Annotated in this window: 53 protein-coding genes (1 of these 53 cut by a window edge); 38 read left to right on the forward strand and 15 right to left on the reverse strand. The window is 54.6% G+C overall.

From position 1 onward, the window contains the following. Positions 1-690: the 5' portion of a mandelate racemase/muconate lactonizing enzyme family protein gene (locus QQJ87_RS11155; RefSeq protein ID WP_284281808.1), read on the reverse strand. It extends 477 nt beyond the left edge of the window; the window shows 690 of its 1,167 coding nt (coding positions 1-690); the start codon lies at positions 688-690; its stop codon lies off the left edge, out of view. Between the two features lie 90 nt (positions 691-780). Between QQJ87_RS11155 and QQJ87_RS11160 the strand changes: the two genes are divergently transcribed. The 10 genes from QQJ87_RS11160 (at position 781) to QQJ87_RS14690 (ending at position 7,209) form a co-directional block, all read left to right on the forward strand. After that, the gene (locus tag QQJ87_RS11160; RefSeq protein ID WP_284281809.1) at positions 781-1,680 is read left to right on the forward strand and encodes a LysR family transcriptional regulator; all 900 of its coding nucleotides are present in this window, start codon (positions 781-783) and stop codon (positions 1,678-1,680) included. Between the two features lie 129 nt (positions 1,681-1,809). Next, entirely contained in the window at positions 1,810-2,067 is a 258-nt protein-coding gene (locus tag QQJ87_RS11165; protein ID WP_284281811.1) for a pentapeptide MXKDX repeat protein, read from the forward strand. 21 nt (positions 2,068-2,088) lie between these two features. Continuing rightward, the gene (locus QQJ87_RS11170) at positions 2,089-2,925 is read left to right on the forward strand and encodes a DUF1223 domain-containing protein (protein WP_284281812.1); all 837 of its coding nucleotides are present in this window, start codon (positions 2,089-2,091) and stop codon (positions 2,923-2,925) included. A gap of 12 nt (positions 2,926-2,937) precedes the next feature. Next, positions 2,938-3,441 carry a peptide-methionine (R)-S-oxide reductase MsrB gene (gene msrB / locus QQJ87_RS11175; RefSeq protein ID WP_284281813.1) on the forward strand — a complete coding sequence of 168 codons (504 nt, stop codon included), beginning with the start codon at positions 2,938-2,940 and terminating at the stop codon, positions 3,439-3,441. After that, on the forward strand, positions 3,438-4,061 hold the full coding sequence (msrA, locus tag QQJ87_RS11180; protein WP_284281814.1) for a peptide-methionine (S)-S-oxide reductase MsrA: 624 nt from the start codon (positions 3,438-3,440) through the stop codon (positions 4,059-4,061). Before msrB ends, msrA begins: the two co-directional genes overlap by 4 nt. Before the next feature lie 97 nt (positions 4,062-4,158). Then, positions 4,159-4,686, forward strand: a complete 528-nt coding sequence (locus QQJ87_RS14635) for a PAAR domain-containing protein (RefSeq protein ID WP_329671558.1) — start codon at positions 4,159-4,161, stop codon at positions 4,684-4,686. 5 nt (positions 4,687-4,691) lie between these two features. Then, positions 4,692-6,047, forward strand: a complete 1,356-nt coding sequence (locus QQJ87_RS11190; protein WP_284281815.1) for a hypothetical protein — start codon at positions 4,692-4,694, stop codon at positions 6,045-6,047. Positions 6,048-6,502: 455 nt separating this feature from the next. Next, the gene (locus tag QQJ87_RS11195; protein WP_284281816.1) at positions 6,503-6,805 is read left to right on the forward strand and encodes a hypothetical protein; all 303 of its coding nucleotides are present in this window, start codon (positions 6,503-6,505) and stop codon (positions 6,803-6,805) included. Between the two features lie 149 nt (positions 6,806-6,954). Beyond that, positions 6,955-7,083, forward strand: coding sequence for a hypothetical protein (locus tag QQJ87_RS11200; protein WP_284281817.1), 129 nt, complete (start codon positions 6,955-6,957; stop codon positions 7,081-7,083). 21 nt (positions 7,084-7,104) lie between these two features. After that, positions 7,105-7,209 (forward strand): hypothetical protein, encoded by a 105-nt coding sequence (locus QQJ87_RS14690; protein ID WP_431310097.1) that lies wholly within the window; start codon positions 7,105-7,107, stop codon positions 7,207-7,209. 78 nt (positions 7,210-7,287) lie between these two features. Here QQJ87_RS14690 and QQJ87_RS11205 read toward each other — a convergent pair whose 3' ends face one another. Both QQJ87_RS11205 and QQJ87_RS11210 read right to left on the reverse strand, forming a co-directional pair. Then, the gene (locus QQJ87_RS11205) at positions 7,288-8,109 is read right to left on the reverse strand and encodes an SDR family NAD(P)-dependent oxidoreductase (RefSeq protein WP_284281818.1); all 822 of its coding nucleotides are present in this window, start codon (positions 8,107-8,109) and stop codon (positions 7,288-7,290) included. Positions 8,110-8,111: 2 nt separating this feature from the next. Continuing rightward, on the reverse strand, positions 8,112-9,638 hold the full coding sequence (locus tag QQJ87_RS11210; protein ID WP_284281819.1) for a flavin-containing monooxygenase: 1,527 nt from the start codon (positions 9,636-9,638) through the stop codon (positions 8,112-8,114). A gap of 170 nt (positions 9,639-9,808) precedes the next feature. Between QQJ87_RS11210 and ppnP the strand changes: the two genes are divergently transcribed. Next, entirely contained in the window at positions 9,809-10,123 is a 315-nt protein-coding gene (gene ppnP, locus QQJ87_RS11215) for a pyrimidine/purine nucleoside phosphorylase (RefSeq protein ID WP_284281820.1), read from the forward strand. On the opposite strand, the gene fdhF is transcribed toward ppnP, so the two are convergent. The 4 genes from fdhF to QQJ87_RS11235 form a co-directional block, all read right to left on the reverse strand. Continuing rightward, positions 10,113-12,854, reverse strand: a complete 2,742-nt coding sequence (gene fdhF / locus QQJ87_RS11220) for a formate dehydrogenase subunit alpha (protein ID WP_284281821.1) — start codon at positions 12,852-12,854, stop codon at positions 10,113-10,115. The genes ppnP and fdhF overlap by 11 nt on opposite strands. After that, positions 12,851-14,596: an NADH-ubiquinone oxidoreductase-F iron-sulfur binding region domain-containing protein gene (locus QQJ87_RS11225; protein WP_284281822.1), complete on the reverse strand. Its 1,746-nt coding sequence runs from the start codon at positions 14,594-14,596 to the stop codon at positions 12,851-12,853. The genes fdhF and QQJ87_RS11225 overlap by 4 nt, the downstream gene beginning before the upstream one ends. Positions 14,597-14,813: 217 nt before the next feature. Further along, a complete protein-coding gene (locus tag QQJ87_RS11230; RefSeq protein ID WP_284281823.1) occupies positions 14,814-15,359 on the reverse strand; it encodes a hypothetical protein in 546 nt (181 codons plus the stop codon). Between the two features lie 28 nt (positions 15,360-15,387). Next, a complete protein-coding gene (locus QQJ87_RS11235) occupies positions 15,388-15,807 on the reverse strand; it encodes a hypothetical protein (RefSeq protein ID WP_284281824.1) in 420 nt (139 codons plus the stop codon). Between the two features lie 211 nt (positions 15,808-16,018). Between QQJ87_RS11235 and QQJ87_RS11240 the strand changes: the two genes are divergently transcribed. From QQJ87_RS11240 to QQJ87_RS11285, 10 genes are all read left to right on the forward strand, one after another. Beyond that, positions 16,019-16,765, forward strand: coding sequence for a response regulator (locus QQJ87_RS11240; RefSeq protein WP_284281825.1), 747 nt, complete (start codon positions 16,019-16,021; stop codon positions 16,763-16,765). After that, positions 16,762-18,126, forward strand: a complete 1,365-nt coding sequence (locus tag QQJ87_RS11245) for an ATP-binding protein (protein ID WP_284281826.1) — start codon at positions 16,762-16,764, stop codon at positions 18,124-18,126. The genes QQJ87_RS11240 and QQJ87_RS11245 overlap by 4 nt, the downstream gene beginning before the upstream one ends. Before the next feature lie 28 nt (positions 18,127-18,154). Further along, the gene (locus QQJ87_RS11250) at positions 18,155-19,333 is read left to right on the forward strand and encodes an MdtA/MuxA family multidrug efflux RND transporter periplasmic adaptor subunit (protein WP_284281827.1); all 1,179 of its coding nucleotides are present in this window, start codon (positions 18,155-18,157) and stop codon (positions 19,331-19,333) included. A gap of 6 nt (positions 19,334-19,339) precedes the next feature. Then, a complete protein-coding gene (locus QQJ87_RS11255; protein ID WP_284281828.1) occupies positions 19,340-22,438 on the forward strand; it encodes an MdtB/MuxB family multidrug efflux RND transporter permease subunit in 3,099 nt (1,032 codons plus the stop codon). Next, on the forward strand, positions 22,435-25,530 hold the full coding sequence (locus tag QQJ87_RS11260; RefSeq protein ID WP_284281829.1) for a multidrug efflux RND transporter permease subunit: 3,096 nt from the start codon (positions 22,435-22,437) through the stop codon (positions 25,528-25,530). The genes QQJ87_RS11255 and QQJ87_RS11260 overlap by 4 nt, the downstream gene beginning before the upstream one ends. Further along, positions 25,527-26,930: an efflux transporter outer membrane subunit gene (locus QQJ87_RS11265; RefSeq protein WP_284281830.1), complete on the forward strand. Its 1,404-nt coding sequence runs from the start codon at positions 25,527-25,529 to the stop codon at positions 26,928-26,930. Before QQJ87_RS11260 ends, QQJ87_RS11265 begins: the two co-directional genes overlap by 4 nt. Positions 26,931-27,086: 156 nt before the next feature. Continuing rightward, the gene (locus QQJ87_RS11270) at positions 27,087-27,302 is read left to right on the forward strand and encodes a hypothetical protein (protein ID WP_284281831.1); all 216 of its coding nucleotides are present in this window, start codon (positions 27,087-27,089) and stop codon (positions 27,300-27,302) included. 4 nt (positions 27,303-27,306) lie between these two features. Beyond that, positions 27,307-27,777 (forward strand): DUF3828 domain-containing protein, encoded by a 471-nt coding sequence (locus tag QQJ87_RS11275; protein ID WP_284281833.1) that lies wholly within the window; start codon positions 27,307-27,309, stop codon positions 27,775-27,777. 80 nt (positions 27,778-27,857) lie between these two features. Then, positions 27,858-28,055 carry a heavy-metal-associated domain-containing protein gene (locus tag QQJ87_RS11280; protein WP_284281834.1) on the forward strand — a complete coding sequence of 66 codons (198 nt, stop codon included), beginning with the start codon at positions 27,858-27,860 and terminating at the stop codon, positions 28,053-28,055. Positions 28,056-28,070: 15 nt separating this feature from the next. Further along, complete coding sequence (locus tag QQJ87_RS11285; protein ID WP_284281835.1) at positions 28,071-30,110, forward strand: YhgE/Pip domain-containing protein; 2,040 nt, start codon at positions 28,071-28,073, stop codon at positions 30,108-30,110. An 18-nt stretch (positions 30,111-30,128) separates the two neighbouring features. On the opposite strand, the gene QQJ87_RS11290 is transcribed toward QQJ87_RS11285, so the two are convergent. The 3 genes from QQJ87_RS11290 to QQJ87_RS11300 form a co-directional block, all read right to left on the reverse strand. Further along, entirely contained in the window at positions 30,129-30,773 is a 645-nt protein-coding gene (locus QQJ87_RS11290; RefSeq protein ID WP_284281872.1) for a LuxR C-terminal-related transcriptional regulator, read from the reverse strand. Between the two features lie 208 nt (positions 30,774-30,981). Continuing rightward, positions 30,982-31,329: a hypothetical protein gene (locus QQJ87_RS11295; protein ID WP_284281837.1), complete on the reverse strand. Its 348-nt coding sequence runs from the start codon at positions 31,327-31,329 to the stop codon at positions 30,982-30,984. Continuing rightward, positions 31,301-33,541 carry an ATP-binding protein gene (locus tag QQJ87_RS11300; protein WP_284281838.1) on the reverse strand — a complete coding sequence of 747 codons (2,241 nt, stop codon included), beginning with the start codon at positions 33,539-33,541 and terminating at the stop codon, positions 31,301-31,303. Before QQJ87_RS11300 ends, QQJ87_RS11295 begins: the two co-directional genes overlap by 29 nt. Positions 33,542-33,884: 343 nt before the next feature. Between QQJ87_RS11300 and QQJ87_RS11305 the strand changes: the two genes are divergently transcribed. The 6 genes from QQJ87_RS11305 to QQJ87_RS11330 all read left to right on the forward strand — a co-directional run bounded on the left by QQJ87_RS11305 (position 33,885) and on the right by QQJ87_RS11330 (position 39,834). After that, positions 33,885-34,751 carry a phosphate/phosphite/phosphonate ABC transporter substrate-binding protein gene (locus QQJ87_RS11305; protein WP_284281839.1) on the forward strand — a complete coding sequence of 289 codons (867 nt, stop codon included), beginning with the start codon at positions 33,885-33,887 and terminating at the stop codon, positions 34,749-34,751. A gap of 3 nt (positions 34,752-34,754) precedes the next feature. Next, complete coding sequence (phnE, locus tag QQJ87_RS11310) at positions 34,755-35,636, forward strand: phosphonate ABC transporter, permease protein PhnE (protein WP_284281841.1); 882 nt, start codon at positions 34,755-34,757, stop codon at positions 35,634-35,636. Further along, the gene (locus tag QQJ87_RS11315) at positions 35,633-36,358 is read left to right on the forward strand and encodes a phosphonate ABC transporter ATP-binding protein (protein WP_284281843.1); all 726 of its coding nucleotides are present in this window, start codon (positions 35,633-35,635) and stop codon (positions 36,356-36,358) included. Before phnE ends, QQJ87_RS11315 begins: the two co-directional genes overlap by 4 nt. Next, positions 36,351-37,277: a hypothetical protein gene (locus QQJ87_RS11320; RefSeq protein WP_284281845.1), complete on the forward strand. Its 927-nt coding sequence runs from the start codon at positions 36,351-36,353 to the stop codon at positions 37,275-37,277. Before QQJ87_RS11315 ends, QQJ87_RS11320 begins: the two co-directional genes overlap by 8 nt. Before the next feature lie 109 nt (positions 37,278-37,386). Further along, on the forward strand, positions 37,387-38,226 hold the full coding sequence (locus QQJ87_RS11325) for a sulfite exporter TauE/SafE family protein (RefSeq protein WP_284281846.1): 840 nt from the start codon (positions 37,387-37,389) through the stop codon (positions 38,224-38,226). Between the two features lie 15 nt (positions 38,227-38,241). Beyond that, positions 38,242-39,834, forward strand: coding sequence for a gamma-glutamyltransferase family protein (locus tag QQJ87_RS11330; protein ID WP_284281847.1), 1,593 nt, complete (start codon positions 38,242-38,244; stop codon positions 39,832-39,834). Positions 39,835-39,850: 16 nt separating this feature from the next. Here the strand turns inward: QQJ87_RS11330 and QQJ87_RS11335 are convergent, their stop codons facing one another. Then, on the reverse strand, positions 39,851-40,969 hold the full coding sequence (locus QQJ87_RS11335) for an SDR family oxidoreductase (protein ID WP_284281848.1): 1,119 nt from the start codon (positions 40,967-40,969) through the stop codon (positions 39,851-39,853). Positions 40,970-41,050: 81 nt separating this feature from the next. Then, entirely contained in the window at positions 41,051-42,574 is a 1,524-nt protein-coding gene (locus tag QQJ87_RS11340; protein WP_284281849.1) for an alkaline phosphatase family protein, read from the reverse strand. 264 nt (positions 42,575-42,838) lie between these two features. Here QQJ87_RS11340 and QQJ87_RS11345 point away from each other — a divergent pair, with 264 nt between their 5' ends. Then, positions 42,839-44,011 (forward strand): hydroxymethylglutaryl-CoA reductase, encoded by a 1,173-nt coding sequence (locus QQJ87_RS11345; protein ID WP_284281850.1) that lies wholly within the window; start codon positions 42,839-42,841, stop codon positions 44,009-44,011. Here QQJ87_RS11345 and QQJ87_RS11350 read toward each other — a convergent pair. Beyond that, on the reverse strand, positions 44,008-44,373 hold the full coding sequence (locus QQJ87_RS11350) for a hypothetical protein (RefSeq protein WP_284281851.1): 366 nt from the start codon (positions 44,371-44,373) through the stop codon (positions 44,008-44,010). The genes QQJ87_RS11345 and QQJ87_RS11350 overlap by 4 nt on opposite strands. Positions 44,374-44,481: 108 nt before the next feature. Then, on the reverse strand, positions 44,482-45,693 hold the full coding sequence (locus tag QQJ87_RS11355; RefSeq protein WP_284281853.1) for an iron-containing alcohol dehydrogenase: 1,212 nt from the start codon (positions 45,691-45,693) through the stop codon (positions 44,482-44,484). A 194-nt stretch (positions 45,694-45,887) separates the two neighbouring features. On the opposite strand from QQJ87_RS11355, the gene QQJ87_RS11360 reads away from it, so the two are divergent. The 8 genes from QQJ87_RS11360 (at position 45,888) to QQJ87_RS11395 (ending at position 53,892) form a co-directional block, all read left to right on the forward strand. Then, entirely contained in the window at positions 45,888-47,990 is a 2,103-nt protein-coding gene (locus QQJ87_RS11360; RefSeq protein WP_284281854.1) for an alkaline phosphatase family protein, read from the forward strand. 22 nt (positions 47,991-48,012) lie between these two features. Continuing rightward, entirely contained in the window at positions 48,013-48,690 is a 678-nt protein-coding gene (locus QQJ87_RS11365) for a hypothetical protein (RefSeq protein WP_284281855.1), read from the forward strand. 63 nt (positions 48,691-48,753) lie between these two features. Continuing rightward, positions 48,754-49,398, forward strand: a complete 645-nt coding sequence (gmk, locus tag QQJ87_RS11370; protein ID WP_284281856.1) for a guanylate kinase — start codon at positions 48,754-48,756, stop codon at positions 49,396-49,398. 15 nt (positions 49,399-49,413) lie between these two features. After that, positions 49,414-49,620 carry a DNA-directed RNA polymerase subunit omega gene (gene rpoZ, locus QQJ87_RS11375; RefSeq protein WP_284281858.1) on the forward strand — a complete coding sequence of 69 codons (207 nt, stop codon included), beginning with the start codon at positions 49,414-49,416 and terminating at the stop codon, positions 49,618-49,620. Between the two features lie 86 nt (positions 49,621-49,706). Continuing rightward, positions 49,707-50,501: a septum site-determining protein MinC gene (gene minC, locus QQJ87_RS11380; RefSeq protein WP_284281860.1), complete on the forward strand. Its 795-nt coding sequence runs from the start codon at positions 49,707-49,709 to the stop codon at positions 50,499-50,501. Between the two features lie 10 nt (positions 50,502-50,511). After that, positions 50,512-51,324, forward strand: coding sequence for a septum site-determining protein MinD (minD, locus tag QQJ87_RS11385; RefSeq protein WP_284281861.1), 813 nt, complete (start codon positions 50,512-50,514; stop codon positions 51,322-51,324). Between the two features lie 4 nt (positions 51,325-51,328). Next, positions 51,329-51,583 carry a cell division topological specificity factor MinE gene (gene minE, locus QQJ87_RS11390; protein ID WP_284281862.1) on the forward strand — a complete coding sequence of 85 codons (255 nt, stop codon included), beginning with the start codon at positions 51,329-51,331 and terminating at the stop codon, positions 51,581-51,583. A gap of 50 nt (positions 51,584-51,633) precedes the next feature. Continuing rightward, a complete protein-coding gene (locus QQJ87_RS11395; RefSeq protein ID WP_284281863.1) occupies positions 51,634-53,892 on the forward strand; it encodes a RelA/SpoT family protein in 2,259 nt (752 codons plus the stop codon). A 7-nt stretch (positions 53,893-53,899) separates the two neighbouring features. Here QQJ87_RS11395 and greB read toward each other — a convergent pair whose 3' ends face one another. Further along, a complete protein-coding gene (greB, locus tag QQJ87_RS11400; protein ID WP_284281864.1) occupies positions 53,900-54,451 on the reverse strand; it encodes a transcription elongation factor GreB in 552 nt (183 codons plus the stop codon). Positions 54,452-54,488: 37 nt separating this feature from the next. On the opposite strand from greB, the gene QQJ87_RS11405 reads away from it, so the two are divergent. Both QQJ87_RS11405 and QQJ87_RS11410 read left to right on the forward strand, forming a co-directional pair. Continuing rightward, on the forward strand, positions 54,489-56,207 hold the full coding sequence (locus tag QQJ87_RS11405; protein ID WP_284281866.1) for a putative bifunctional diguanylate cyclase/phosphodiesterase: 1,719 nt from the start codon (positions 54,489-54,491) through the stop codon (positions 56,205-56,207). Between the two features lie 87 nt (positions 56,208-56,294). Beyond that, a complete protein-coding gene (locus tag QQJ87_RS11410) occupies positions 56,295-56,879 on the forward strand; it encodes an acetate uptake transporter (RefSeq protein ID WP_284281868.1) in 585 nt (194 codons plus the stop codon). Positions 56,880-57,138: the final 259 nt, after the last annotated feature.

The following is a 57,138-nucleotide window of genomic DNA, read 5'->3' on the forward strand; positions in this document are numbered from 1 at the left end:
CGAAAGCGCTTTGGCATAGGCAATTGCCGTGTCCAGATCAAAGCGGCCATTGGCGTCCACAGCCAGCTTCTGGCCGTCTTGCAACACACTCAAAATTGAGTCGATTCGGCGCAAATCCTCATCCAGCGACGCACCGCCGATCTTCTTTTTCACCACCGTGTAGCCCCGATCGATGTAACTTCGCATTTCATCTTTCAATTTGCCGTGGTCTTGCCCTGGGTAGTAATAACCACCCGCCGCATACACAAACACCTTGCGATTGGGTTGACCGTTGCCATATTTCTCAGCCAGCAACTGAAAGAGCGGTTTGCCCGCAATTTTGGCCACAGCGTCCCAAACGGCCATGTCAATTGTGCCAATCGCAACCGACCTTTCACCATGGCCACCTGGCTTTTCGTTGGTGAACATGCAGTCCCACACCCTGTGCGGACAAATGTTCTGGCCGGTTTCATCCAGCAGACTGTCCGGGTTGGCCTCCAATATGCGAGGAATGAACCTTTCACGCATCAACTTGCCCTGGCCATAGCGACCATTCGAATTGAAGCCATAGCCCACCACGGGTTTGCCATCGCGAATCACGTCAGTGACAACCGCCACCAGGCTGGAGGTCATCTTGCTGAAGTCGATGTAGGCATTGCGGATGGGCGAGCTAATGGGCACGGTTTGTTCACGAATTTCAACGATTCTCACGGCATGTCTCCTAAGTGATGCGGTGAGGAAATCTTAGGCATTCAGTTGTACTTCGTGTTTTAATAAATCTGATTTTATTATTCAGTAAAAATGAAGACTGCCCAATCCAGCGAACTTGAATTCTTCGTCACCCTGGCTCGCCATGGCAGCCTGGCTGCCACTGCACGCGCACTGAACATCACCCCACCCGCCATCACCATGCGGCTTGCAGCCATGGAATCGCGTTTGGGCGTGCGGCTGGTGAACCGAACCACCCGCAAAATCAGCCTGACCAGCGAGGGAGAACTGTACCTGCAACACGCCAGCCGCATTTTGCAAGACCTGCGCGACATGGAAGACCAGGTGGCCAGCGGTGGCCAAACCCCACGCGGACCGATCCGGCTGAATGCCACGCTGGGCTTCGGGCGGACCGTCATAGCGCCTTTGGTATCGAGATTCTGCAAATTGCACCCGGACGTACAGGTCAATCTGGAAGTGACTGATCGCCCGGTCGATCTGGTAGACGATGGTTTTGACCTTGCCATTCGATTTGGAGAACTGCCAGACAGTCGCCTTAGCGCACGACGCATCATGAGCAACCGGCGTTTTTTGTGCGCCTCACCGTTGTACCTGAAACAATGCGGCACACCGCGTACTTTGGCCGACTTACAGCATCACCGTTGCATCGTTCACCGACAAAACAATGAAGCCCATGGCAGTTGGCGCTTCAACAAAGGCAAAAAAAGCGAGCTCATCAAAGTGCAAGCTGCGCTGGCAAGCAACGATGGAGACATCGTCATGGAGTGGGCACTGGAAGGACATGGCATTTTGATCCGGTCCGAATGGGACTTGAACAAATACCTGGAAAGCGGGCGACTTACCCGCATTCTGACCGACTACACACTGCCCAGCGCCGACCTCTTCGTTTACTTTCCCGCGCAATTGCATCTGCCGGTCCGCGTTCGCAAATTGATCGATTTTTTAATCGACAACCTGGCCCAGCAAAAATAATTGAACTGGACTGTAACCAATTTCAAAAGCAGACCGAACTGAAGAGTGTTCACGCACAATCTTCTACACCCAGGCGTGATCGCATTTTTATCATTCAAGCCCATCCGGGCCAACCAAAGGAATTTAGACATGAAAAAAGCACTGTTCACACTGGCCTGCACAACTGCACTGTTTGCCTTCAACGTACACGCGGCCGATGACATGAAACACGATGGCATGACCAAAGACGGAATGACCAAAGAGGACACCATGAAGAAGGACGACATGATGAAAAAGGATCACATGAAGAAAGACCACATGAAAAAAGACCACATGGACAAGGACGGCATGAAACACGACGGCATGAAAGCCGATGGAATGAAACACGACGACATGATGAAGAAGTAATTTAACCGGGGGCGGACCAACATGAACAACATCCACTCAGGCAGCAAATCGTTGAAGACTCTGGCTCCCATCGCAGGTGTAGCCATCGCCCTGATTGGCAGTACCGCAAGCGCCGCCCCTGTCTGCCAATGGCAGAGCCCCATTCACCCCATGCTTGTTGCCGAATTGTTTACCTCCGAGGGCTGCAGCAGTTGCCCACCGGCTGAGCGCTGGCTGAGCACCACCCTGAAAACCGGCACCTTGACCGATCGCGTTTTGCCGCTGGCCTTTCATGTGGACTATTGGGACTACATCGGCTGGAAGGACCCGTATGCAAGCGCTGATTACTCGGCACGGCAGTACCAGTGGCAAAAAGCCGGGGCCAGCCAGATTGTTTACACACCGGAATTCATTGTGTCTGGTCGTGAATATCGAGGCTGGCGCAACCCCGCCACCCTTCGCCAGATGCTGAGCGAGAACGCCAATCAAAAAGCACCTGTGACCATTCAAGCCACCGTGTTGAAAGGGCAAGCAGATCGCCTGTCCATCCAAATTGAGCAGGAATGGCAAGGCCAGGCACCGGCGGGCACCCAGACCACGGTATTTTTGTATGAAGACGGGCTGAACCAACAAGTGGACTCTGGCGAGAACCGGGGCGAAACACTTCGACATGACGCAGTGGTCAGGGCCATGTTGAGTGCACCGAAAAAGCCATCTGGCGGTGCCACGGCTCAAATGAATTTCCCGCTGCAGCGCGACTGGGTGCGCCACAAACTGGGGCTTGGCATCGTTGTCAGCGGTAACCAGGGCCAACGCATCTTTCAGGCACTGAACGTGCCTGGGTTGCTTGCCCAATGCACCGAACAGCCTCAAAATTAAAAGGTAAACATCATGAACAGAAGACAACTTTTGGCAGGTTTGGGTGTCTCAGCACTGGGACTCACCGTCAATCGAATTTCAATGGCAGGTAGCACAATGACGAAAGTACACAAAACACGCGAAGAATGGCTCAAATTGATTTCTGCAGAGCAATATGGCGTGCTCTTCAATGAGAACACCGAACGGCCTTTTAGCAGCCCCCTGAATGACGAAAAACGCAAAGGGCATTTTCTGTGCGCCGCCTGCAACCAGGTGCTGTTTCCCTCTGAATTCAAGTTCAACAGCGGCACGGGTTGGCCCAGCTTTTTTGACGCCAACAAAGAAGCCATTGGCACCAAGCGCGACTTCCGGCTGATTTTGCCGAGAACGGAATACCACTGCAGCAATTGTGGTGGCCACCAGGGGCACGTCTTCAATGATGGCCCCGCCCCCACTGGCTTGCGCTACTGCAACAACGGTTTGGCCCTGAAATTCGTGCCAGAAGGCGAACCCCTTCCATCGGTGCTGACATCATGAAACACACTCCGCTTTTACGCCTGTCTGCTTTCTTGCCGCTTGCAGCAGGGCTTTTTATATCACTGGCAGGCTTAAGCCAACCAGCCCGCGCAGCCACTGAAACCGCCGTGTTTGCTGGTGGCTGCTTCTGGTGCGTCGAATCCGATTTTGACAAGGTGGCTGGGGTGATCGAGACCACCTCGGGATATGCCGGTGGCACGGAGGCCTCGCCCAACTACCAAACTGTCAGCGCGGGTCAAACTGGCTACGCCGAGTCAGTGCGTGTCACCTTCGACAACAGCAAGGTCAGCTATTCTCAGTTGGTGGAATATTTCTGGAAAACCATCGACCCCACGGTGCAAGACCGACAATTCTGTGATGAAGGGCACCAGTACCGAACCGCTATTTTTTACCAGAACGACGCCCAGAAAAAGGTGGCTGAAGCCAGCAAAGCGAAACTGGTGGCCAGCGGCAAATTCCCGCATGTGTACACGGAAGTGGCGCCTGTGTTGAACTTCTACCCCGCAGAAAGCTACCACCAAAACTACTACCAAAAAAACCCGATACGTTATGAGTTTTACAGGTTGAATTGTGGGCGCGACAACCGCGTGAAAGAACTGTGGGGCAAGTCAGTTCACTGAGACCACCCAACAGAGTGACTAAAAATCACCCGATTTGCCAAGCCCCTGAACAAGCCTGAATACTTTCAGGCTTGTTTCATTTCAAGGCAGGCAAAACATGGCAGCACGTCCTTTGGTCGATGGATTGGCACAAGTCATTCTTGGCGACAGCACAACCCACGGTGGCAAGGTCATCAGCGGCAGCCCCAGCACCTTTTTTGGTCCCGCCCGAATTCCCGTGGCACGGGTTGGAGACATGACCAGCTGCCCGCTGTGCCCGCCGCACGTCTTTCCGATCGTGCAGGGCCACCCCTTCTTCACCGACAACCACATGAACGTCGCCCTGCATGGCCACAAAACCGCCTGCGGGGCCAGTTTGATCGCAGTGGCAGCGCCTGCACCCGACGAAACGGACTTTCCCGCACATTACGACAGCACACAGTCTGAACCGGAAACCCACAGCCCGCTGGAAGTGGAATTTCTGGACACCGACGGCAACGCGCCAAATGCAGGTGAAAACATCAAACTGCAAATCGGGAAAACCGTGCTGGAAGGCACGCTGGATGGCGAAGGCAAAACCAAATTCAAGAAAGCCCCTCACGGATTTGCCAAAGCAGTGCAAACCAAACGTCAAGGCGACGAATAAACACCATGCCTGATTACGCCAAAGCATTCCCAAACTCGCCCATCATGCACGTGGATGGCGACACACAAATAGCCTGTAATGATCTGCCCGGTGAAACGGTGCGTTGCATACGCAAAAAGCCAAAATTACGCGTGGTGCTTCGCAAACACCGAGACGTGGTCTTCGACATCAACCTGGGTCTTGGCGGACAGTACAGTGTCGAATCGGAGCAAAGTGACTTCTACAACACCCGCGACAAAAAGCTGATTCGACCGAAAACACAAGTGGTGTTTAGTGAAGGGGAAAGGTTGCATCTCTGGGTGAGTAGAACCTTCATGGGTGCGCTGCTGCTTAAACACAACGGCAAGCTGATCGCCCGATATGAACCCAATCAGTTAGACCCACACACCTGTACTGCGCAAAACCCGGAAGGCAAACCAGCACCGCTGATTGTCTCGATGCAGCTGCCTCATTTTGATGTGCTGGAGCCCATACAAACACAATTGGACAAGACGACTGAATATTACGAGAAAAAAGCGCAGATGATTCAAAAAACGATTTATGTCGTTGAGGTAAAAGATTGGGGCAAAGAAATACCGCTTCAAATCGTAAAATTTTTACAAAACGGTGGGAAAGAAACTGCAATTGATGATGATGGAGTTTTAACAAGAAACTGGCTGCTTTCACAGCTAATAGGAACTACTGAATCAATTTATCATCAAAGAGAAATAGTGAAGGACTTGATATCTACTAAATTCTATTTAAAAGCGTTTTTCAGAAAAAATGGGACGAAAGTATATCACATAGTATTTAAAGGAACTGCAGGCGCACGAAAAATAATAAAAGCATCCAGATACCTCAGCAACAACAGTCAAGTAATTTCAATAACCCATGGGACTGGCAGCTTTGCAACAACGGCACATCAATCATGGAACACACTAAAAGGCTCCGTTGGAAAGGGCACAGCCATAAGTATAATTTTCACAATTGGGATAGATCTAGCCGAGTGGTTAAAAGCCTTTCAAACAACAAATTCCGGTGATAGTGATTCAAAGTTCAACTTATTAGATTTATTTACAACTGTAGGACTGGACATTACAAAAGGAGCAATATCCGCTGCGGCAACCGAAGTTGCAGTGAGTGGAATTTTATTTATTACATCATTTGTGGTTGGTACGGCGGGATTACCATTTGTAGCCTTATTGATAGGAACAGTTTTTATAGCGGTTGCCGTATCCACAGGGATCGATTTTATTGATAAAAAATACAAAATTACAGATAAAATAGGGCAAAAAATAAAAAGCAGCGTCGAAGAGCTCGGAAGAAAAAATTCAAACGACTACTCACCGATCAACATCAATCCGATATTTCTTGCTCCATAATGGATAAAATAAAAAACAGCCGATTAGTTGAAGAATCAAAGATTTTTTCTTTATCCACCCCTATTATATTAATAGTAAACTACTTTATTTTTTATGGAATTCTTGATTTAAATTCAAAATATTTATATCAATACATAATTTTTTGTTTAATTATCAGCGTTTTTTTTATATTTTTAAATTTTTCCAAAATAGATCTATCAAAAAAATATATTTATAACTCTATAAAAAATTTATTTTTCATTTACCTAATTTACTCGCCATTTATTTCAATTAGCTCAATATATTTTATCAAAAAAAATAATAATAATAATAACATTTCGCACAAAATTTTTCTTATAACATACGTAGGCTCAATCATTCTAACAGCCATATACAATTATATAAAAGCCAGAAACAGCTATGAAAGCGGTACTTTCTTTAAGATGAACATTTCGGAAACTGAAGAATATTTACTTATGAACGGAAAGCCTCAATTCCAAACACAAAAGGATTACAGTCACAGTGAAATCTCAAAAAAACTGAAATCAACGATTCTCTCAATTGTTTTACCTATTTCAACCATGGCCTACCCGCTTCAAAAGCTAATCGCACATCATTATGGGGACGAGGCGATTTTCCTTTTCCTTGCTATTTTAGGTTTCTTTCTTCATGTATATGTTGCAAAAGGTTTCGGATATTACCTTTTTTCAAATATCGTTATCCCGTTAAAAATCTCAAAGCAGCATGGCAAGCCAATCTATTTTCATAAAAATTTCTAGTTATTTTAAGACCAGTTATTCCTGTTAATTAATAATCTTTCAAAGCATTTAGCAATTCTTACAAATTCGAGTCTAATCAACAAGAGCTGGGTACAGCCCTCGGTCGAGCTGGGTCCTACCTCGGTTTCACACAAAGTGAACTGGCACAAATGATCAGCAATTGCAGAAGCGCAGTGTCTCGCGGCATCATCGACCCAAACTCCAAGTCGGGTGAATTGCCGCTGACCGTTTTACGTTGCTACAGGTCTTTGCACGCGCTGTTTGGCGGCAACAAGTAACACACGAACCACTGGGTGCATGTGGCCAACCTGCATTTGAATGGAGTGTCTGCCGATCTCATGAAGTCCATCGTGGGTCTGGTACAAGTTGCTTCGTACCTGGAATCCATGCGCGTGAGGGTATAAATGATCCACCTGAATCAGGCAAGCCAGCGGGTGTTCACACACCCGGCCAGCGCGCTGAAAGTGGACGGTGCACAGTAATTACTTACGCACAGCTTTGTAATGCGCGGGGTTCAGGGTTTTGCCCATTTGCTGCCACAACACATGTTTCAAGACTTTGAAAGGTACAAAACGGGCACCGTACCAAACCCGCGCCGCGTTGTTGCCGTACACAATACGAGGTTCGTTTTTCTCGATGCATTTGCGCACGTATTCCACAATCTCTTCCGGGGGTGTGGTCAAAAACTTCTTGGCGAATTCAGCGTGCTCTTCCTTGTTAGCAATGTTGGTGTTGATGCCACCGGGGTGCACCAAATGCACCTGGATCTTGCTCGATGAAAGCTCGACACCCAACGATTCAGTGAAGCCACGCACGGCAAACTTGCTGGCGCAGTAATCCGAATTGGAGGGGGTTCCGACCAAGCCAAAAATGCTGGACACGTTCACCACTGCGCCTTCGCCGTTTTCCATCAACTGCGGCAAAAACGCTTTGGTGCCATGCACAACACCCCAAAAGTTGATGGCCATCACCCGCTCGATCACGTCGTCGGGGTTCAACCACACGGGCAGCCCCTCGCCACTGATGCCCGCGTTGTTGATGATCACGTGCGCATTGCCCAATGTGCTTTTCACTTCCTCTGCAAAGGCGTACACCTGCTCTTTTTTGGACACATCCACCTGCGTTGCCAACACTGCTTTGCAACCGGTCTTGCGGGTCATCTCTGCCGTTTCCTGCAAGCCCTTGTTGTCGTAGTCGCAAATGGCCACTTTGCTGCCCAGCTTGCCAAACATCAGCGCGTAAGCGCGGCCCATGCCTGATGCTGCCCCGGTGATCACCACCACTTTGTCTTTGAAGTTTTTCATGCTCAGGCAGCCTCCACCACTTTCAGTTTGGCCTTGCCAGGTCGGCGTGGCAGGTCTACAGGCTTTTTCAGTACGATTTCATGGTCGCGCTGCTTGAACTTCTTGGCCATTTGCAGATAGGTGTAGCTAAACCCCGGAAACATGGCCACCACATGGCCGCTCTTGCTCTTGTACCAACTGGTGCACCCACCGGTTTTCCACACCGTTTTGTCCATTTCAGTGTGAATAAACTGCGTGTACTTTTCTTCCGCCTCGGCCTTCACTTCAATGGCAGCTGCATTGCCTTTTTGAACGCGGTCGATGGCCTGCATGATGTAGTGCATCTGCGCCTCAATCACAAAAATGGCTGAGGTGTGGCCAATGCCGGTGTTCGGGCCGGTCACGATGAACAGGTTTGGAAATCCGGGCACTGTAGTGCCCAGGTAAGCCCGTGGATACTCGCTCCAGACGTCCGACAGGCGCGTGTTGTCACGGCCAATCACCGGGTATGAAATCACGCCATCGGTGGCGTCATAGCCTGTGGAATAAACGATGCAATCCAGATCGATCTGCTCACCGCTTTGGGTCACAATGCCGCGCTCGTTGATCTCGGCAATGCCGTCGGCCTTGTCGTGCAGGGTCACGTTGTCACGACAGTAGGCTGGGTACAGGGTGTTGCTCAGGATGATTCGTTTGCAGCCAATCGTAAAGTCGGGTGTGACCTTGCGTCGTAGCTCAGGGTCTTTGATCTGTTTTTTGATGTGATGCAAGGCTTCGCGCTGGGCAATCTGCTTCAGCGCAAAGTCGCTGTATTTGAATGCGATCACGCGGCTTTCCAGCCCCCAGTAAATGGCTGATCTGGCGAGCCTGCGAATCGGGTCAATTTTCAGCAGCTTTCGTTCCCAAGGTTTGAAGGTGCGGTCAGGACGTGGCAGCACCCAGTGGGGCGAACGCTGAAAGACATGCAGGTGTTTCACATCGGGTGCAATGGCTGGAATGACCTGCGCTGCACTGGCGCCGCTGCCAATGATGGCCACGCGCTTGCCTGCGTGCTGATAATTGTTGTCCCAGTTGTTGGTGTGAAAGGTTTTGCCTTTGAAAGTGTCGCGCCCCTTGAAGTTGGGGTACACCGGTGTACTCAGGGGGCCACTGGCGTTGACCACAAACTGCGCTTTCAACACGTCACCACCATCAAGCAGCACATGCCACAACTGTTCGTGATCGTGCCATTCAATCTGCTTGACGTTGCTTTTGACGCGGGTCTTTTCACGCAGACCGTGTTTGGTTATCACGTGCTCGGTGTATTGCTGAAGCTCTTTGCCTTCGGCAAACATCTGGCTCCAGTCATAGGGTTCACTCTCGATCGAATACAGCAGCGATTGAACGTCCACGGCCGCACCTGGGTAGGCGTTCTGACACCAGGTGCCGCCCATGAAATCGCGGCGTTCCAGAATCAGGAAATCGTCTTCACCGCGCTTTTTCAGGTTGATTGCGGCGCACTGGCCGCCGAAGCCGCTACCAATGATGATGACTTTGTACGTGTTTTGCATGGGGTGTCTCCTGCCCTTCTCAGGCTTGGTGGTTTTGAAGCAATATATATTTGACAATAATCATTGTCAAATGAAGATTTCCTCTAAAACTTTTGAATCCAGCACATGCATGGCCAGGTATTTCAGCTATGCTTCCTGCACCTGAACGCAACCTATTGGAAACACACGCAATGAAACAGTTTGACAATGTGTCGGTGGTGAAGGCCGCCAACATTTATTTCGATGGAAAAGTCAGCAGCCGCACCGTTTTGTTTGCTGACGGCAGCAAAAAGACGCTGGGTTTGATGCTGCCTGGCGACTATGAATTCGGCACTGCCGAAAAAGAAATCATGGAAATATTGGCGGGCGAGCTGGATGTATGCCTGCCCGGCGAAAGCTGGAAAGCCATTCAGCCCGGTGAGTCATTTGAAGTGCCAGCCAACGCCAAATTTCAGCTGAAAATCAAACAACCCACCGACTACTGCTGTAGTTACATCAAGGGTTAAGCAGGGCTTCTGCCTTGCTCGCGCTGATGCGCACCGCGCAAAACTTCAGCTCGGGAATTTTTCCGAACGGGTCGAGCGCGGGGTTGGTCAGCTTGTTGATCGCCCCTTCTGCATAACAGAACGCCATGAAAACCGTGCCTGGCTGCACGGCCGCGTCTTGCCTTGCATAGGCTTGAATTGCCCCACGGCGTGATGCCATTTCAACCACATCCCCCGCTTTCACACCCAGCTTGTTCAAATCTTCTGGATGCATCTGCACTACAGGTACTGGTTCAAGTGCGTCCAGCACGGCAGAGCGGCGCGTCATGCTGCCAGTGTGCCAGTGTTCCAGCTGGCGCCCAGTCATCAGTACGATCGGATAGTCTTCATCAGGCAACTCATCTGCGTGCACAAGCGATGCAGGCACCAGTTTGCCCTTGCCGCTTGGGGTCGGGAAGGTCTCGGTAAACACAACCGGGTGCCCTGTGTCGCCTTCAAAAGTACACGGATAAGTGACTGCGTCTTCACGTTCCAACCGTTCCCAGGTGATGCCGCGAATCTCGGGCATGCACATGCGCATTTCGTCAAACACCTCGGCCACAGTTTGCGCTTTCCAGTTCAGGCCGATGGCCTTGGCCACCTGTTGAATAATCCAGAGGTCTTGTCGCGCATCGCCGGGCAAAGGCAATGCAGCACGGGCCATTTGCACGGTTCGGTCCGTGTTGGTGAAGCTGCCTGTCTTTTCAGCAAAAGCGGATGCCGGCAACACGATGTCTGCCAGTGCCGCGGTTTCGGTCATAAAGATGTCTTGCACCAGCAGGAAATCAAGGCTGGCCAGTGATTCACGGGCGTGCTCAGCGTCCGGATCGCTCATCGCCGGGTTTTCACCCATGATGTACATGCCGCGAATCTGTTTGTCTTCAATGGCCTTCATGATTTCGACCACGGTCAAGCCGGGTTTGTCGCTCAGCTCACAGTTCCAGTATTCTTCAAAAAACGCCTTCGCTTTGGCGTCGCTTACCTTTTGATAATCGGGGAACATCATCGGAATCAGACCCGCATCTGACGCACCCTGAACGTTGTTCTGGCCACGCAAGGGATGCAGGCCGGTACCCGGACGTCCAATTTGCCCGGTCAACAAGGCCAGCGCGATCAGGCAGCGGGCATTGTCGGTGCCGTGAATGTGCTGCGACACACCCATGCCCCAAAAGATGATGGAGGCTTTGGAGGTGGCGTACATGCGCGCGATCTGACGGATGGTGTCTGCATCAATGCCGCACACAGGGGCCATGGCTTCAGGCGTGAACGGCGTCAGATTCTTGATGAATGCGTCATAGCCTTCGGTTCGTCGGGCCACAAACGCGTGATCGACAAGGTTCTCGCTCACGATCACATTCAGCATGGCATTCAGCAAGGCCACATCGGTGTCGGGCTTGAACTGGATGTGATGGGTGGCAATACGGGTGAGATCACTCTGCCTTGGGTCCATCACGATCAACTTGGCTCCGTCAGCCACGGCGTTTTTCATCCAGGTGGCACCGACCGGGTGGTTGACCGTGGGGTTGGCCCCGATCACCACAATCACTTCGGCCTTCATCGCGTCTTTCACAGGGTTGGACACCGCACCGGAACCCAAACCTTCCAGCAAAGCGGCCACGGAAGACGCATGGCACAAGCGCGTGCAATGGTCTACGTGGTGGTTGCCAAAACCGGTTCGGACCAGTTTTTGAAACAGGTAGGCTTCCTCGTTGCTGCACTTGGCAGACCCGAAACCAGCCAAAGACTGGTTGCCGTGCTTGGCCAGAATACCCTTGAACTGTTGGCCGATTTTTTCAAGCACTTCATCCCAGGTGGCAGGGCGGAACTGGGCCATGGCAGATTGCGCTGTCCAGTCGCGGTGAGCCTGCTTGGGGGCGTCCTCACGCCGAACAAGCGGTTGGGTCAGGCGCTCTGGGTGATGCACATAATCAAAACCGTAGCGGCCCTTCACGCACAGGCGGCTGTCGTTGGCCGGGCCATCACGGCCTTCCACGCGCACAATGCGGTCTTCTTTGACGTGGTAAGTAACTTGGCAACCCACACCACAAAACGGGCACAGAGAGTCCACCGCATGGGTTTGCTGAGGCACACCCGCTTTTACCCATGAAGTCGACATCAGCGCGCCTGTGGGGCACGCCTGTACACATTCTCCACAGGCCACACAGGTGGACTCGGCCAATGGATCACTCATGTCGAACACAATTTGCGCGTGATCTCCGCGCCAGGCCAATCCGATCACGGCGTTGCCCTGCTCTTCACGGCAGGCACGCACGCAGCGTGTGCACTGGATACAGGCGTCCATATTGACCGTGATGGCCGGGTGCGAAGTGTCGCTGGCCGGTTGTTCACGCCGCTCGAACCGGCTGCCCTGCAGACCCACAGCACGGCTGTAATGGTCCAGCTCGCTGTCGGGCCGGTGAGCCTGTTCAGGCATGTTGGCGCTCAGCAATTCAAGCACCATGCGCTGGGCCTTTTCGGCGCGCTCATTGTTGGAATGAACCACCATACCCGGCTGAACCTGCCTGCAGCAGGAGGGTGCAAGCGTGCGCTCGCCTTCGATTTCAACCACACAGGCGCGGCAGTTACCAGCGCATGCAAGCCCTTCTTTGAAACACAGGTGAGGAATGTCTACACCTTCGCGTTTGGCCACATCCAGAATGGTGTCGCCATCGTTTGCCTTGGCAATTTTGCCGTTGAGAGAGAATTCAATCATTTGTTAGCCTCCGTGCTGCTGGCTAAGCCCAGTTCATGGGGAAAATACTTCACAACACAATCCACGGGGTTCGGAGCCGCTTGGCCCAGACCACAAATGGACGCGTCACGCATCAAGGTCGACAAATCGCCCAACAACTCAAGGTCCCATTGGGGCTTGTCCATCAGCTCAACAGCCTTGGCGGTGCCTTCGCGACAAGGTGTGCATTGACCACAACTTTCATGCCGGAAAAACCGCATCAAATTGCGAGCCACATTGACCGCACGATCTGCCTGTGAAAACACCACAATGGCAGCCGATCCGATGAAGCAGCCGTGAGGTTGAAGCGTGTCAAAGTCGAGCGGAACATTTGCGAGACTGGCCGGCAAAATGCCGCCCGACGCACCACCCGGCAAATATCCATAGAGCGTATGGCCGGGCAACATGCCACCGCAGTACTCATCAATCAACTCGGCCAGCGTAATACCAGCTGGTGCCAAGTGCACCCCGGGTTTGTTGACTCGTCCAGACACTGAAAATGACCGCAAACCCTTTCGGCCGTGGCGGCCATGAGATGCGAACCACTGCCCGCCTTTTCTCAAAATTTCAGGCACCCAGTACAGGGTTTCAAAGTTGTGCTCAAGCGTGGGGCGGCCAAACAGACCGACCTGGGCGACGTACGGTGGCCTCAGCCTCGGCATGCCGCGCTGGCCTTCAATGCTTTCGATCATCGCGGATTCTTCACCGCAAATGTAGGCACCCGCCCCGCGCCGCAATTCGATCACAGGCAAAGTGGCCACGGGTGGGTTGGCGCGCAGGTCGTCCAACAGGGCTTCCAGCGTGGCGCGAAGGGCGTGGTACTCGTCGCGCAAATACACGTAAATCGCGTCAATGCCGACCACTTGCGCGGCGATCAGCATGCCCTCCAAAAATTGATGGGGGTTGTGTTCAAGCCAATGGCGGTCTTTGAAAGTGCCGGGCTCGCCCTCATCGATGTTGATGGCCATCAGTCTGGGTGCCAGTTGGTCGCGTACGATGCGCCACTTCTTGCCAGCGGGAAACCCGGCACCACCCAAGCCCCGCAAGTGCGATTGCTCAAGCTCAGCGATCAGGTCGTCGCCTTTCAACTCACCCAGATTCAGGCGGCGCAGCGTGCTGTAGCCCCCCTGCTCTTCATAGGCACTGCGGCTGACTGCGGGTACGAATGCACCGGCAGGCTGTTTGGCTTCGGGTTTTTTACAGGCTTCTTGCACCTTGGCCGCATCCGCCAGTTCCACCGGGGTTTGGTGCACCACGGCCACGGGCGCTGCATTGCATCGGCCCACGCAGGGGGCAGGAATGACTCGAACCTCGGTGCCGAGAATGTCAGGCAGGCGTTTTAAAAGGTCTTGCGCACCGGCCAGTTCACAGGCAATGCCATCACACACCCGAACAGTCAGTGCGGGTGCGTCGGGCGTGTCTGCCACGGAATCTGCACGCACGATGTCGAAGTGATGGTAGAAACTTGCCACCTCAAACACTTCCGACTGGCTTACCCGGAGAATCTGAGACAAAGCCGCCAGATGTGCTGTCGACAATTGGCGGTATCGGTCTTGGATGAGATGAAAATATTCGATCAGGTGGTCTCGCCGCAGGGGCCTTTCACCCAGTAAACTTTGAACCTGCTGCACTGCGAGAGGGTCTGCCTGCCGGCCCTTCGGAAATGCGCGCTTGCGCTGTGCCTGTGTCTCCACACTTTTTATCGGGATGACGGTGCTGCTCATGAATCACATCCTTTCAGTTTGATTAATTCTACCCAATTTTTGGATTTGGTGATTGGTTCAGTCAAACTCAGATCAGGATTCGAGGCGATTCACGACACCCCCAGTTCAGCTGCCAACCTACACAATTGACTCGATGCGGATTTACCGAGACTGGCAAGCATAGTATTCCGTTCAGACATTTTCACAATGCGGGTTAGCCCTTGGATCTTAAGGAGAATTACCACCGCGGGGGCGGAGGTGGTGGATAGTAGTATCCATCGTCGTCATCCCGATAGCGGCGTGAACGGTGGCGAGGGCGATCGGGTTCGTAGTACGGGCTCGCGCTGTCACGGTATCCCCCGGACACGGCCACCTTGTTGCCCTTGGCGTACATGCATTGCGTGTACGAATTGTCATACTGGCGTTGGGCTGAATAAGAAGACGCTTCAGACTGATTGGCACCAGCCACAGTGCCTGCCAACAAGCCTGCTGCAGCCCCTACGCCAGCACCCTGCCCGCCGCCCGCGGCTGCACCCATGGCCGCGCCCAACACCGTGCCGGTGGCTGCGCTTTTTGCAAAGGCGGAATCCCCGGACCCATTGGGGGTTTTGCCCTGAACGGAATATTGCGCGTACTCGCGACAAGACTGATCGTCGGCGCGGAACTGATCGAAATTTTTGCCATTGCCAGGCAAGGCCATCTGGCTTGGGCCGACGGGCGCGCTGGCGCAGGCCGCCAATGCCAGTGGGGTTAACAAAAACAGGCCGAATGTCTTCAGGTTCATGATTGGCACCTTTCACAACAATGGCTTATCAATCGTAGGGCGCACTGGGCACTTCAGTGTGCCAGCCGCCCTTGCATTTTCGAACGTAAGGGTAATAGCCCTTGGGCTTGTCACACCGGTACCAGTAATTGGCTGGGCCAGGCCTGCCCCCATCGTAATCGGCATCGTCGTCCCGATCGTACCGCTCTACATACACTGGCGGGCTGACAGGGGCTGGCACAACAACCACGGGGGGTTCGTAGGTGTAACCATAGGGATAAACGGGCACCACCGGGTACGCATCGTAATCGCGGTAGTAGCCACGGTGATGGTGGTGGCGATAACCGTAATAGGGCCCTGGCGTGACATACACACCAAAATCAACGGAGGTTCGGGCCTGTGCGGGCGACAGCCAGATCATCGAAGCGGCGCAACTCAAAAACGCAACCCACAGAACATTCTTTTTCATGCCTGAATTCCACGAAGAGACAGCACAATTGCATTGAACTCCTTCAACGTGTCTTGCGCTTTTCTGTTTACCGCAGTTTTGTATCGCTTTGTATCAAGGCTGATACACACCGATACAAAGCGGGGCAAATTTGATAAATTGCAGACACACCCTCCTGATTGAATACGGGCTGATCGAACCAGAACAACAATCACACATGGAAGTACCAGTCATGAATTCCCCGGACGGCCAGGACAATTCCGCCACGGTGCTGATCGTCGATGACGACGATGACATCCGCACATTGCTGGGCGAATACCTGCGTCTGCACGGTTTTGACACCCTCGAAGCGGCACAAGGACCACAAATGCAAGCCATTCTCGCCGAAGCGCAGGTTGACCTGGTGGTGCTCGATTTGAACCTGCCCGGTGAAGATGGACTAAGCCTGTGCAGGCGGATTCGTGCGGAATCAACCCTGCCGGTCATCATGCTGACAGCCAAAACAGCCCCTCTGGACCGCGTGTTGGGTCTTGAAACGGGCGCAGACGATTACGTGTGCAAACCCTTTGAACCTCTGGAATTACTGTCTCGCATTCGCAGCGTGTTGCGCCGCACACGCCTTCAAAATGACAGCCAGCCGCACTCAACAACCCCGGTGAAACTCAGGTTTGCAGAATGGGAACTTGACCTGGTGGCGCGTCACCTGTGCAGCCCAGAGGGCACTGTGGTGTCACTGTCTGGCTCTGAATTCCGATTGCTCAAAATTTTTCTGGACCGGCCCAACCGGGTGCTGAATCGCGATCAATTGATGGACATGATTCACGGGCGCGACGCCGGTCCATTTGACCGATCCATTGACCTGCAAATCAGTCGCATTCGCCAAAAGATCGAAGTCGATTCAAAAAACCCCCAAATTATCAAAACCGTGCGCAATGAAGGCTACGTGCTCAGCGCACCGGTGGAAGTGGTGGCTGAATGATTCAAAAACTGTTTGGCTCAATGACAGCCCGCATCTTCCTGATTCTGGCCACGGGCACGGTGCTGTGTGGTTTGCTGGTGATGTTCGTCACCAGTTATGAACGGCGCGCCCTGGACGATCAAATTCGCATTCGGCACACGGTGGAAAGGCTGGAACAACTGATGCTGCTGCTTGATTCAAGCCCGGCCTCTGCGCAACCCGCCATTGCCTCGGTTGCCGCCCATTATGGGGTGCGGATCACGTTCAGGCCCACCGAGAAGCTGACCGACCCGGTGTCCGATTCCAGCATGACCAAAGCCATACGGGATGCCTTTTCAGCCACACGGCCTGTCACGGTGGTTCAAAGTGAAGGGCCGGACTGCAGTTTTGCCCCGCCACCGCATGGTTTTCTCATGGTGGACACCAAAAGCTGTGAGCGACTTCAAACGGTTCTAAAGGACGGTACACCCGTGTTGATGGACGTGTCTCACCGCAGGCGCCCACCGCCACCGCTGGGTGGCGATTTTGCCCTCAACCTCTTTCTGTTTTTAGGTGGACTTTGCCTTTTGGCCTGGTGGGCTGCGCACATGGCCACCAAACCGATTCGAAAACTGGCCAGTGCGGCCAGGGCTTTGTCGAACAACATCGAAAACCCGCCCCTGCCTGCCGTGAAAACACCCCACGAGGTGCGTGATGCGGTGACCGCTTTCAACAACATGCAAAGCAGCATTCGCCAGCACATTGAGGACCGAACCCACATGCTGGCGGCCATCGCGCACGATCTGCAAACACCCTTGACGCGCCTGCGACTTCGTTTTGAGAAGGTGCAGGACGAGGCCTTGCGCGGGCAATTGATCGAGGACCTGGGCAATACTCAGGCGATGATCCAGGAGGGACTTGAATTTGCCAGAATTTCCTCCACAGACTCGCCACGGGTCAAGACAGACCTGAACTCCATGGTTGAATCGGTGTGCAACGACGCCATAGACGCCGGCTTCGAGGTTCACTTTGAGGGTCGAGTCAACAAAGCGCTCAACGCCACCCCACACGCCCTTCGCCGTTGTCTGTGCAATGTGCTGGACAACGCCCTGAAATATGGCCGCTACGCCACAGTCAGATTGTACGAAAGAGAACACATGGCGTGCATTGATGTAGAAGATGGTGGAGAGGGCATTCCGGAACGTGACATGGAAGCTGTTTTTCAACCCTTCAAACGCATGGAAAATTCACGATCACGCAACACCGGTGGAACCGGGTTGGGCCTGACCACCGCCAAAATCATCATCGAACGTCACGGTGGTGCCATTGCGCTGAAAAACCTGCGGGTGGGTCGAGATGGCCCGGTGGTCGGCTTGCGCGTCACGCTCAGCATTCCCCTTTGAACCGATTTCATTTATTTGGCAGTAAAACATGAACGACTTGCAAGGCAAACCCAGCGGAAAACGTGGCTGGCTCATTTTTATCCTGATCATGGCGGTAGTGGCAAGCGGCATTGGGTGGGTGGTGCACAAGCAGAATTCGTCACTGGGCAAGGGCTTCAAGGGCAAATTCGACCCCAGCGACAGGCCCGTGCCTGTTCTGACATCAACCGTGGCCACGCAGGACATGAATGTCTATCTGCATGCCCTGGGCACGGTGACGTCCAAAAACACCGTGGTGGTGAAAAGCCGGGTGGACGGTCTGCTGGAAAAGATTCTGTTTCGCGAGGGCCAAATGGTGAAGGCTGGCGAGGTGCTGGCGCAGATAGACCCCAGGCCCTTTCAAATCGCATTGAACCAGGCCCAGGCGCAGCTGATGAAAGACAAGTCACTGCTGGAAAACGCCAAACGGGACGCCGCGCGTTATCAGGATTTGCTGGCTAAAAACTCAATCGCCAAGCAGACCGCAGACACCCAGTTTGCCTTGGTGAAGCAGTACGAAGCGTCGGTGGCTGCCGACCAGGCCCAAGTGGACAACGCGCGGATCAACCTGGGCTACTGCCGAATTGTGGCGCCTATTTCTGGACGGGTGGGTTTACGCGCTGTAGACGCAGGCAACATGGTGCATCAATCGGATGCCAATGGCATTGTCAGCATTGTGCAGCTGGAACCGATTACAGCAGTCTTCAGCATTCCAGAGGACAAATTGCCACAAGTGCAGGCCGCCGTAAAAGGCAATGCCAAAGTGCCGGTGTCTGCACTGGACAAGGCTCAGAACACGACGCTTTCAAAAGGTTACCTGCTGACGACCGACAACCAGATCGATCCGGCCACGGGCACCATCAAAGCCAAGGCGGAATTTGCCAATGCCGATCAGGCGCTGTTTCCGAACCAGTTTGTCAACATTGAAGTGCTGGTGGATGTGGTTAAAAACGCTGTCGTAGTGCCCGTGGCAGCCATTCAGCAGGGGCGCGACGGAGACTTTGTCTATGTCGCGAAACCCGATGGCACGGCTGCGCTGACCAAAGTCACCACCGGGCCTCAAGACGATGAAAGGGTGGCCATTACGAAAGGCGTAAGCGCTGGTCAAGTGGTGGTGGTCGACGGGTCAGGCAAATTGAAAGATGGCAGCAAAATCAAAATGGTGAACGCCGCCAAAAAGCGCGATTAACGCAGCATGAACCCATCGCGCATTTTCATATTGCGACCTGTGGCCACGTCGCTGCTGATGGTCGCCATTTTGCTGGCTGGCTTGCTGGCCTATCGCCTGTTGCCTTTGTCGGCCCTGCCCGAGGTGGATTACCCCACGATCCAGGTGGTGACCTTGTACCCCGGTGCCAGCCCAGACATTGTGACGTCGACCATCACCGCGCCACTGGAACGCCAATTTGGCCAAATGCCGGGCCTGACCAAAATGAGCAGCACCAGTTCTGGCGGTGCATCGGTCATCACCCTGCAATTTGACCTCAGCCTGGGGCTGGACGTGGCTGAACAGCAGGTGCAAGCCGCCATCAACGCGGGCAGCAATTTTCTGCCCACCGACCTGCCCATGCCGCCCATCTACAGCAAGGTCAACCCGGCAGACGCTCCCATTTTGAGCTTTGCACTCAGTTCCAAAACCATGCCGCTGACTGCCGTTGAAGACCTGGCTGACACACGCCTTGCACAAAAGATATCGCAGCTCAACGGGGTCGGTCTGGTGACTGTCAGTGGCGGCCAGCGGCCTGCGGTTCGCATTCAAGCCAACCCCGCCAAACTGTCTGCCGTTGGCCTGACACTGGAGGACCTGCGCACCTCCATCAACAACGCCAATCTGAGCCAGGCCAAAGGCAGTTTTGACGGGCCCACCAAATCATCGACCATCGACGCCAACGACCAGCTTAGCAGTCCGCAGGAATACCAAAACCTGATCGTGGCCTATCGCAGCGGCGCGCCGATTCGCATCAGAGACGTGGCCGATGTCATTTCAGCACCGGAAAACCTGCGCCTGGCCGCTTGGGCCAATCGTGAACCTGCGGTCATTTTGAATATTCAGCGCCAGCCGGGTGCCAACGTCATCAAGGTGGCCGACACCATTCAAAAGCTGCTGCCTACGTTAAAAGACACCCTGCCTGCCAGTGTTGAAATTACGCCGTTGACGGACCGTACGGTGACCATCCGCGCTTCTGTGGACGATGTGCAGTTTGAATTGCTGCTGTCGATTGCACTGGTGGTCATGGTGATTTTCGTGTTTCTGCGCAATGTGTCGGCCACGGTCATTCCCAGTGTGGCGGTGCCGCTGTCGCTGTTGGGCACCTTTGGCGTGATGTATCTGGCGGGCTTTTCGATCAACAACCTCACCCTGATGGCCCTGACGATTGCCACCGGCTTTGTGGTGGACGACGCGGTGGTCATGATTGAAAACATCGCCCGGTACATTGAGGAAGGCGAAAACCCGCTTGAGGCCGCCTTGAAAGGCGCCAAACAGATCGGCTTTACCATCATTTCACTGACGGTGTCACTGATCGCAGTGTTGATTCCGCTGCTGTTCATGGGCGACGTGGTGGGGCGACTGTTCCGCGAATTTGCGATGACACTGGCCATAGCCATCCTGATTTCGGCGTTTGTGTCGCTCACCTTGACCCCCATGATGTGCGCACGCTTGCTGAAACACAAAACCGACGATCAACAGGGCCGTTTTTACAAAGCCAGTGGTGAATGGATTGAAAAACTGACGCGCGCCTACGGCCACACCTTGAACTGGGTGCTTGACCACCAAAAGCTGACCTTGCTGGTTTTGCTGGCCACCACCGCCCTGACCGCCTTGCTGTATGTATTGATTCCCAAAGGATTCTTTCCGGTTCAGGACACCGGCATTATTCAGGGCATTAGCGAGGCGCCTCAATCGGTGTCGTTTGACAGCATGGCCCAGCGCCAACAAGCCATGGTCGACACCATCCTGAAAGACCCGGCAGTGGCCAGTGTGGCCTCGTTTGTCGGCATTGACGGCACCAACACCACCCTGAACAATGGTCGCCTGACCATCAACCTCAAGCCCAAAGCCGAGCGTAACCTCGACGCCGAAGGCGTGATGAAACGCCTGCAAGACAGCCTGCATGACCAACCCTGCATGCAGTTGTACATGCAGCCGGTGCAAGACCTCACGATTGAAAGCACCATCAGCAAAAACCAGTACCAGTTCAGTCTGGTGGACCCGAACCTGAAAACCTTGAGCAGCAGCACCACTGCGCTGCTGAACCAACTGAAAAACTCGCCCCACCTGCAGGGTGTGTCGAGTGATCTGCAAAGCGATGGTTTACAGGCCTGGGTGCAGATTGACCGAGACAAAGCCAGCAGGCTGGGCATTACCACCGCGGCCATTGACACTGCCCTGTACAACGCCTTTGGGCAGCGCTTAATCTCCAGCATTTTCACGCAGTCCAACCAATACCGCGTGGTGCTGGAAGTCGCCCCCCAGTACAAGCTGAATCTGGAATCGCTGTCGAACATCTACGTGCCCACCAGCGCAACCGACGGCAATGGCCTGCCAAGGCAGGTGCCACTGGGCAATGTGGCCACGATTGAACAACGCCTTGCGCCATTGGTGATCAACCATCAAGGCCAGTTTCCCGCGGCCAACGTGTCGTTCAACCTGGCACAGGGTGCCTCGCTGAGTCAGGCGGTGGACGACATCGAGACCGCCCGCGCCAAGGCCAATTTGCCCGCCAGCACCGAGTTGGTGTACCAAGGGGCCACCACGGCCTTCAAAGACTCGCTGTACAACCAGTTGCTGTTGATTCTGGCCTCCATCATCACGATGTACATCGTGTTGGGCGTGCTCTATGAAAGCACCATTCACCCGGTCACCATTTTGTCCACGCTGCCCTCGGCCGGGCTGGGTGCTTTGTTGGCCCTGTTGCTGGGTGGGCAAAGCCTCGGCATCGTGGGCATCATCGGCATTATTTTGCTGATCGGCATCGTCAAGAAAAACGCCATCATGATGATCGACTTCGCGCTGGAAGCCCAACGCGACGAAGGCCTGAACCCGCACGACGCCATCTACAAGGCCTGCCTGCTGCGGTTGCGCCCCATCTTGATGACCACCATGGCGGCCTTACTGGCAGCCCTGCCACTGATGCTGGGCAGCGGTGTGGGGTCTGAACTGCGTCAGCCGTTGGGTATTACCATGGTGGGTGGGCTGATCGTCAGCCAGTTGCTGACGTTGTACACCACACCCGTGCTGTACCTGGCATTTGAAAGACTCAAGGCCCGCTTCGTCAAAGAGGCCACGGCATGAACTTCTCGGAAGTCTTCATCCGCCGACCAGTCGGCACCAGCCTGATCACGCTGGCGATCATTCTGGTGGGGGCAGTGGCTTTTCAATTGCTGCCGGTGTCGCCCCTGCCACAGGTCGATTTTCCGGTGATTGCAGTCAGTGCCCAATTGCCGGGCGCAAGCCCTGAAACCATGGCCAGTGCCGTGGCCACCCCCTTGGAGCGGTCGCTGGGGCGGATTGCAGGCATCAATGAAATGACCTCCACCAGTTCATTGGGGTCAACCACCGTCATTTTGCAATTCGACTTGAACCGCGACATCAACGGCGCAGCCCGCGATGTGGAGGCCGCCATCAATGCCGCACGCACGCAGTTGCCAACCGGCATGAAAGGCAACCCGACCTACCGCAAATACAATCCGGCCGATGCGCCGATCATGATCATTGCCATGTCCTCGGACACGCTGCCACCCGGTGCAATCTACGACGCTGCATCCACTGTGGTGGCTCAAAAGCTGTCTCAAGTCGAAGGGGTCGGGCAAGTGACTATCGGCGGCAGCGCCGCGCCTGCTGTTCGGGTTGAACTGAACACAGACGCGCTTAACAAATACGGCATTCCGCTGGCCCAGGTGGCCAGCACCATTCAATCGGCCAACGGGCACAAGCCCAAGGGGCTGCTGGACGATGGCACCCACAGCTGGCAAATCGGTGCAAACGACCAGCTCCACAAGGCAGACGATTTTCTGCCTTTGGTCATCCATTACCAGAATGGCTCGCCCTTGCGATTGTCTGATGTTGCGAAGGTCAGTGACTCCGTGGAAGACGTGCGCAACCTGGGCTTGTCCAACGGCAAACGCGCAATCATTTTGCTGGTGCGCAGGCAACCCGGTGCCAACATCATCGAGACGAATGAACGCATCAAAGCCGCCCTTCCCCAACTGGTGGCCTCCATCGACCCGCTGATTCACACACAGATCGTCAACGACCGCACCTCGACCATTCGCGCGTCTGTGCACGACGTTGAATTCACGCTGATGCTCTCGATTGCCCTGGTCATCATGGTGGTGTTCGTTTTTCTGCGAAACGCCATGGCCACCTTGATTCCCGCGGTGACCCTGCCCGTGTCGCTGGCCGGCACCTTCGGCGTGATGTATCTGTTCGGCTTCAGCCTGGACAACCTGTCGCTGATGGCCCTGACCGTCGCAACCGGCTTTGTGGTGGACGACGCCATTGTGGTGCTTGAAAACATAGCCCGCCACATTGAAAACGGCGAAAGCCCCATGCAAGCCACCTTGAAAGGCACGCGCGAGGTCATTTTTACAGTGGTCGCCATGAGCCTTTCGCTGGTGGCCGTGTTTCTACCGATCTTGCTGATGGGCGGCATTGTGGGGCGGCTGCTGCAGGAATTCGCCATTGTGCTGTCAGCCAGTGTGTTGGTCTCGCTGGTCATCTCGCTGACAGTCACCCCCATGATGTGCGCCCGAATGCTGAAGCACCAGGCTGACCATGAACCTGGAAAACTGTCCAAAGCCGTCGAATCCGGATTTTTGACCCTGAGAAATGGTTACCAGCGATCGCTGGATTTCATGCTGAACCACAGCCTGCTGACGATGGGCTTGCTTGTTGCGACGGTGTGCCTGAATGTGTACCTTTACATCATTGTGCCCAAGGGCTTTTTTCCGCAACAGGACACGGGCCGAATCATCGGCTCGCTGCAAGCGGATGAAGGCATTTCATTTCAAGCGCTTGAGCAAAAGCTGTACAAATTTGTGGCCATCCTGAAAAAAGACCCCGCCGTAGAAAATGTGGTGGCCTACATCGGTGGAGGCCGTCACAACGGCGGCTTTTTGTATCTGGTGTTGAAGCCACAGTCAGAAAGGAAGGTCAGCGCTGACGAAGTCATCAACCGGCTTCGCCCCAAGCTCAGCCATGAACCCGGTGCAGCCATTTACCTGTTTCCAGCGCAGGACATTCGAGTCGGCGGGCGCAGCAGCAACGCGCAATACCAGTACACCCTGCAAGACGACGATCTGAAAGAACTGCAAACCTGGGCCCCCAAAATTCGGGATGCGCTGAAAAACCTGCCCAATCTGGCCGATGTCAGCGACGACCGGGAGGACGGTGCCAACCAGACTTACGTCCGGATTGATCGGGACAAAGCCGCCCGCGCCGGTGTCAACGTGCGGCTGATTGACGGCGTGCTGGGTGGCTCGTTTGGGCAAAAGCAGGTGTCCACCATTTATGAGTCGCTGAACCAGTATTACCTCATCATGGAAGCCGACGCCAAACTGCAGGAGAGCCCGGCCAGCCTGAACAGCGTGTATTTGGTCACAGACGATGGCCGCTCGGTGCCGCTGACCTCGATTGCCACCATCGAAGACAGCATCGGCCCCACCAGCATCAGTCACCAAGGCCAGTTTGTGGCCACCACCATCTCGTTCAACCTGAAGCCAGGTGTGTCGCTTTCACAAGCCACAGCCGACATTGACACCGCCTTTGCAGAACTGGGCGTGCCCAGCAGCCTGCGCGGCAGTTTTCAGGGTACGGCCAAGGCGTTTCAATCCTCTGTGAACAACCAGCCTTTGTTGATTCTGGCCGCCCTGGTCACCATCTACATCGTACTGGGCATGTTGTACGAAAGCCTGATCCACCCCATCACGATTTTGTCGACCCTGACCTCGGCAGGGGTGGGCGCACTGCTGGCCCTGATGGCTTTCGGGCACGAACTGAACATCATGGCGCTGATCGGTGTGCTGCTGCTAATTGGCATTGTCAAGAAAAACGCCATCATGATGATCGACTTCGCCATCGACGCCGAGCGCAGCCGCGGGCTCAGTCCGCAACAGGCCATTTATGAAGCCTGCCTGATGCGGTTCAGACCCATCATGATGACCACACTGGCCGCCCTGCTGGGTGCGCTGCCCCTGGCGCTTGGCCTCGGCGAAGGTTATGAATTGCGTCAACCCTTGGGCATTTCAATCGTGGGTGGCCTGATTGTCAGCCAGTTGTTGACGCTGTACACCACCCCCGTGGTTTACCTGTACCTGGACCGCCTGAGCGGGTGGTTCAAACGCAAACATGGCACCCCCATTGCCCACAAGGAAGTAACAACATGAAAACGCGAATCGGACTAAGCCTGCTGGGCCTTGCCGCCCTGAGTGCGTGCACCTTGGGCCCGGTGTATCAAAAGCCAGACATGGCGCTGCCCGCCCACTACCGTGAAGACCCAGCCTGGGTAAAAGCACAACCCAAAGACGACACACCCAAAGGCGACTGGTGGAACTTGTTTGGTGACGGCACGCTGAATGCACTGGTTGCCCAAGTGAACATTTCCAACCAGAACCTGTTGGCTGCGCAGGCCCAGTACCGGCAGGCTGTCGCACTGGCCAAGCAGGCCGATGCGGCGTATTTTCCGACGGTGACGGGCGGAGTGGCCGAAACCCGTTCATTCACGGGCGGCGGTGCGGGCACAGGCAACTTCAAAAACGGCACCATCAACAACAACTACAGGTTGAACTTCAATGCCAGCTGGGAACCAGACCTGTGGGGCAGCATTGCACAGTCTGCCAACGCGGCCAAAGCCAGTGAACAAGCCAGCCTGGGCGACCTTCAGGCAGCGCGCCTGAGCACCCAGACCCAACTGGTGAAAAACTACTTTGCACTGCGGATTGCCGACACACAGGGCTTGCTGCTGAACAAAACCGTTGAAGCGTACAAGCAGGCCCTGGATGTCAGCACCAACCAGTACGAGGCAGGCATTGTGACCAAGGCCGACGTGGCCTCAGCCACGGCCCAGTTAAAGGCGGCGCAGGCGCAGGTGGCCGCCAACCAGTTGCAGCGTGTCCAGCTGGAACACGCCATTGCCGTGCTGCTGGGCAAAGCTCCTTCAGAATTTTCAATTGCACCGCTGGATCAGCCTTACACCCTTCTACCACCCCCTGTCACGCCTCAACTGCCTGCCACTTTGCTTGAAAGGCGACCTGACATTGCCGCAGCCGAGCGCCGCGTGGCTGCCGCCAATGCCAAGATTGGTGTGGCCGAGGCTGCGTTTTTTCCCAACCTCACTCTGTCGGCTTCCGCAGGTTTTCAAAACAGCGCCTATTCCAACTGGCTGACCTACCCGGCCCGCTTCTGGAGTGTTGGCCCGGCTTTGGCCCAAACCCTGTTTGACGGTGGTTTGCGCAGCGCACAGAAGGAGCAGGCCATTGCCGTGTATGACCAAACGGTCGCCCAATACCGACAAACCGTACTCGGTGCCCTGCAGGAAGTGGAAGACAACCTGGCGGGCCTGAACCTGTTGGCCCAACAGGCCCAGTTGCAGGATGAAGCAGTGAAAGCGGCCCAGGAATCACTGGACCTGAACACCAACCAGTACAAAGCTGGCACAGTCAGCTACCTGAATGTGTTGACCGCACAAACCACGCTGCTGAATAACCAACGCAGCGCGTTGACCGTGCAAGGCAATCGATTGACGGCGGCAGCGGCGCTGATTGCGGCTTTGGGCGGGGGATATTGAATACCCACTGACAAGATCACCTTTTTGACATATTTCACGTTAGCAGAAAACATAGCTGGTTTTCATCTATTTCAAAGCGAATCAAGCTAATGTGGGACGTAGACAAAGCCGTGGATTATCTCAACAAGCACGCGCACAAAAAAAGCATGGGGAGATGTGCACAATTCACACGGCCACGTGGCCATGTTCAATGGCAAATTTTGGGTCTCCGATTTTTTGCAGCTTCACGGCTTTTACCCTGGCATTTCTTACAGAAAGCTGCATCCGTCCTACACCATCTACAGATACCCACTGTCGGTTAAATCCGTCTCAATCAAACCTCATGCGACATTTGCAGAATATGAGGCCCATTACCTGACACTGCTGGCCTGATGAAATGACAAAATTTCAAAAATCACTCCTGATTCTGCTGTTAATGGGCCTTTTTGGATTGGTCTACACCACGATTAAACCCTCGTTTGCGAAATCAAACATGCCTGACGAAGGCTCAGCAGTTGGCTTTACTGAACAGTTTTACCAGCGATATATGCAGGCACTGGCGCGCAACGATTTTGATCAAATCAAACCTGATCATCTACAACAATACCTAACACCCAGCTTGGTTGAACTTTTGACCAAGTCAGAAAACAGCAAAGAGGGCCTGGATGAAGACTATTTCATCAAGGCACAAGATTACCTAGATGACTGGGTGACACATATTCAGGCCAGAGAAATGAAGGCCACTCAAAACTCAGCGGATGTCAGTGTGACGCTTGGAGAAAATGAACCTCAGCAGCTTGAAGTTCATTTGAAAGCGCATAACCATCGTTGGTGTATCAACAGCGTCAAAATTTCGCGCGCCAAATAAGCTCAGGCTGCCCTTGACCTTCCCATGGCTGGAAGGAATACACTGAATTTTGTGTATTATTCCTCCAAGGGAGAGCCAAAATGACTGATCTGATCGTAGAAGAAATGACTTGTGGTGGCTGTGCGTCTGCGGTAACACGCGCCGTGCAACGCATCGACAGCAAGGCCAAAGTGGACGTCAACCTGCAGACCAAACAGGTCAAAATCGAAAGCAGCCAACTGGTCGACAAACTGATTGAAGTGATCGCTGACGCGGGCTTTCCGGCCCGTGCAGCCTGACGCTCGCTAAGCCACATGGCGGGCAGGCGCACAGGCAGCACTTTCTTTCATGATCTCATCGAGGTCATTCGATGCGACTGGCTGCTTTTGCGCCGCTACCCGAAGTTGCGTCTCTCCGCCTTGGGCGTGTGTTTCATACCAGCACTGTATGCGGTCATTTACATCGCCAGCCTGTGGGACCCCGCCGCCATGGCTCCCCACCTGCCTGTGTTGATCGTCAACCATGACAAGGGCACCCAGTTCGAGCAACAAACCATCGAAGTGGGCAAGGCACTGGCTGACAAGCTGAAAAAAGACAAAAAGCTCGGGTTCAGCGACGAGCCGGACGAAGCCCGCGCGCTTGAAGCAGTTCGGCGTGGCGACGCAGACTTTGCCTTGCTCATTCCAGCCAACTTCAGTGAGCAAGCCGTTCGCGGCCAGCAAAGCGGGGCCGGTGTTTTAACGGTGTATGTCTCTGAAGGCAATAACTACACCGGTGCCAATGTGGCTCGCAAATTTGCGCCGGAAGTCACTCGAAAACTCAATGAACTGCTGGCTGAAAAGCGTTGGTCCAAGGTCGCAGCCATTGCGGCCGATTCGCGCCTTAAAATCGCCAAACTCAAAGACGGCGTGACCCAGCTTCGTGAGGGTTCTACACAGCTTCGTGAAGGTTTGGACAAAGCCAGTGCGGGTGCAGACAAACTGACTGTGGGCCTTGCAAAAGCCGATCAGGCAGGTGGGCAATTGAAAGCCGGTGCAAACACCTTGAATGACGCCAGCCAAAAGCTGGTCGGCGGGTTGAAGCAGTTGGGCGATGGCCTTTCACAGATGAACAGCAAGCTGCCCGCCAACAGCGATCTGCAGAAATTACAGGACGGCAGTGTCGCACTGGCAGACGGTCAGCAAAAGCTACAGGCAGGCATTGTCAAACTGCACGATGGATCAGGCCGGCTGGTGGATGGTCTGGATCAACTTCGAACCAAATCGGCAGACATTCCCATTTGGGGCAGCAAGGTGTCAGATGGTGCGCTCCGACTGGAACACGGTGCCAAGCAGATCAACACAGGCCTTGAACAGGCGCGCCAAGGCAGCACGAAGCTGGCGGATGGCTCTGAGCAGGTCAATGGCGGCGTGGTGGCACTAACCAACGGCATGATGAAGCTGGGCGACGGCATTCGCCTGATGCACAGCAAAATGCCGCCCGATGACAAGCTGGATGAATACGCCCAAGGCATGCAAAAGCTGGCCGGTGGAAACGGGCAATTGGCCAAGGGGCTGAATGCCTTGCACTCGGGCTCGGGCCAGTTGAACGACGGCCTGAAAAAACTGAACGATGGCGCAACGCGTCTGGAAGCTGGCCTGAAAACACTGGACGACGCCGTCCCCGCGAATCTGAACATCCCCGACATCAACCCCGAAGGCTATGCCAGCAGTGTCAAAACCGACATCCAAGTGGTTGCACCCGTGCCCAACAACGGCAGCGCGTTTGCGTCCAACTTTGTGCCCTTGTCGCTTTGGGTGGGCGCTGTCATGACCAGCTTTCTGTTTCATTACCGCAAAATTCCGGTGCGGGTACAACACCACAATCGTTGGGCCAAAACGCTGGGCAAAATGCTGATCCCAATCCTGATCGCGTTCTTTCAGGTTCAAATCATGCTGATTGCCTTGTGGATTGTATTGGGCATCAAGGCCCAATCTCCCTTGCTGCTGGCGTTTACCCTGCTCAGTGCTTCAGTGGCTTTCATCACCATTGTGATGGCACTTGTAAGGTGGTTGGGCGACACAGGCAAGGTCATTGCGGTGCTTTTTTTGATTCTGCAATTGTCTGCTTCGGGGGCAATTATCCCCATTGAACTGTCAGGCCGGTTTTTTCAGGACATCCATCCCTGGCTGCCTTTCACCTACGCAGTGGCGGCCATCAAAGTGGCTTTGTTTGGTGCTTACGATGGCCACTGGTTGCCTCAGTGGCTGGGTTTGATGGCGGGGCCAGCGCTGTTGCTGCCATTCATCGTGTACTTCGGGCCGTGGAAACCCCAAGCCGACGCGCAATATCGCCCCGCCCTCGACATCGACTAAAAACGCCTGCAGGCCTTTTCAGCAGAGTGCTTCGGACCCGTGAATGCGTTCGGCCAGTTTTTTGGCCTGCAGAAACACCTGCACAGCTGCGCTGCGGTTGCTGGTGCCCAAACGATCAAAGGCCCCCTTGATGTGGGCACGCACTGTGTCTGGGCTCATGCTCAACTCACGCGCAATTTCCTTGCTGGTTTTGCCTTCTGTCACCAGGTTCAATACGGACACCTGTTTCAGAGTCAGTGGTTTGGTCGCACCTGGTGCCTGAATCAAACTCTGGAAATCATTGCGCTTCAAATCAATGTCTGTGCTAACCACGTTTGAACCCAAATATCCCTGAATTTTCGTAATCAGGTCTTTGTAAGCCAATGATTTCGACAGAAACAAGGCGCCGTGCTCGGCCACCAGTGCCTGCGTGCTTTCACGATCGTCTGCGGTAAAACAGATGCGGCGTGACATGGGGAAACGGCTGGAGGTCTCTTTCAAGACCTCTTCGGCAGATGACCCGGGCATGTTCAGGTCGAACACCACAATGTCAACGGAATTGGGAGTGGTCCGTTGTAGTTCTTGAAGGTTTAAAACAGAAGACAGTTCTGTCTTTCCGACGATTTCGGTCAGCATTTCTTGTATGACAAGAACCATGCTGGGATGGTCTTCGACAATTAGCATTGATTTCACGACAACACTCCTTTCCACGAGTCAGGTTTCTTCAAGAACCCACATACAATTCAGCCGAATAAAACCCTGCAGCCTTGCGTTAATAATGACGGGTGATGCTCACAAAAAGCCCACCATAAACAGGGGTACAACGTTGGGCAGATACCTAAAACATGCCCCTTGCCCGTTTGTGTAACCCAGTAAAACCCTTGAATCCAGTTTAACTTTCCGCCGGTAGTGACGACCTCATCCTCTCAATGGCCTGTGACAAATCCTTGAAACCCGCTTCACATTGCACCACCGACTTTTGTTCGCAGCCCTCTTCAATGACACGGGTTGCCTCAAACGCGGGGAGCGCAACAATACTCGCCGCAATTCCCTTGAAACCATGTGCCTTGGTGTAGGTTTCTTCAAACTTTTCAGACTGTATGCAATCAAGCAAGTCTGATGCCTGCTGATCGAACATTTTGATCAATTCCCGCACAACCCTGACAAGCAGCCGGTTATTGCCAGCAAGTCTTGCCATTGCCTCCGGCATGTCAATGCCATCGATGTCCACTGTATTCATCTCCCACCCGCCTGTCTTGCTTGTTGTTGTGCACTTCCCAGTAATGAACCAGTTTTTTGGGTTCAATTGGCTTGGTCATGTGAAAGTTCATACCTGAACTCATGCAAGACTGGATGTCTTCTTTGCGACTTGCGCCACTCAAACCGATGATCAGCAAATTGTCCCATTTACCGCGAGCCCGAATCAGCCTGGTGGTCTCTGCACCATCCAGCTCGGGCATGTGCAAATCCATCAGAACCAAATCAAAATGATCAGACTCCAGATGCTCCATGGCTTGCCAGCCGCCGTCTGCGCAAACAACCTTGCAACCAGCCGACTCCAGCAACCAGGAATTGACTTCCTGATTAAGCCGGATGTCATCGACAAGCAGAACCTTTTTATCGCGCAACACCTCAAGCTGACGAGAAAAGACCGAGGCATCAAACTGATCGTAAGAAGTCACATACACGCTGTAGGCTGCGCCAGTCTCAACGTCTTCCAGAATGCGGTCGAACGGCAATACCACCTCAAACCGTGTGCCTTCGCCAGGGTTGCTTTGAACTGAAATTTCGCCTTTCATCAGGTCAACCATGTCTTTGACAATGGCCAGTCCCAGCCCAGTGCCGCCATATTCAAGGGCGATTCGGCTGCTTTCCTGCTCAAAGGGATTGAAAATCTTTCTCAGGTTTTCTGGGTCAATGCCCTTGCCTGTGTCATTCACAAAAAGACGGACTCTGCATTGCTTGGCATCCAGGTCTGTGACCTCAAACCCCACTTCAACACTGCCCTTGTCGGTGAATTTGATTGCATTGTTGATGAGATTGAGCAACACCTGTCGAAGACGCAGCGGATCTGCCATCACGTTCAGTTTCTCACCTTTGCCCTGCGTAAACTTCAGTGAAATTCCCTTGTCGCGAGCCAGCGGTGCCACCCAATCGATCAGCCTCTCAATGTGATCCGACAAACGCAATGGCTCAAGCGCCAACTGTACCTTGCCCAATTCCAGTTTGTTCAGGTCAAGGATGTCGGACACCAAGCCGTTGAGGTGGAACGTGGCCAAACCCAGTTTTTCAGCCAATTGCCTCAGATGGGTGTCGGCTGCCGATTCGCGAATCAGGCCAGACAGGGTTGAAATGGCGCTGAGGGGGCCACGCAATTCGTGACTGACCGTGGACAAAAAACGCGATTTAACCTCGTATGCAGCCTTGGTTTTCAGGCGCTGCGAATTTAATTCCTGAATGGCCTCGTGCAGGTTTTCAGACTGAATATTCAGTTCCTCATTCAGGTCCATATTCAGCTTTTTTGCGAGGTCTTTCTCCTTGGTAAGCTCCTCAACGGCCATCTCCAGGCGGCTGTTCGCGCTGGCCAGTAAATCATTCTTTGCAATTTCAGAGAGGGCAAGCTTGGACACATCCATCCACACCAAAACCAGAGATCCACCGGAGACCGCAGCCGTGGCTATGGAAATCAAAAAGTGGCTGAACGGGGAAGAGTTGATGCTGAGAAAGACGGCGAGGCCGAGACTGTAGACCAAAAACAAGGTCGGAAAGCCAAGCAGAAGACGGGTACTGAGCTGCCGGGCACCACTGCGGTCTAAATCGGCTAGAAAACGCCGGAAAAAGCGGCTTTGTATGACCCCTGTCCAGGTCAGCAATTGAAAAATCGAAGCGCCCAACAGGGAGTATTTGGGGATCTCTGATGGCCAAGCGTGCCCCACTCGAACCCAAAACCAGTTCAGCAGCATCGTCAGGCTTGCCATCATGGTGATCATGAACAGCACCACTTCAGCACCTGGCGTTAATTTGCGTCGAAACACAAACAGCAGTGACACCACGGAAAGAATGATCGCAAACCCGAGTTCTGACTCGATGGCGTATCCCAGCCACAGCACTTCATACATCCAATGCACCAGGCTGATCGTTAAAGAAGCAATGGCCAGCACGGTTTTGATTTTTTCACTGTTGTTTTTGTAGGGCAGACAAGTTGCGATCAGGCCCAGACAGACCAAGGCATTCCATGGGCAAATCCACAACAGGGCATCTAATTCGGGGGACAATGGCGAGCTAAACAGAAGGCCAAGCGTATTGAGTGCGAGAAAGCAGAGAGAGGCAACCAGCAACAGGTGATGCAAACGTGCCAGACACAGTACATAAGTGTGTACGCCTTTCCCGTTCTGGTTCCGGTAATTGAGCAAATCATTGATTGAGGCGTACATCGTTCTTGTAGTAATCAAGGGTTTCTTTGTTAAAAAATCGAACCTTTCGTCTGGCCTTAAAATCGCGGAGAATCGCTCTGGACTTCGATTACCGGTAACTCTTAATACATTACTTCACAAAATATCAGAAGATTGTTAAAAAGGTTTATATGTCTGTAATGAATGTTCTACTTTCGAGACACTTTTTCACAACAAAACACGCCAAATCGCGCCAAAACGCGCATTAAGCGCCAAAAACTAGGGTTTTCACCAATCTCGAAAAATTTGTAACCTTTTTGCAGCAGTAGACGAATGTGACAAATAATTAAACTGCAGACCGTACTTTCCGGGTTTATTACTCACTTGCCAACTAAGGAAAACCATGAAACTTATTAGACACTTAATGATTGCCACCGTGACCGCGGCTTCATTGATTTCAACGGCTTACGCAGCACCCACTTTGCAGTTTGCGGTGGGCATGTACCAACCCACCAAGGATAAAAACGACGCCACGTATACCCCTCTGGCCAATTACCTGTCCAAAAAACTGGGCATGCCGGTAAAACTACGCACGGTAGAAAGTTGGGAGGGCTTGGCCAAATCACTGGCCAACGGGGAGACCGATGTGGCCTTGATGGGCCCTTGGGGTTATGTGCTTGCAAACAACGAAGCAAAGGCCCAGGCAGTCGCCACCATTGAATACGAAGGCAAACCCATTTACTACGGCATCATGATCACCCACCCGGGCAGCGGTATTAACAGCCCGGCAGACCTCAAAGGCAAAACCTTTGCCTTCGCTGACAAAGGTTCAACCTCAGGCTATCTGATCCCCTTCTATTATTTTCAAAAGCAGGGCATCAATCCAGACACGTATTTCTCGAAAGTCATTTACACCGAGCACCCAGCCATTGAAGCCCAGGTGACCAAAGGTGCCATCGACGCAGGTGCCGATTACAACCGCAACCGCGACACCATGATCGCCGAAGGACTGATCAAGGCCAGTGATTCAAAAATTATCTGGAAGTCAGACCCCCTGCCCAACGATGCGGTTGCTGTCAGTGAGAAACTGTACAAAGACAAGGCATTTGTGGCCAAATTGCAATCTGCGCTGGAAGACCTTAAAACCGAGCTGAAAAGCCAACCCGAGTTGCTTCCACCCCGCTACACTGGCTTTGTGAAATCAGACAACAGTTATTACAAACCCATTCGCGACGCTGGCTTGGCCACGGGCAGGCTGCAACCCAAATAAAGCATGACCTTTACGCAGTTTCTGACGCGGCTGAAAGGCCGCCTTGGTTTTCTGGGGCTGGCCTTGGCCTACGCGGCAATCGTCGCGGTGTGCCTGGCCAGCTTTTCCCGATCGGACGATCTAAGCCTGGGGCGCAACCCCCTTGACAACCTGATCAAGACCGGCACCGAATTTGTCCGCCCCAGCTTTCTGGACATCTGGTTTGGCAACACCCACTACGAATACAAAAGCGACGACGGCACTGTGTTGCGCACCGAGAACAGACGCCTGGTAGAAACAGAATATGACAAACAACTGCTGATCGCAGCTTGGGTGACTTTCAAGATTGCAACACTCGGCTCCCTGCTGGGTGCCCTCCTTTCTTTGCCCTTTGCGGTGTTCACCGCCAAAAACCTGCGTTCTCCGAAGTGGTTGTCGGCCGCATCCAAAATGGTGCTGGACATTTCCCGATCCATTCACACACTCGTGTTCGGTCTCGTGCTGGTGGGCATTGTCGGGCTGGGGCCAACAGCCGGCATTTTGGCCATCGCGTTCCACAGCATGGGAACCTACGGCAAGCTGTTCGCAGAAAGCATTGAAACGCTGGACATGGCGGCCATTGAAGCGGTGCGGGCTGTGGGGGCCAGCCCCTCACAAACATTCTTTCTGGCAGTGTGGCCCAATGTGCTTCCGCAGTGGGTTTCAAGCCATTTGTACATTTGGGAATACAACATTCGGGACTCCACCATTCTGGGCATCATTGGCGCGGGTGGTCTGGGTTTGCTGATCTCTGAATCGGTCAGCCTGTTCCAGTGGGGGCGACTGTCGACCATTTTGCTGGTCGTCGTATTGATGGTCACGGTGTTTGACAGCCTGAGCCGCCGTATTCGACAGGCGCTTTTATGATTCACATCGAGAACGCGGTGTGCCGTGCGGGGCAGAAAACCCTGCTGGACGTTGAAAGCCTTCACATTCAATCGGGAGAACACGTGGCCGTGCTGGGCAAAAACGGTGCGGGCAAATCAACCCTGCTGAAATTGCTGACGGGCTTTATAAGCCCTCAAACAGGCCGTGTCTTGGTGAATAATCAACCGGTGTACCCACACCCCGGTGAAAGAAAGCTACGGCAAGTTCGAAGCCAGACCGGCCAGGTGTTTCAGGGTCTGCACTTGGTGGGGCGGCTGACTGTGCTGGAAAATGTGCTGATAGGCGGCTTGGCCGCCATGCCGCGCTTGAGCAGTTGGGCGCGTCTGTTCACCCCGATTGAAACCCAAAAAGCCATGGATGCGCTGCACACGGTGGGCATGGCCGGTTTTTCAGGCGTTCGGGCCGACAAGCTGTCGGGCGGGGAAAGGCAAAAAGTGGCGGTTGCCCGCATGCTGATGCAACAACCGTCCCTGATACTGGCCGACGAGCCCACTGCCGCGCTGGACCCCACTGCAGCCCGCGACACCTGCGAACTGTTGCGCAGGGTAAGCCACCAACGCACCCTGATCAGCGTGTTGCACAATGAGGCGCTGGTGCCAATGCTGGCCGATCGGGTCATCGGATTGAAAGCTGGCAAGATCGTGCTGGACTGCCCTGTGGACGACCAACTTGAACAACGATTGAGTGCCTTGTATGACTGAAAAGGCGGGGCGCGCCTGCCCGATTCGATACCGATACAGTCCTCGGAACATTGCCCAAGCGCAAGTCACCGAGGCAAATTGCCTGTATGTGGTCGGTGGCCTGTACGGCAATCCGTTTGCGCTGGCCAAAATCAAGGCCATGGCGGCGGCCGAGGGCGCACGGATCTGCTTCAACGGCGACTTCAACTGGTTCAATGTAGACCCAACCAGCTTTCAGCAGATCAATGAAGCCGTGCTGAAACACGACGCCATTGCAGGCAATGTGGAGGCCGAGTTGGCCGAACCGCTGGATGCACCCGACTGTGGTTGTGCATACCCGGATACCGTTGACCAGGGTACGGTGGAAAGATCCAACCGCATACACACCGGCTTAAAGACCACCGCGCAGCATTTTCCTGAATTGACCAGCATGCTGGTCAAGCTGCCTTTTTTCAGGCGCTACCGCGTTGGGGCAGTCAATGTGGGTGTGGTTCACGGAGACGCAGAATCGCTTTCAGGCTGGCGGTTTGATCCTGCTGAACTGGAAAACGCCGCGAATCAGGACTGGCTGCGCAGTGTATTTGAACAGGCTGAGGTGGACGTGTTCGCCAGCAGCCACACTTGCACTGCCGGTTTTTTCTGCTTGCCCAACACAGCAGGCAAGCCCCTGCTGGTCAGCAACAACGGCGCTGCGGGCATGCCCAGCGTGCCACACAGTCACTGCGGTCTGCTCACGCGGATCGGCACAAGACCCAGCCGCCACCCAAGCTTCAAATCGCTGGAGATCAAACACGGCGTTTGGGTTGAGCAATTGCCGATTGATTACCCGCAAACGGACTGGATTGAGTCGTTTTTGTCCAATTGGCCAGAGGGCAGTGCTGCGCACACCTCCTACTTTCAGCGAATTGGCCGCGGCTATTACACCAGCAGAACTGTGTGACGCACTAATATTGTGCATCTGTCAATCCTGAATCCCATGCATGTTCAAAACTGCATTTCGCATTCAGTATCAATCAAATCGCTAATCAAGCTATTAAACGGACAATTTCATGGACATTTTAAACGGCCACTCCCTGTGGTGGGTGGCAGGGCTTTTTCTGTCGCTCGGCCTCACAGGGGTGATTGCAGGGGTTCTGGCGGGTTTGTTGGGTGTGGGTGGCGGCATCGTCATCGTGCCAGTGCTGTACAACCTGTTTTCGCTGCTGGGCGTGGATGAAAGCGTGAAGATGCACGTGGCAGTGGGCACTTCGCTGGCCACCATTGTGCCCACTTCGTTTATGTCTGCCCGAAGCCATGCAGCCAAAGGCAATCTGGACAAAGACCTGCTGAAAAGCCTGGCCTGGCCGCTGTTTGGCGGGGTCATCGTCGGCAGCTTTTTAAGCGGTTATTTCAAAGGACCCGTGCTGTCTGGCATCTTCGGGGTGGTCGGTCTGCTGGTGGCCCTGAACATGGCATTCCGCGCCAAAAGTTCAGCCTTGGCAGACCAGTTGCCCGGGGCACCCTGGAAGCAGTTCATCGGCGCAATCATCGGCGGTTTTTCCACGCTGATGGGCATTGGTGGCGGTACGCTCAGCGTGCCGATCTTCACCGCATTCAACGTGCCGGTTCACAAGGCAGTGGGCACTGCGGCGGCCATCGGGCTGGTCATCAGTATTCCAGGTGCACTTGGCTTCGTGCTGAATGGTTTGCATGTGGCGCACCGTCCCCCCTTCACCTTTGGATACGTCAACCTGATCGGCTTCGCACTCATCGTGCCCATGACGATGTGGATGGCCCCAGTGGGTGCAAGACTCGCCAGCCGCACCAAACCCGACCGGCTCAAACAGGCCTTTGCGTTTTTCCTGTTTTTGACTTCCTTCAAAATGTTGTACAGCCTGCTGACTCACTAAACTGGACTGATTGACATGATTCACACCAAAAGGGCCCTAGGGGGCGTGTTTGTATCCCCACATCACATTGCGTCACAGGCAGGGCGTGATGTACTCAAAGAAGGCGGCAACGCTGCAGAGGCCATGCTGGCCGCGGCAGCGGCCATTGCTGTGGTGTACCCACACATGAACGCCATCGGTGGCGACGGCTTCTGGATTTTAAGCGAACCCGGCAAAGCGCCCATCGGCATCGACGCCTGTGGTCCGGCTGCAGCAGCGGCAAGTCCGGAGTTCTACACAGGGCGCGGGTACAACAGCATCCCGACCCGTGGCCCCCTGGCTGCACTGACCGTGCCCGGTACGCTGGGTGGCTGGGCCAAAGCCAGTGAAGTGGCTCGCCAATGGGGCGGTAAATTGCCCTTGAGCCGCCTGATGCACGATGCCGCGCACCACGCGCGGCAAGGCATTGCCGTCACACCCAGTCAGGCCAGGCTGACCAAGATCAAACACGCTGAACTGAAAGACTCACCAGGTTTCAACGAGACCTATCTGATCAACAACGCCCTGCCCGAAGAAGGCCAGTTGTTGAAACAAACCGCGCTGGCTGACACTTTGCAGCGGCTTGGGCAGGCAGGTCTGGACGATTTTTACCGGGGTGAACTGGCCCAGGCCATGGCGGAAGACCTGGCCCGTGCAGGCAGCCCAGTCACATTGGCGGATTTGCAAGGCTACAACGCCACTTTGCGTCCGCCCATCAGCACTGAACTTGGCAATGCGACGCTGTACAACATGCCGCCACCCACGCAAGGCATGGCTGCGCTCATGATTTTGGGTATTTTTGATCAGTTGAAGGTTCAAAGCGCCGAAGGTTTTGAGCACATTCACGGGCTGGTGGAGTCGACCAAGCAAGCATTTCTGGTGAGAGATCGCTATTGCACTGACCCGGCCTACATGACGGTCAGTCCCGATGAGTTTCTGACCCGTGAGGCCATGCACTCACGCGCCTCGAATATCGACATGCGCAAAGCCTTGCCTTGGCCACAAGACCCCTGGCAGGGCGACACCATCTGGATGGGTTGCATCGATTCTGAAGGGCGCACGGCCAGTTTCATTCAGAGTATTTTCTGGGAATTTGGCTCGGGCGTGGTCAGCCAGTCCACCGGCGTGCTGTTTCAGAACCGGGGCATCAGCTTTTCACTGAACCCCACCGCCCTGCATTATCTGCAACCGGGTCGCAAACCCTTCCACACACTCAACCCGGCCATGGCCCGCTTCAAGGACGGTCGAACCATGGTTTACGGCACCATGGGTGGTGAGGGTCAGCCGCAGACGCAATCTGCCGTGTTCAGTCGGTACGGGCTATTCAACCAAGGTCTGCAGCAGGCAGTCACCGCCCCTCGCTGGTTGTTGGGGCGCACCTGGGGCGAAGAAACCACCACACTGAAACTGGAAAGTCGTTTTGACCCCGCCCTGGTGGAGCAACTGAAAGCGGCGGGGCATGATCTGGAGGTGCTACCCGAGGCCTTCAGCGACACCATGGGCCACGCAGGGGCTGTGGTACGCCACCCCAGTGGCATGATGGAAGGCGCTGCTGATCCGCGGTCAGACGGCAGCGTGGCCTGTTGGTAAGTGTGCCGACTGGTTCTTACTTGTAGTCAAACTTCATTTGTTCGGAGATCAGCTGATTGTGGCTGGTCTTCTGACAAAGCCCGGCGTAACTGGTCAAGGGGGGTGGCAAATCCAGCCCCTCTTCAATCAACCTGTCGTTCTGAAACAGCATGCCCATGAAGGCAAAACTGCCGTAACTGCGAATGGCGCGCAGCACTATTCGACGGTTGCAAGGCCCCAAAAGGTCTTTGAAACGGTGCTGCATTTCCGCAATTTCCTCAAAGGTTTTTACCTTGTAAGAGGTGCCCATCGGCATTTCACCAATGGCAGTGGCAATCGCAGCGTCAATTTCCTCAAACGTGCAGGCGCGCTGGGGTCCGGCTGAAATGTGATAGTCGGTGTATTTCAGGGTGGGTTTCTCAATCAGGTGATGAATCACCTTCGCGCAATAGTCCACCGGTATCACGTCCACCCGCTGGTTCAAATCGCTGGTGAAGCACTTCAACGCGCGCGCAATGCGGAAAACCCAATAAATACTGCCAGAAGGTTGGCAGCCCAAACGGGTGTGCCCAACCACAATTGAAGGCCTGGCCACCACCAAAGGCCATGCCGGAAACTCAGCGCGCAGGCGACGCTCTATTTCATACTTGCTTTCGGTGTACTGCAAAAACGGATCAGTGTCTGCGCCGGCGTCGTACCCTTCAGGCACCGGAATGGGCGCCTGCCGTCCACAAGCCATGGCCGTGCCCAGGTGCAGAAAACGGCGCAATTTGCCAATTTCATTGAACCGGCGGGCCATCGCCATCACGCCGTCCACGTTGGTCGGCCAGATGCTGGGGTGATTGCCAAACGAGGCCACAGCAGCCGAGCTGATGACATCGACCACAGACAACAGACGAGGGTCATTCTCCCAGCTGCTGACATCGGTCAAACTGCCACAAATGATTTGTTCAGGCCGAATTTTTTCCAGCAGTTCGTCAGTTACATCGTGACTTTTCAACACATGAGCAAGACGGCTGACGCCGCCCTCGGGCGTGGATGCACGCACCAGAAACAGGCAATTGGCCCATTTTGGTGTTCTGATCAGACGGGCCGCCACGGCACCACCGATAAAACCTGTGGCACCGGTCAGAAAGAGCGTTGGTGAATATTTCATGAAAAGCCGCAATATGCACTATAAAAGCGCTACGGTAAGGGATGAATCTTAGCCCTGAATTAGGGGCAGGAAAACCCTAATCTACGGCTGGAAAAAGCCCAACGCCTGAGCCTTGCTTTTCAATTGCAACCACTCCAGATTGTGCGCCAAGTTGGTCAAGGACATGCTCGAATAGCCTGCAGTACCGACACCAGGCGCGGTTGATCCACTCAGAATTGTATTGGCCAGACTGGAAGCCGGATCAGCACCCACATTAGGAACAGGGTTGGGCAGTCCGGATTGACACTCACCACCAAACGGACCACCAGGCACATTGAACGCGGGTGCATTCAAGTTGGGCGCGGTTGAAAAATCAAGCGCATGGGCCAGATTAACCGACCAGTCCCCCCGGGCACCCAGCGAAGGCAGGCCAAACCGCCATGAAATCATGTTCAGAATGGAGTTGGGGTCAAACCGAAAGTGCGACACGTGATTGCGGCGAGCCCGCGGCCCAATGATGGCGCAAGGCACCCTGAAACCCAACAAACCATCATTCGGAATTTTGGCTTCCTGCGCAGTAACCGGCGCGTAAGGCGGCACCACATGATCATAAAACCCGCCCCACTCATCGTAGTTGATCACCAACAGCGTTTTCGACCACAGCGGGCTGGTGCGCAAGGCCTCGTAAACGCCATTTAAAAAAGCCTGACCGTTTCGAATATCCGCCTGCGGATGATCGTCATTGGACACACCCTGCGGGTTCTCGCCCAAAAACCGGGGGTCCACAAAAGAGACCGAGGGCAAAGTACCCAACTTGGCATCCAGCAAAAACTTTTCATAAGGTTGGCTAATGTTCAGGTATTTCTGCCCCCACAACGCAGTCAAAGGCAAGTCCTGAAAATAATAAGTGCCCGTCACCCCTTTGGCCTGAAGCAGATCCCAAATGGTGGTCAGCGTAGATGTAGTCATGGCATTGTCCACGCGGTCAGTTTGCCCGGCGTGCATGTAAATACGGTTGGGGTATGTGCTCGCCAACAAACCGTGGTGGTACTGATCACACACGGTGTAGTTCTTGACCACCCCTGAGAAAAACGGCAAATCCTTTTCCTGAAAATAGCCAACCGGAAAATGGTCATCGTCCACACCCGCATCGCCAATGGTCTCCAGAAAGCCATTCATTTGCCCATTGTTGAAATGCTTTCTACCGCCAGCATAACTGTGGTCCGGGTCTTCCTTGCCACAACTTTGGTAGCCGTAGCCCGGTGCATCCGCCAGGTAAAAGGAACCCACGGGGCGACCTTTGCGATCGGGGAAATTCAAACCAGCTTGCCGGCCTTCCGCGCCCGGCACCCAACCCAAGTAATGGTCGAATGAGCGGTTTTCCATCATGACTAGCACAATGTGCTCGATGCCTGACTCATCAGGATGGGGCAAGGCGGGCAGGTTCATGTCTTTGGCCGCAATGCCCATGCCATTGCCGGCTGATCCAGCTTGACTGGCACTGACAGAAGGGGAGCTTGCAGCGGTGTTGCTGCCCAGCACATTTGAATCGGCACCACAACTGGCCAGCATGGCTGAACCGGCTGCGGTTGAAAGGCTTCCGAGGAATCGGCGGCGACTGACCATGGTTGTATTTCCTGAATAATGAGTACTACGCTCATACTGCTCAAGATCAGGTCCGGATGAAGAAGAAACCCTCAGTGTGACTATTCACTGATTTGTCACAGTAAGCAGCCAACTTTCAAGCCGTTAAAACCCAATACAGACGAACTTAAGCCACCTACGTCCCCGTCTAATACCTCTAATTTAGTGGGAATACAGGCACTGGAAGCTGTCTGACTTTCTGGACTAGGGCTAGAATCGGGGTAGACCAGCCACAACAACCGAGACATGAGCCGCAAACCCATTCCCCGATTCGACGACAACTACACCGAAGATTCTGCCCGTCAAAGGCGGGCGTTTCTGGAGGCTGAAACAGGCGTCAGCCTGACCCACACCGGGCATTATTCCCTGCCGCCAGAGAGTGTACGCAACAACACCGAAAACTTCATCGGCGTGGTGCAAATGCCAGTGGGCGTTGCCGGGCCGGTGTTGATCCACGGTGAAGACGCGCAAGGCTGGTTTTATGTACCCATGGCCACCACCGAGGGCACACTGGTGGCCAGCTACAGCCGGGGTATGCGCATGCTGTCTGAATCGGGTGGTGTCAAAACCACGGTCATCGACGACAACATGCAGCGCGCGCCCATGTTCGAATTTGAAGACGCAAGGGCGGCCAAGCGATTTGTTCAATGGATGCAGGCCACCCTGCCCGCCATCACGGCTGCAGCAGAGAGCACCACGCGACACGGCAAGCTGCTGAACATCCAGCACTGGCAAATTGCCCGCATGGTGTACACCCGCTTCAACTTTTCCACGGGCGACGCCGCCGGGCAAAACATGACGGGCAAAGCCGCACACGCGGCCAGCCAATGGATTTTGGCCCACTCGCCCGAGCCCGTGATTCACTTTTCACTGAGCGGAGCCATCGAAACCGACAAAAAACATTCGCACATGAACCTGATGCACAGCCGAGGCAAACGCGTGGTTGCCGAATGCGTGGTCAAGCGGGATGTGCTTGCGCAAAGGGCCCGTACCACACCCGAGATCATTTTCAAGCAAAGGCAGCGCAGCTATTTGGGCGCCATGCTGGCGGGCTCCGCCTACAACGGCCCACATTCGGCCAATGGCATTGCTGCACTGTTTATTGCCACCGGGCAGGACGAGGCCAATGTCGTGGAATCGCACACCGGCTTTTCGTTCATGGACATCACGCCCGAGGGGGATTTGTACTACTCCTGCACCCTGCCGTCCGTCATTTGTGCCACCAAAGGCGGCGGCACCGGGCTATCAACTCAGGCAGAATGCTTAACAATGCTGGGGTGCAACGGCGAGGGCAAGGCCCGCAAGCTGGCGGAAATTGTGGGGGCCACCGTACTGGCAGGCGACCTGTCGCTGATTTCGGCCATCATGTCCGATGAGTGGGTCTCATCGCACGACGCCTATGGCCGAAACCGGAGTTAAAGCGCCAGTTCGTTGAGCACGCGCAACAGGGTTTGGTCACCGCTGAATCCGCAAATCTGCCGAACCCAACCTTCCCATTTGTTCAACAGGGGTTCGGCAACCGTGTTGCCCACGGAAAACACCACCAGCTCGGTGGGGTCTGACTCCATCAGCGCTTCAAGGGCTGAAATGGTAATTGCCGATTCGCAATGCCACAGGTCGAGGTCTGCCACCACCAAATCGAAGCTCTGGTTGCCAATGCGCTTTAGCAGGACGTCACCCTTGTCGAAAAACTCGATTTGGGCAGCCGGGTGAGCTTGCAGCACATAGTGCTCGATCAGAATCTGAAATGGGGCTGAATCTTCAAGGATGGCCACTTTCATGTTTGAAAACCCTCCTTACCAATAAAAACGGGTTCATGCATTCGTCATGAACCCATCTTAGACCCATTCAATCACCAGGGGGCTTCCCCAAAAGGAATCCCCCTCGGTTCAGGCGGGTAGCATCTGGCGAATCAAGCCCTCGGCGACTGGCATGGTCATGTAGCGTGGCACGGCATACGTAAAGCGTGCTTCGTTCAAGGCCGATTTCGCAATTTCACGGATGTCTTCCTGTTTCAAGGTAGACAGCTTTGTCGGAATGCCGAACTTCGCATTCATGTCGCGAATGCGCTGAATGAAGGCCTCGGCCTGCTGCTGGTCGCTGCCGGTGGACAGGCCGATGTGGCAGTACCGGGCCAATTCAGCCAGGCGGGCCGTGCAGTCGGGCAATGAATAGTCAAGCACGTAAGGCATCACGATGGCATTGGCCAAGCCGTGGGGGGTGTGGTACATCGCACCAAACTTGTGGGCGATGGCGTGTACGTAACCCACGCCCGCCTGTGTGAACGCGATGCCGGCCAGATGAGACGCACGGGCCATTTTCTGGCGCGCCTCGATGTTGCTGCCGTCGGTCACTGCCGTGTCCAGGTATTTCATGATCAACTGAACTGCCTCAACGCCCTTTTCATCGGTGCGCTTCATCGCGTTGCGGGAAATGTAGGCTTCCACCGCGTGAGTCAGGGCGTCCATGCCCGTGGCGGCGGTGATGTGCGCGGGCAAGCCAGTCATCAAAGCCCCGTCCAGCGCAGCGGCGGTGGGCATTAATTTCAGGTCCATCGCGGGCAATTTACGCTTTTGCTCGGGGTCAGTCACCACCGCAGCAATTGTGCACTCGGAACCAGTGCCCGCCGTAGTGGGCACTGCAAACAGCGGCAACATGCCACGCCACACGCGGAACAGCCCCGTCATTTTCACGATGGGCTTCTTGTTTTTGGCGCGTGCACCAATCATTTTGGCGGCGTCAATGGGTGAACCGCCGCCCACAGCCAGAATGGCCTCGCAGCGGTTTTGAACCAGAATGTCATAGCCAGCCTCGATCTGAGCCACAGTCGGGTTGGGCTCCACGCCGTCATAGATGGCGTACGTCACGCCCAGCTTTTCCAGCTCGGCTTTCATCTTGTCGAGCACACCCAGCTTGACCAACACTGCATCGGTCACAATCAACACGCGCTTGTACCCACGCTGCGCCATGGCGCGCACCAAGGTGAGGGAAGAATCTGGCCCCTCAAAAGTTTGTGGCCACTTGAACGGCATGATGAAGGTGACTGCCTTGAAAATCACCATGTAGATGCGCAAGAAAATGACTTCGAGAGTGTGCAACATGTGTTTGTCTCCGGTTTTTGTTTCCAACATGGTACTGGCTAATTCCCGAAATTGGCTTCAAATGAGTGGAAGTTTCATTCCAATGCCGACGATTGGAAGAGATTTTCAAATTCGGGTTAACCCGACCCACTTTCGTCACGGATCTGAAAAATTGAATCATTACATTCAGGGCTCCTCATTCAAGGAGTTAAGGAATGTTAACGAAACACAAAATTGCAGCGGCAATGCTGGCCCTGATGGCCGGGGCGGCTGGACTAAGCGCCTGCAACGGCGACAACAACGCGGTGGCAGCCACCAAAACACGCACCATCATCATGGTTTGGGACGGCCTGCGGCCTGATTCAATCAACCCGACTGACACACCGAACCTGTATGCCCTTCAGCAGAAAGGCGTGAACTTCGCAGACAACCATTCGACCTACCCCACATTCACGATGATGAATGGTTCGTCGTTTGCAACAGGTTCCTTCCCGAAGACCTCTGGCTTCTACGGCAACACCTTCTGGACACCGCCCGATGCCACCAACACCAACGGCACCATTCCAGCCGGTAAAACGGCGTCCGGCGGCACTCAGGACTACCAAGACCCCGTCTTCACCGAAGACTATCAAGTGCTGGACACCCTCAACAGCTACTACGGCAATCAGTTGCTGCTGGTTAAAACCCTGTTTAAAACTGCGCAAGACGCAGGTCTGACGACTGCCGCCGTGGGCAAATCGGGTGCAGCTTACATTCAGGACCTGGGCCGTGGCGGTTACTTCATTGACGAAAACACCGTGGCCCCCCGATCATTGGCGACGGAACTACAGGCCGCCAACATCGCACTGCCCAAGAATGTTGTGAACGACCAGCATTACACGGCTGACCCGGTCACACTGGCCACAGGCAACGGCGACCCCACCGCACGGGCTGGCTACATCACCTTCCCGATCACCAATTACGACCCGAATGGCGTGTTAACAGTGGCTGCGCGCGACTCCACAGACAGCACACAGGGTGCGCCCGAAGACGCCGCGAACAAGTACATGCTGGGCGTGTACACGTCTTACATTCTGCCCAAGAAAAAGCCAGACCTGTCTGTCATTTGGTTCCGCACGCCCGACAATGAAGAGCACGGCTATGGCCCGGGCTCGGCCAACTACCACAAAGGTTTGCAGTCTCAAGACACACGCCTGGGCGAACTGATGTCCGCCTTGAAAGCCAACAACATGGACAGCACAACCAACATCGTGGTGGTGTCTGACCACGGCCACAGCAGCGTCAGTGGGCCGACCAGCCTGTTCCCGCTGCTCACCATCAACGCAAGCACCAGTGTCAACAACGGCACCAGCAATGCAACAATTGGCGCGAAAGACCCAATCAACGGCTTCTCGTTTTCTGGCGACGTTCGCTCGGCTGACCTGCTGACCTACGCCGGTTTTCAGGCCTTCGACGGCAATGGTTGCTCAACATCCGCCATGTATGGCCTGAAGAGCGATGGAACACCTGTGGTGCCAGTCAAAAACGACCCCACGTGTACAACGAAAGACCACAATTACCAGGCCATCAGCTCGGTCAACACCTTCAAAGTGCCCGCCACCCTGCCAGCCAACGGCATCGTGGTAGCCACCAACGGCGGTTCCGACTACTTCTATGTGCCCAGCCACGACTCCACCACTGTCACCAACCTGGTGAAATTCCTGCAAAGCCGCGAACAATATGGCGCTGTGTTTGTAGACAGCCGGTATGGCAACATTCCAGGCACATTGATGATGAAAGACGTCAACCTGGAAAACGCCACCCGCCAAAACCATGGTCAACCCGATGTGGTGGTCAGCTTCACCTGGGATTCACAACAGGTCATACAGGGCATGCCCGGTATTGAATTTGAAAGTGCAGGCGGCCAGCGCGGCATGCACGGCAGTTTCAGCCCGATCGATGTGCACAACACCCTGTTGGCCATGGGCCCCGGCTTCAAGAGCGGAGTGACCGTAAGCGACCCCACTGGCAACGTGGACGTTGCACCCACTGTGGCTCAGTTGTTTGGCCTCAGCATGCCGCAGGCCGATGGGCGTGTCATCAACGAAGCGCTGGCCAAGCCGGTCAGCAGTTCAACGCCGAGCGTGGCTTCCAGCATCATGAACCCCGCAACGCCTGCCACCGGACTGACCTTCAAAGTGCCAACCGACCTGACAGGTGCCACCAACGACGCCACCATGACAGGCGGCCAGTACTCCATCAACCTGAAGGTGAAAGACCTGACAGTCGATGGCAAAACCTACCGCTACTTTGACTATGCGCAGGCTGTCCGTAACTAATCAGAAAGGTTGTTGAACAACAATGAAATTGCAACACGCTTTGACCCGCCCGGCTTGCTGGGCGGCTTTTTTCCTTGTCAGCGGCACCGGCGCTTTCGCCAAAGCCGCCCCACAACTCACTTTCGAGAAGGCATTTGACACACAACGGCAACCCGCCGCCACTTACTTTGAAGCGCAATACCAAAGCGGCGGAAAAACCCACACCCTAAAGGTTTGGCGCGACAGAAACCTGCGCCTGCGCCGAGAAACCGATGGGCGCATCACCACATTCGTGGTCAACAAGGCCGACGACGACTGGACCATGACCGTGCTGGACAGTCAAAAGAAAATTGAAACCGTGGTGGACCGCACCAACCTGTACCGGGTGGGCAACTTCACAAGCTGGTTTGGGCTGGCACACGGCCTGAACCCGCCGGTGGGCAAATACGAAGTTCGCACGATGAAAAAGCCCCCCACAACCAAGCTCGACAAAACAGCCCCACCCTGCAACTGGTACAGCTACACGCAGAACATCAACGACACCCAGGTGTGCTGGAGCAAAAAGCTAGCCCTGCCAACCACCATTCTGAATGACAAGGGTGATGTCATCTGGAAAATCACCAAAGTGTCCACCAAGCCGTTTGACCTGGCCAAGACATTCCGCTTCAAAGACGAAGGCTACATTCGCAACGATGCGAATGCCGACATCAGCGGAGACTGATGCTCACACAGGCACACCGGAATCGCGCATATAATGGCGGTAATTTCCGGTGTCCGCCTCTTCATGAACCAACCCGCACAACCCGCACACAACCAGTATTCTGGCAGCCTGTTCATCGTCAGCGCCCCCTCCGGCGCGGGCAAATCGTCACTGGTCAAGGCACTGCTGGACAGCATTGAAGGCATCAGTCTCTCGATTTCCAGCACCACGCGCACAGCCCGGCCCGGCGAAGAAGACGGCGTTCATTACCATTTCATCAGTGAACACCAGTTTGAAGCCCTGCGGGAAGACGATGGTTTTCTGGAATGGGCCCATGTACATGGCAATTACTACGGCACCTCGCGCCACTGGGTCGAAAGTGAAATGGCTGCAGACCGCGATGTGCTGTTGGAGATCGACTGGCAAGGTGCAGAACAGGTGGTGCGCAAAGTACCCAATGTGGTGTCGATATTCATACTGCCACCCAGCCTGGAAGAGCTTGAACGGCGCCTGCGTGGGCGTGGCACAGACAGCGAAGCCGTCATTTTGAAAAGAATGGGTGCCGCTCAACTGGAAATCGAGCAAGCTCGGCGGTTCGATTATGTTATCCTTAACGACAATTTCGAGCAGGCTTTGCTCGAGCTAAAATCCATCGTGATCGCTTCGCGCTGTCGCTTCAATCAGCAGATGGCCCGCCACGGCGATCAACTCAAAAACATTGGTTTGTAATTTCAAGGACACAAGATGGCCCGTATCACGACTGAAGACTGTCTGAAAAGAATTCCCAACAGATTCGAACTCGCCCTTTGTGCCGCTTATCGTGCACGCATGCTCGCCCAAGGCCACACTGCAAAAGTTGAAGTCAACCGCGACAAACCCACCGTGATCGCCCTGCGTGAAATTGCAGCCGGGCACATTGGCACGGAAATGCTGAAGCGGGTTCCTGTCTAAGCAACTACCGCTCGCTGCTGTTACCAACACAGTGACCAAAGCCCGAGACCACATGGCTCGGGCTTTGTTCGTCAGGATCTACACACTTGAATACAAGCAACCAGGCCCTCATTGAAATCCGGTTTGCCAAGCTGAACGCCTTGGCCGTGCATTGCGAACCCGGTCCGCTTGCCGCCATTGTTGAAAGCCTTGGCAAACGACTGGGCAAAAAGCCCAGCATGTACACAGTCGAACCTGCTGTGCTCGACCTTTCCGCCTGGGCGACCCAAGACCTTGAAGAATTCGGTTTTGACCTGAAAACCGTCAAGTCGGTGTTTGACGCTGCCGGGGTGCATCTGGTTGAAGTTCGCTGCAGTCTGCCCGAGATTGAGGCCATTGCCGAAGACATGGGCCTGAAATGTGAATCTGGCGAGGCCCTCACAGCGGACCCAGAGGCACGGACAGCGGCCCCAGAGGCCGAGACACCCTCGCCTGCAACACCTGTGGACGAACCAGTTGCAGAGGTGCAAGCCGTGGCCCAAGTCACCGCGCGCAAAACGCTGGTGATCGACAACCCGGTTCGCAGTGGTCAGAAAATATACGCCCAAGGCGCTGATCTGATCGTCATGGGGCAGGTGTCGCATGGCGCCGAGGTCATCGCAGACGGCAATGTGCACGTTTACGGAGTGTTGCGTGGCCGCGCACTGGCCGGTGCAGCGGGCGACCGCCAGGCCCGAATCATCTCAACTTGTTTTGAGGCCGAACTGGTGGCAGTGGCCGGTTATTATTTGACATTTGAAGCAGGCTTTCCCGAAGAAAGCCGCAGCAAACCCACTTTAATTGTTCTCGATGAAGCCCAAGAGCCCGCCCAACTGCGGCTCAAGCCCATCAACATCCGTTAGGAGACTATTCGTGAGTCGAGTTATTGTTGTCACATCTGGTAAAGGTGGCGTAGGAAAAACCACAACAAGCGCAAGCTTTGCCGCTGGGCTTGCCCTGCGCGGCTTCAAGACCGTCGTGATCGACTTCGACGTAGGCCTGCGCAACCTCGACCTGATTATGGGTTGTGAACGTCGCGTGGTGTATGACCTGGTCAATGTGATCAACGGCGAAGCCACGCTGCAGCAGGCTCTGATCAAAGACAAGCACTGCCCCACCCTGTCCATTCTGCCAGCGTCGCAGACCCGCGACAAAGACGCCCTCACTGAGGAAGGCGTTGAAAAGGTCATCAAAGACCTGATTGAAATGGGTTACGAATACATTGTGTGCGACAGCCCAGCCGGCATTGAGCGTGGCGCCGTAATGGCGCTGACCTTCGCCGACGAAGCCATCGTGGTCACCAACCCCGAGGTGTCTTCCGTGCGCGACTCGGACCGAATCATCGGTATTTTGCAGGCCAAAAGCAAACGCGCCAAAGAAGGCGGCGAGCCCGTCAAAGAACACCTGCTAATCACCCGCTATTCCGCCAAGCGCGCCGAAGAAGGCGAAATGCTGAGCTACAAAGATGTGGCCGACCTGCTGCGCGTGCCCCTGCTCGGCGTCATCCCGGAATCAGAAACCGTGCTGCAGGCTTCCAACCAGGGCATGCCCGTGGTTCACGCTGAAAACAACGACGCAGCCACCGCCTACCAAGACTGCATTTCACGCTTTCTGGGTGAGACCAAACCCCTGCGCTTTGTAGACTACGAAAAGCCCGGGCTGTTCAAACGTCTGTTCGGAGGCTGAGCGCATGTCATTGTTAACCATGCTGTTTGGCGAGAAGAAAAAGTCCGCCAGTGTTGCAAAAGAACGACTTTCACTGATCATCGCCCGTGAGCGCGTGGGCGAGGACGGCCCCGACTTTTTGCCCCAGTTGCGGGACGAATTGATGCAGGTCATCTCGAAATACGTCAAGATTGATCAGGAGGATGTGAAGTTCAATCTGCAGAAGCAGGGCAACATGGAAATGCTGGAAGTCAATATCGTCTTGCCGGATCAGCACTAATTCCGCACAATAAGAGTGAGAGTTTCAAGCAGTACATGTTGCGGGGGTTAATGCAAGCCAGGGAATCACAGCCAGAGCAAACACGACAACACGTCGTCTCGATCTCGCCACTCATCGACATGGCCTCGTCCTATCTGCCCGAGGCCGAGGTCAAACGCGTCCGTGAGGCTTACAAATTCTCTGATGTTGCACACCTTGGCCAGTTTCGCGCCACTGGCGAACCCTATGTTACTCACCCCATTGCCGTGGCAGAACTGTGTGCTTCCTGGCGTCTGGACGGGCAGGCTTTGCAAGCCGCCCTGCTTCACGATGTCATGGAAGACTCGGGTGCCACCAAAGAAGACCTGATCGACCGATTTGGCCCCGCGGTGGCTGAACTGGTGGATGGCTTGTCCAAACTCGACAAGATGGAGTTTTCCTCCCGCGAGGAAGCACAGGCGGAAAATTTTCGAAAAATGCTGCTGGCCATGGCCCGCGACCTGCGCGTCATTCTGGTGAAACTGGCCGACCGGCTGCACAACATGCGAACGCTGGACATCATGAGCCCAGCCAAAAAACGACGCATTGCCCTCGAAACGCTTGAAATTTACGCCCCCATCGCCCACCGCCTCGGTTTGAACGAAATTTTCCGTGAACTGCAGGAACTCAGCTTCAAACACGCTTACCCCCTTCGTTACAACGTGCTGCGCAAAGCGGTGCTTGCCGCGCGCGGCAACCGACGTGAAGTGGTGGGAAAAATTCTGGAAGCTGTGGAGAAATGCCTTGGCGACGCAAAGATTGAATCCCAAGTGTACGGGCGCGAGAAGGCGCTGTATGGCATTTACCGCAAGATGATTGAAAAGCGCCTGTCGTTCTCACAGGTGCTGGATGTGTATGGCTTCAGAGTGGTCGTCAAAGACATGCCCAATTGCTACATGGCGCTCGGCATGTTGCACCAGTTGTTCAAACCGGTGCCCGGCAAGTTCAAAGACTACATCGCCATTCCAAAGGTCAACGGCTACCAAAGCCTGCACACCACCTTGCTGGGCCCTTATGGCACCCCGGTTGAATTCCAAATCCGTACTGAGGAAATGCATCAGGTGGCTGAAAAAGGCATTGCAGCCCACTGGCTTTACAAAGGCGAGGCCGCGGGCTTGAACCAGCTTCAAACCCAAACCCACCGGCTCTTGCAAAGCCTGCTCGACATTCAAAACCAAACCGGCGACTCGGCCGAGTTTCTCGAACACATCAAGGTGGACCTGTTTCCCGACGCCGTGTATGTGTTCACGCCCAACGGCAAAATCATGAGCCTGCCGCGTGGCGCAACCGTGGTCGATTTCGCCTACGCCGTGCACACCGACGTCGGCAACCAGTGCGTGGCAGCGCGTGTGAATCAGGTGATCGAGCCTTTGCGCACCGTCCTGAAAAGCGGCGATGTGGTCGAAATCATCACCGCCCCCCATTCACGCCCCAACCCGGTGTGGCTGGGTTTCGTGCGCAGTGGAAAAGCCCGCTCGGAAATTCGCCACTACTTGAAATCAATGAACCTGGAAGAAACCGTGCGCCTGGGCACACGGCTTCTGGATCAAGCCCTTGAGGCAGACGACATTCGACTGGCCGAGATGGGCACTGAAGTGTGGGACAAACTGCTGAAAGACTCGCAGGTCAGCACCCGCGAAGAATTGTTGGCCGACATTGGTGCCGGACGTCGCGTGGCACCGGTGGTGGCCCGCCGCGTGCTGATTGCACTGGGTCGAATGGACGCCCGGCTGGACGGCACACCGCTTGCCACCAGCGTCGAATTGGCAGCGCCCGCCGCAGGCGGCAGCCAGAATCGCGCGCCCATTTTGATTCACGGTGGCGAGGGCATTTCCGTTCAGCGTGCGCCCTGCTGTCTGCCCATTCCTGGCGACAAAATCATCGGTTATGTGCGAAAAGGCACCGGGTTGATTATTCACACCGACGAGTGCGAAATTGCACGACGACAAATTCGCAAAGAGCCCGAGCGCTGGACCGACGTGCAGTGGGCCCCCGAAATTGTCCGTCCGTTTGATGTGAATGTCGACCTTCAGGTCATCAACGAAAAAGGCGCTTTGGCCACCATCGCCGCTACACTGTCTGACGCCGGGGCCAACATCACCAACCTGTCCATGTCGGACGAAACCCCCTACCGCAAGTTACTGCACTTCACCATCCAGGTCAGTGACCGCATCCACCTGGCCAAAATCCTGATGGCTTTGCGCCGCATTGAATACGTGGAACGGGTGACACGGGTCAAAGGCAAATCATTCGTGAAAAGCCGACTGGTGGTGGCCAGCTCATCCACCTAGGGCGGCCCTACACATACTGAATGTTCAAAATCTCCAGTTCGTCGGGTCCAGCCGGGGTTTGCACCACCACCACATCGCCGACCTTGGCGCGCATCAAGGCACGGGCCACCGGGGAAATCCAGCTGATGTGCGAAATGGCCGGGTTGACTTCGTCAATGCCAACAATCTTGACCGTCATCTCATCGCCTTTGCCATTCAAATAAGTCACCGTGGCCCCGAAAAACACCATGTCCAGTTCTTGCTGGGTTGCCGGGTCAACCACTTCAGCGATTTCTGTGCGTTTGGTCAAAAAGCGAATCCGGCGGTCGATCTCGCGCAGGCGCTTTTTGCCATAGAGATAATCCCCATTTTCAGAGCGGTCGCCATTGGACGCTGCCCAAGACACAATCGACACCATCTCAGGTCGTTCTTTCTTGACCAAGTGAGCCAGTTCATCGCGCATGGCCTTGTAACCGGCTGGGGTCATGTAGTTTTTCAGACCTTGTGGCAGCGCTGGCGCACCCGCATCAGAATCGGCGTCCAAATCTGCGTCATTTTCTTTCGTAAAAGCTTTGCTCATGGTTTATGCTTTGAATAAGTCAAATTCAGGGATGTCGATGAATCAGGAATCACCCGTACTCATTGTAGTCGATGACAGCGATGATGATTTCATGTTGATCCAGCGCAGGGTACTGCAGACCTGGCCCAACGCGGCGCTGATTCATGTCGACAATCCAGCCGATTTGCGAGAAGCACTGGAAGGGGTTGCGCCTGACATCGTGATTTGCGACTACTCCATGCCCGACATCACCCACGATGAAGCCGCCAGACTGGTCAATGAGTATCGGCCTGACACCCCCTTGATTCTGCTTTCAGGCCATGCCACGGACGCCCTGGGCGTGCTGGCCATGCAGGGCGGCATTCGCGATTACGTTGAAAAATCAAAACCCGAGCGCCTGGTGCCGGCCATTGAGCGAGAGCTGAACACCCGCAAGCTGAAACACGAGAAAGCACAGCTGGAAATGGCTCACCGACGAGCGGTGTTTTTCGATTCTGGCACGGGGCTTTTGAACCGGCTGGGCCTGGAAACCACATTGCCGAAATTGCTGGGGCAGAATGAAGGCAGGCAAGACCTCGCCTTGCTGACCATCCGCCTGAGCCGACGCAATGTGCAAGATGCCAATGCCGGCTTCAGCATCAAAAAGCTGGGCATGCAAAAGACACTGGAGCGATGCCAGCAACTGTTTAAAAACGACATCGTTTGCCGCTGGAGTGAAAACCTGCTGGTGGTGATCACGGGCGGCTTTGACTGGAACAGGCCTCTGAGTGAGTCTGTCGACAGGCTGGACAGTATCGAATCTGAACTGTGTCGACCCTTCGTGATCGAGAGTATTCCAGTGCGCCCGTCCATCCACATTGGACTGGCAAGAATTGGCACCGACGGAACTGTACCTGCAGACCTTGTGCAACATGCCCAGGCCGTGTGTGCCGTTTTACAGGCTGACAACAAGGGCTTGTTCAATGCCTTGCAAACCAGCACACACCAGGCAGCGGCCCGCCGAAAGGCCATCGAAAAAGGCCTGGCCCACGGCATCGAACACAACGAATTAACCCTGGATTTTCAGCCAGTCGAAGACCTGAGCACCCAAAAAGTTGTGGGTGTAGAGGCCCTGGTTCGCTGGACCCACCCCACACTGGGTCGCATCATGCCGCAGGAATTCATCGGCGTTGCTGAAGACTCGGGATTGATCGAAGCCTTGGGCTTCTGGGTGCTTGAACATGCGGTGGATCGTCTGCTGGATTTGCATCAAAAAGGCCACTTGTTGTGGTGCGCAGTCAATTGCTCGCCCGGGCAGTTGTTGAATGCGGATTTCGCAAAAACGGCCTGTGAACACATCTTGTCCAGAGGGTTGGATCCCAAATGGATCGAATTCGAGATCACGGAATCGGCTGCGATTGACGATATGGATCGAACAGTGCAAGCCCTGAAGAATCTTCGCAGTTACGGTTGCCAAATCGCCATGGACGACTTTGGCACAGGCTACGCCTCACTGAACTACCTGCGGGCCTTGCCTGTGGACGTGCTGAAAATCGACAAAAGCTTCGTCATGGATTTGCTGGATGACCCCAGCAGCCAGATGATTGTCAAGGCTGTGATTGATCTGGCGCACGCCTTGAAGCTGACCGTGCACGCCGAGGGCATTGAAACCGATGCCCAGCGACAGACCCTGATTGACATGGGTTGCGACAGGCTGCAAGGTTACTTGTATGCCAAACCGCTTGACTGCAACAGATTGCTGGAATGGCTGAATCCCATTCAAAATAAACTTATCTGACCCGAAACTTATTGCGATCAGCAATGTCCGATCTTCACGATGTTCGCAACGGGCATCCTATACCTATACAAATCAGCAGGAGAGGATATGACTGAAGTACTAACGAAGGACATGACGGCAAACCCAGCACCGATTGGATTGCTGGGTTTCGGAATGACGACCGTGATGCTCAACCTTCACAACGCCGGATTTTTCGGTTTGAACACCATGATTCTGGGTCTCGGCATCTTTTATGGTGGACTAGCCCAGCTTATCGCTGGCTTAATGGAGTGGAAAAAGGGAAACACTTTTGCATGCACCGCTTTCGTAAGCTATGGTGCATTTTGGCTGTCGTTGGTTGGTTTGATCGTTATGTCAAAAACCCCGATGGGTATTGACGGACCAAACGGAACAGCCATGTCATTCTTCCTTGCCATGTGGGGGGTTTTGACCTTGTTTCTGTTTGTTGGAACTTTCAAACTGAACAGGGCACTTCAGGTCGTATTCGGTACGCTGGTATTGCTGTTTTTTCTGCTGGCTTACGGCGAGGCAACCGGCGATAAAACACTAAGCTCTTTCACGGGCTACGAAGGTATCTTTTGCGGAGCATCTGCCATTTACACTGCCATGGCGCAAGTATTGAACGATGTTTTTGGAAAAGTAGTTCTTCCTATCGGACCGATGATCAGCTGATTTGAGCTGAGACAGGGCACTCGAGGCCATGATTGGCCTCGACTCTACAAACTTACAGATGCGTATCTCGGTCAGAGAAGTTGAGCGCGTCCATTCTTGAAATGTCTTCAAAACAGGACCTCATTTTCGATTTTGAAAATTTAAAAGGCATTCCTCTGTGAAGGCATCCAAGGATATTCAAGGAGAAAGGGATGATGTCTGGAATTGAATCAGTGAAGCATGAGAGTCGTGCTTTTGAGCCCAGCGCGCAGTGGCAGGC

The organism is Limnobacter litoralis, from assembly GCF_030160455.1.
In the GTDB taxonomy this organism is placed as follows: Bacteria; Pseudomonadota; Gammaproteobacteria; order Burkholderiales; family Burkholderiaceae_B; genus Limnobacter; species Limnobacter litoralis.

What these genes read in the sequence shown, in the direction of transcription:
- QQJ87_RS11160 (WP_284281809.1), top strand. Translation starts at nt 781, where the DNA reads ATGAAGACTGCCCAATCCAGCGAACTTGAATTCTTCGTCACCCTGGCT.
- QQJ87_RS11165 (WP_284281811.1), top strand. Translation starts at nt 1,810, where the DNA reads ATGAAAAAAGCACTGTTCACACTGGCCTGCACAACTGCACTGTTTGCC.
- QQJ87_RS11170 (WP_284281812.1), top strand. Translation starts at nt 2,089, where the DNA reads ATGAACAACATCCACTCAGGCAGCAAATCGTTGAAGACTCTGGCTCCC.
- msrB (WP_284281813.1), top strand. Translation starts at nt 2,938, where the DNA reads ATGAACAGAAGACAACTTTTGGCAGGTTTGGGTGTCTCAGCACTGGGA.
- msrA (WP_284281814.1), top strand. Translation starts at nt 3,438, where the DNA reads ATGAAACACACTCCGCTTTTACGCCTGTCTGCTTTCTTGCCGCTTGCA.
- QQJ87_RS14635 (WP_329671558.1), top strand. Translation starts at nt 4,159, where the DNA reads ATGGCAGCACGTCCTTTGGTCGATGGATTGGCACAAGTCATTCTTGGC.
- QQJ87_RS11190 (WP_284281815.1), top strand. Translation starts at nt 4,692, where the DNA reads ATGCCTGATTACGCCAAAGCATTCCCAAACTCGCCCATCATGCACGTG.
- QQJ87_RS11195 (WP_284281816.1), top strand. Translation starts at nt 6,503, where the DNA reads ATGAACGGAAAGCCTCAATTCCAAACACAAAAGGATTACAGTCACAGT.
- QQJ87_RS11200 (WP_284281817.1), top strand. Translation starts at nt 6,955, where the DNA reads ATGATCAGCAATTGCAGAAGCGCAGTGTCTCGCGGCATCATCGACCCA.
- QQJ87_RS11205 (WP_284281818.1), bottom strand. Translation starts at nt 8,109, where the DNA reads ATGAAAAACTTCAAAGACAAAGTGGTGGTGATCACCGGGGCAGCATCA.
- QQJ87_RS11210 (WP_284281819.1), bottom strand. Translation starts at nt 9,638, where the DNA reads ATGCAAAACACGTACAAAGTCATCATCATTGGTAGCGGCTTCGGCGGC.
- ppnP (WP_284281820.1), top strand. Translation starts at nt 9,809, where the DNA reads ATGAAACAGTTTGACAATGTGTCGGTGGTGAAGGCCGCCAACATTTAT.
- fdhF (WP_284281821.1), bottom strand. Translation starts at nt 12,854, where the DNA reads ATGATTGAATTCTCTCTCAACGGCAAAATTGCCAAGGCAAACGATGGC.
- QQJ87_RS11225 (WP_284281822.1), bottom strand. Translation starts at nt 14,596, where the DNA reads ATGAGCAGCACCGTCATCCCGATAAAAAGTGTGGAGACACAGGCACAG.
- QQJ87_RS11230 (WP_284281823.1), bottom strand. Translation starts at nt 15,359, where the DNA reads ATGAACCTGAAGACATTCGGCCTGTTTTTGTTAACCCCACTGGCATTG.
- QQJ87_RS11235 (WP_284281824.1), bottom strand. Translation starts at nt 15,807, where the DNA reads ATGAAAAAGAATGTTCTGTGGGTTGCGTTTTTGAGTTGCGCCGCTTCG.
- QQJ87_RS11240 (WP_284281825.1), top strand. Translation starts at nt 16,019, where the DNA reads ATGAATTCCCCGGACGGCCAGGACAATTCCGCCACGGTGCTGATCGTC.
- QQJ87_RS11245 (WP_284281826.1), top strand. Translation starts at nt 16,762, where the DNA reads ATGATTCAAAAACTGTTTGGCTCAATGACAGCCCGCATCTTCCTGATT.
- QQJ87_RS11250 (WP_284281827.1), top strand. Translation starts at nt 18,155, where the DNA reads ATGAACGACTTGCAAGGCAAACCCAGCGGAAAACGTGGCTGGCTCATT.
- QQJ87_RS11255 (WP_284281828.1), top strand. Translation starts at nt 19,340, where the DNA reads ATGAACCCATCGCGCATTTTCATATTGCGACCTGTGGCCACGTCGCTG.
- QQJ87_RS11260 (WP_284281829.1), top strand. Translation starts at nt 22,435, where the DNA reads ATGAACTTCTCGGAAGTCTTCATCCGCCGACCAGTCGGCACCAGCCTG.
- QQJ87_RS11265 (WP_284281830.1), top strand. Translation starts at nt 25,527, where the DNA reads ATGAAAACGCGAATCGGACTAAGCCTGCTGGGCCTTGCCGCCCTGAGT.
- QQJ87_RS11275 (WP_284281833.1), top strand. Translation starts at nt 27,307, where the DNA reads ATGACAAAATTTCAAAAATCACTCCTGATTCTGCTGTTAATGGGCCTT.
- QQJ87_RS11280 (WP_284281834.1), top strand. Translation starts at nt 27,858, where the DNA reads ATGACTGATCTGATCGTAGAAGAAATGACTTGTGGTGGCTGTGCGTCT.
- QQJ87_RS11285 (WP_284281835.1), top strand. Translation starts at nt 28,071, where the DNA reads ATGGCGGGCAGGCGCACAGGCAGCACTTTCTTTCATGATCTCATCGAG.
- QQJ87_RS11290 (WP_284281872.1), bottom strand. Translation starts at nt 30,773, where the DNA reads ATGCTAATTGTCGAAGACCATCCCAGCATGGTTCTTGTCATACAAGAA.
- QQJ87_RS11295 (WP_284281837.1), bottom strand. Translation starts at nt 31,329, where the DNA reads ATGAATACAGTGGACATCGATGGCATTGACATGCCGGAGGCAATGGCA.
- QQJ87_RS11305 (WP_284281839.1), top strand. Translation starts at nt 33,885, where the DNA reads ATGAAACTTATTAGACACTTAATGATTGCCACCGTGACCGCGGCTTCA.
- phnE (WP_284281841.1), top strand. Translation starts at nt 34,755, where the DNA reads ATGACCTTTACGCAGTTTCTGACGCGGCTGAAAGGCCGCCTTGGTTTT.
- QQJ87_RS11315 (WP_284281843.1), top strand. Translation starts at nt 35,633, where the DNA reads ATGATTCACATCGAGAACGCGGTGTGCCGTGCGGGGCAGAAAACCCTG.
- QQJ87_RS11320 (WP_284281845.1), top strand. Translation starts at nt 36,351, where the DNA reads ATGACTGAAAAGGCGGGGCGCGCCTGCCCGATTCGATACCGATACAGT.
- QQJ87_RS11325 (WP_284281846.1), top strand. Translation starts at nt 37,387, where the DNA reads ATGGACATTTTAAACGGCCACTCCCTGTGGTGGGTGGCAGGGCTTTTT.
- QQJ87_RS11330 (WP_284281847.1), top strand. Translation starts at nt 38,242, where the DNA reads ATGATTCACACCAAAAGGGCCCTAGGGGGCGTGTTTGTATCCCCACAT.
- QQJ87_RS11335 (WP_284281848.1), bottom strand. Translation starts at nt 40,969, where the DNA reads ATGAAATATTCACCAACGCTCTTTCTGACCGGTGCCACAGGTTTTATC.
- QQJ87_RS11340 (WP_284281849.1), bottom strand. Translation starts at nt 42,574, where the DNA reads ATGGTCAGTCGCCGCCGATTCCTCGGAAGCCTTTCAACCGCAGCCGGT.
- QQJ87_RS11345 (WP_284281850.1), top strand. Translation starts at nt 42,839, where the DNA reads ATGAGCCGCAAACCCATTCCCCGATTCGACGACAACTACACCGAAGAT.
- QQJ87_RS11350 (WP_284281851.1), bottom strand. Translation starts at nt 44,373, where the DNA reads ATGAAAGTGGCCATCCTTGAAGATTCAGCCCCATTTCAGATTCTGATC.
- QQJ87_RS11355 (WP_284281853.1), bottom strand. Translation starts at nt 45,693, where the DNA reads ATGTTGCACACTCTCGAAGTCATTTTCTTGCGCATCTACATGGTGATT.
- QQJ87_RS11360 (WP_284281854.1), top strand. Translation starts at nt 45,888, where the DNA reads ATGTTAACGAAACACAAAATTGCAGCGGCAATGCTGGCCCTGATGGCC.
- QQJ87_RS11365 (WP_284281855.1), top strand. Translation starts at nt 48,013, where the DNA reads ATGAAATTGCAACACGCTTTGACCCGCCCGGCTTGCTGGGCGGCTTTT.
- gmk (WP_284281856.1), top strand. Translation starts at nt 48,754, where the DNA reads ATGAACCAACCCGCACAACCCGCACACAACCAGTATTCTGGCAGCCTG.
- rpoZ (WP_284281858.1), top strand. Translation starts at nt 49,414, where the DNA reads ATGGCCCGTATCACGACTGAAGACTGTCTGAAAAGAATTCCCAACAGA.
- minE (WP_284281862.1), top strand. Translation starts at nt 51,329, where the DNA reads ATGTCATTGTTAACCATGCTGTTTGGCGAGAAGAAAAAGTCCGCCAGT.
- QQJ87_RS11395 (WP_284281863.1), top strand. Translation starts at nt 51,634, where the DNA reads ATGCAAGCCAGGGAATCACAGCCAGAGCAAACACGACAACACGTCGTC.
- greB (WP_284281864.1), bottom strand. Translation starts at nt 54,451, where the DNA reads ATGAGCAAAGCTTTTACGAAAGAAAATGACGCAGATTTGGACGCCGAT.
- QQJ87_RS11405 (WP_284281866.1), top strand. Translation starts at nt 54,489, where the DNA reads ATGAATCAGGAATCACCCGTACTCATTGTAGTCGATGACAGCGATGAT.
- QQJ87_RS11410 (WP_284281868.1), top strand. Translation starts at nt 56,295, where the DNA reads ATGACTGAAGTACTAACGAAGGACATGACGGCAAACCCAGCACCGATT.